Below are 55,048 nucleotides of genomic sequence, written 5' to 3' on the forward strand. Positions count from 1 at the left end.
CCACGGCGCTGTACGAGGGCGCGCGCGACAAGGTCGCCGCGTTCATCAACGCGCCCAGCCGCGACGAGGTGATCTTCACCAAGAACGCCTCGGAGTCGCTGAACCTCGTGGCGAACATGCTGGGCTGGGCCGACGAGCCCTACCGCGTGGACGCCGAGACCGAGATCGTCATCACCGAGATGGAGCACCACTCCAACATCGTGCCGTGGCAGCTGCTCGCGCAGCGCACGGGCGCGAAGCTGAAGTGGTTCGGCCTGACCGACGACGGCCGGCTCGACCTGTCCAACATCGACGAGATCATCACCGAGAAGACGAAGATCGTCTCCTTCGTGCTGGTCTCCAACATCCTGGGCACGGTCAACCCGGTCGAGACGATCATCCGGCGCGCCCAGGAGGTCGGTGCGCTCGTCTGCATCGACGCCTCCCAGGCCGCCCCGCACATGCCGATGGACGTCCAGGCCCTCCAGGCCGACTTCGTGGCCTTCACCGGCCACAAGATGTGCGGCCCGACCGGCATCGGCGTTCTGTGGGGCCGTCAGGAGCTGCTGGAGGACCTGCCTCCGTTCCTCGGCGGCGGCGAGATGATCGAGACGGTGTCGATGCACTCGTCGACGTACGCTCCCGCCCCGCACAAGTTCGAGGCGGGCACCCCGCCGATCGCGCAGGCGGTCGGTCTGGGCGCGGCGATCGACTACCTGAACTCGATCGGCATGGACAGGATCCTCGCCCACGAGCACGCGCTCACCGAGTACGCGGTGCGGCGCCTGCAGGAGGTCCCCGACCTCAGGATCATCGGCCCCACCACGGCCGAGGACCGGGGCGCTGCGATCTCCTTCACGCTCGGGGACATCCACCCGCACGACGTCGGCCAGGTACTGGACGAGCAGGGCATCGCGGTCCGGGTGGGCCACCACTGCGCCCGTCCGGTCTGCCTGCGGTACGGAATTCCTGCGACCACGCGAGCGTCGTTCTATCTGTACTCCTCGCCGGCCGAGATCGACGCTCTGGTGGACGGCCTGGAGCACGTGCGGAACTTCTTCGGCTGAGGGACGGGACGAGCGATCGCATGAAGCTGGACTCGATGTACCAGGAAGTCATCCTGGACCACTACAAGCACCCGCACGGGCGTGGTCTGAGGGATGGCGATGCCGAGGTGCACCACGTCAACCCGACGTGCGGCGACGAGATCACACTCCGCGTGAAGTACGACGGCACGACGATCAAGGACGTCTCGTACGAGGGGCAGGGCTGCTCGATCAGCCAGGCCTCGGCCTCGGTGCTGAACGACCTGCTGGTCGGCAAGGACCTCTCCGACGCGCAGAAGATCCAGGAGACCTTCCTGGAGCTGATGCAGTCCAAGGGGAAGATCGAGCCCGATGACGCGATGGAGGAGGTCCTGGAGGACGCGGTCGCGTTCGCGGGAGTCTCCAAGTACCCGGCGCGGGTCAAGTGCGCTCTCCTGAGCTGGATGGCGTGGAAGGACGCAACGGCCCAAGCCCTGGGCGGAGCCGACGCGGAAAGGAAGACGGCATGAGCGAGACCGTTGAGATGAAGCCGGCCTCGGAGGAAGAAGTCCGCGAGGCGCTGTACGACGTCGTCGACCCCGAACTGGGGATCGACGTGGTCAACCTCGGCCTGATCTACGGCATCCACATCGACGACGCGAACATCGCGACGATCGACATGACCCTGACCTCGGCGGCCTGTCCGCTGACGGATGTCATCGAGGACCAGGCCAAGTCCGCCACGGACGGCCTCGTCAACGAGCTGCGCATCAACTGGGTCTGGATGCCGCCGTGGGGCCCGGACAAGATCACGGACGACGGCCGCGAGCAGCTTCGGGCGCTCGGGTTCAACGTCTGAGATGGCAAGCGCGGAAGCGGCGATGCCCCTAGGGGGCGTCGCCGCTTCCGCGTTGTGACGGCTTGTGCGGCCTCCCTGTGTACAGGTGTACGCATGATGTGTACGCTCGTACACATGGGATACCTCACGCTCGCCGGCGCCATCGCCGCCGAGGTGGCCGCGACCACCGCCATGAAGTACAGCGCCGGTTTCAGCAAGCTCTGGCCCTCGCTGCTGACGGCGTTCGGCTACGTCGTCTCCTTCGCGCTGCTCGCCCAGACCCTGAAGACCGTGGGGATCGGCGCCGCGTACGCGATCTGGGCCGGGGTCGGCACCGCGAGCATCGCCGTCATCGGGCTCGTGGCGTTCGGGGAGGCGCTGACCGTCACCAAGGTCGCGGGGATCCTGCTGATCGTGGCGGGGGTCGTGGTGCTGAACCTGGGCGGCGCGCACTGATGGCCCGGCGCTACGACCCCGAGCGGCGGCAGCGGATCATCGACGCCGCGATCCGGGTCGTGGGCGAGAAGGGCCTCGCGGGGCTCACCCATCGCTCGGTCGCGGCGCAGGCCGATGTCCCGCTCGGCTCGACGACGTACCACTTCGCGACCCTCGACGAGCTGATGGTCGCGGCCCTGCGCCAGGCGAACGAGGGCTTCGCCAAGGTCATCGCCGCCCGCGGCGGCCTCCAGGAACCGGGCGCCGACCTCGCCCGCGAACTCGCCGGATGGATGGGCGAATGGCTGGCGGGCGACCGCACCGGTGTCGAGCTGGAGTACGAGCTGTACCTGGCGGCCCTGCGCCGCCCCGCCCTGCGTCCCGTCGCCGCCGAATGGGCGGCCGACCTAGTCGCCCGGCTCGCCCGGCACACGGACCCGGTCACGGCACGGGCCCTGGTAGCACTGATGGACGGCATCTGCCTCCAGGTCCTGCTCACCGGGACGCCGTACGACGAGGAGTACGCACGGGAGATGCTGAGGCGGGTCATCGGCCCCTGAGCCGCCCGAGGCGGGCGTGAACCCTCCACCGGCGTGCGCCCGGCACGTGAGATGGCGGGGGGATCGGTTCGCCCTGGTGGGGGCTGCCAAGTTAGGTTGCCGTCATGACCGACACGACTGCACCTCGCACCACCGGCGCCGTTGCCGCCGGGCTCGCCACGATCGCTGCCGACGGCACCGTCCTCGACACCTGGTTCCCCGCGCCCGAGCTCGCCGCCGAGCCCGGCCCGTCCGGTACGGAGCGGCTGTCCGCCGAGGCGGCCGTGGAACTGCTCGGCGAGGGCGCCGCCAAGGCGATCGGCCCGGACGCCCGCCGGGGTGTCGAGGTCGTCGCGGTCCGCACGGTCATCTCCTCGCTCGACGCGAAGCCGATCGACGCGCACGACGTGTACCTGCGGCTGCACCTGCTCTCCCACCGCCTGGTCAAGCCGCACGGCCAGAGCCTGGACGGCATGTTCGGCTTCCTCGCGAATGTCGCCTGGACCTCGCTCGGGCCGGTCGCCGTCGACGACATCGAGAAGGTCCGGCTGAACGCCCGCGCGGAGGGACTGCACCTTCAGGTGACGTCCGTGGACAAGTTCCCGCGCATGACGGACTACGTCGCGCCGAAGGGCGTGCGGATCGCCGACGCCGACCGGGTCCGCCTGGGCGCGCACCTCGCCGAGGGCACGACCGTCATGCACGAGGGCTTCGTGAACTTCAACGCGGGCACGCTCGGCACGTCGATGGTCGAGGGCCGCATCTCCGCGGGCGTCGTCGTCGGGGACGGCTCGGACATCGGCGGCGGCGCCTCCACGATGGGCACGCTGTCGGGTGGCGGCAACGTGATCATCTCCATCGGCGAGCGGTGCCTGGTCGGCGCCGAGGCGGGCGTCGGCATCGCCCTGGGCGACGAGTGCGTGGTGGAGGCGGGGCTGTACGTCACCGCCGGCACCCGCGTCACGATGCCCGACGGCCAGATCGTGAAGGCTCGCGAGCTGTCCGGGGCGTCGAACATCCTGTTCCGCCGGAACTCCGTCACGGGAACGGTCGAGGCCCGTCCGAACAACGCGGTGTGGGGCGGCCTGAACGAGATCCTGCACAGCCACAACTAGCTGGTGCCGGGGGCGTGGTGAAGCTGCGGGCCGGTGGGAGCCGGTCGCGCAGTTCCCCGCGCCCCTAGGCGGCAAGCGTGGCCGCGAATTCCTCCAGGGCCGTGAAGTCTTCCTCCCGCAGACCGATCCTCGGGTCGACGTGGTGCAGCAGTGCCGGGCCCGCGTGATGTTCCGCCACGTACCTCTCGTCCGCCCCGCTCTGTTCGTCGTCCACCCACGCGAACGGGCGGCCCGCCGCGTACTCCACGATCGCCGCCGTCTTCCAGTGCACCCCGTCCGGGCGCTCCGCGAACAGGACCTCGCCGAAGTCGACCCAGGGGAGCTCGGGGAGGCCGATCACCGGGGCGATCCAGCGGTTGGCGGCGTCCATCCAGGTCGTGGCCCAGCACAGGTCGTAGGCGAGGGTCAGCAGGGACGGGCCGTGGGAGGGGTTGAGCCAGACGCGGAGCGGGCGGCCGGGGCGGACGGTCGCACGGATCGTGGTGTAACCCTCCGGGCGGCGCTGGGGCTTGGCGGCCCAGGGGTTGAGGGGGCCGTCGACGTCCAGGAACAGCAGGGGGCGGCTCACCTCGTCACCGTACGGGAGCCGTGGCGGGGCGGCGGGAAATTTTTCTCGGGGGACCTGGCATAGCGGGGCGCCGCCGTGCGCGTCATTCCCGGTGGAGGGGCGGGCAGCGGGTCCGGCCGGGGGAGTGAAGGTGGCGATGGACGCCGAGGCGCAGGCCGGGTTCCGGGAGTTCGTGGAGAACCGTTCGTCCGCGTTGCTGAGGACCGCCGTGCTGCTCAGCGGAGGGGACCGGCACGCCGGCGAGGACCTGCTGCAGAACGCGCTGATCAGGGCGGCCGGACGCTGGCACCGGATCGAAGAACCCGAGGCGTACGTCCGGCAGATCCTGTACCGGCAGCAGATCAGCCGCTGGCGGCTGAAGTGGCGGCGGCGCGAGCTGAGTGTCGCCGAACCGCCCGACACCGGCGCCCGTCCCGACGACTCCGCCGCCGCCGACCTGCGGCTGGTGCTGCGCGGCGCGCTCGCCCGGCTCACCCCCCGGCAGCGCACCGTGCTGGTGCTGCGCTACTTCGAGGACCTGCCCGAGGCCGAGGTGGCCGCCCTCCTCGGCTGCTCCGTCGGCACCGTACGGTCCACCACCCACCGCTCCCTCGCCCGGCTGCGCACCCTCGCGCCGGAGCTGGCCGCCCTCACGGCGGCGGAACGCCTGCCCGGCCTGTCTCCCGCGGAGGTACGTCCGTGAACGTCGAGGAACTCGTCCGTGCCGCCCTGCGGGAGACCGCCGAGGAGCAGCCCCCGGCCCGCCCCGGATGGGCGGACCGCGTCCTGGCCGTACGGCGGCGCCGGCGCACCCGGAGGATCACCGCCGTCGCCGCGGCCGCCGTGACCGTCGTCGCCCTCGCGGTCGCCGTCCCGCACCTGGACTCCGGCAAGGACGACGTGCGGCCCGCGGGCCTCCTGGACGGCGGCCACGGCACCAGCGCGCACCCCGACCAGTCGCCGCCCCGCGAGCTGATCGCGGCGGGCGAGGCGGTGCTGGCCGCCTACTTCACGACGGAGCTCGAGCAGCGGACCACCGAGACCGGCATCGCCCGGCGGACCTACTGGCTGCTCGATCCCGGGACCGGCCGGTACGAGAAGGACGACCGGTGGTCGTTCGTCGCCGTCGCCCCGGGCGTGCGCACCGCCGCCGTGCTGGAGCGCACGCTGCCCGCCCGCCGGATCGGGCTGCTCGACCTCGCGACGGGGGAGGTCGAGCGGTGGATCCCGGTCCGGCGGGGCGTCGGCGGGCTCGCCTGGTCGTACGACGGGACGCAGCTCCTGGCGACGACCTACGACCGGCATCCCGATGCTCGCGAGAAGGCGTACGGCACGGAGGGCGACGTGGCCTGGCGCGAGCCCTTCGGGGAGACGCCCCGGACCGGCTTCATCGTCCTGGATCCCGCGCAGGGCACCGGCGGCCCATGGCGCCCCCTCCCCTCCGAGCGGCGGCACGTCAGCGTCCGTTCGGACCTCCAGTTCAGCCGCGACGGGCGACTGGTGCAGTCGAGGATCATCGGCAGCCGGGACGGGATGCAGAAGTTCTACGACCTCACCGGCGCCCCGGTCGCCGCTCCGGCCGCCGAGCGGCATCTGAGGTCGGACGTCGCCGCCCGGCTCTCCCCGGACGGCACCCTCGCCGCGCTCGGCCTGACCCGGGAGGTGCCGGACAAGTCGTACTCCTCGATCCGGGACCCCCGCACCGGCAAGGAGATCGCCAAGGTGCGCGGCGTCGAACTCCTCGCCTGGGCGGACGAGCGGCGGCTCATCGCCTGGGAGCGGTCCGCGGGCAAGGAGGCGTACGAGCCCCGGCTCGCGCTGGTCACCATCGGCAGTGACCGGCTGCGCTGGCTCAGCGGGCCGCGCGCCCAGGGGGACTCGCTGCAGTGGGGCTGGGAGCCGGTCTTCGCCCGGCGCTGATCAGGCGTCCACCAGGCTCCGGTAGGCCCTCAGCAGCCCGTCGGTCGCCTCGCGGCCGGCGGGACGCAAGGGGGCGCGGACCGGGCCCGCGGGCAGGCCCAGTTCGGTCAGCAGCGCCTTGGCGGTGACCGAGCCGGGCAGGCCCGCCGCCATCATCGCCTCCACCAGCGGGGTGGCCCGCTGCTGGAGCCGGGCCGCTTCCGCCGTCTCACCCGCGTCGAACGCGTCCAGCACGGCCAGGAGTCGGCCGGGCGCCGCGTTGGACACCGTACTGATGTACCCCGCGCCACCCACCGCGTACAGCGCGAGATTGTGCTCGTCGCAGCCCGCGTAGTACGCCAACTCCGTGCGGGCCATGACCTTCTGGGCGGCGAGGAAGTCGTAGGAGCAGTCCTTCACCGCGACGATCCTCGGGTGCTCGGCGAGCCGGAGCAGGGTGTCCGGCTCGACGCGGACGCCGGTGCGGCCGGGGATGTCGTAGACCACGAGCGGGAGTCCCGAGGCGTCGGCGACCTCACGGAAGTGCGCCTCCAGCGCGTCCTGCGGGGGCTTGCTGTAGTACGGCGCTACCACCAACACCCCGTCCGCGCCCGCCTTTTCGGCGGCCAGGGCCAGCTCGACGGTGTGCCGGGTGTCGAAGGTGCCGACCCCGGCCAGCACCGAGGCCCGCTCGCCCACCGCCTCCCGCACCGCGCGGACGAGCAGGGTCTTCTCCTCGTCCGTCGTGGTCGGCGACTCGCCCGTGGTGCCCGACAGCACCAGACCGTCGCAGCCCCCGGACACCAGCCGGTCGGCGAGCCGCTGCGCCCCGGCGAGATCGAGCGCACCCTCCTCGGTGAAGGGCGTGATCATGGCGCAGAGGGCGCGGCCGAAGGGGGAGTTCGTGGTCGTCATGCCTGTAGTGTCGGCAGCTCGACTGTGAAGCTCCACTTAAATTTTCTGCGAGGTATCGTTAAGCATCCCTGTCGGGTGGGGAGTCGAGGCCCTCTGTTCCGACCGGGGCGCCATGGGTCACCATGGCCGGGACGGTCAACGACCCCTGGTCCTGGAGGCGTCATGAAGCTCGGCAAGGCACTCGCCACCGGAGTCGCTGAAGAGCGGCCGCTGATCCACGACGAAGAGCCCGAACTCCCCGCCCCCACCGAGGAGATCGTGGAAGCGCGGGCCGCCGAAGAGGTACCGGCGGCCCGATGAGGCCCTGGCTTCCGGAGGAACGCCCGACGGAGCCGCCGACCGGCTACAAGATCGCCCACCCGGTGCTGTCCCACGACCGCACCCGGGCGGGCTTCACCGGCGTGTCGCTCGGCGGCGCGCTGCCCTACGGGGTCCTGGCCGACGCGTCCTGCGTCTACGGCCTCCGGCACCGGGCGCCGCACCGGCGCTGCGACTGCGGCTTCCACTGCGTGCACGACCGTACGGCCGCCGAGGCGCTGCTGTGCACGGCCGAGCACCGGGCCGCCGTGCTGCTGGAGGTCACGGTGCTGGGCCGCTACCTCCGCTTCGAGCTGGGCTTCCGCTACGCGCGGCAGCGGGTGCGCACCGCCACCGTCGGCCCCTGCCGGTGCGGCGCGGTCGCCGTCGCGCTGGCCGACGCGGGCTGGGGCCGGCCCGGCTGGCTGGGCCTGGCCCCCTCCTGCGCGGGCTGTCTGCGGGACCGTACGTCCGTCTCGCTCGCGGGGTTCGCGCGGCTGGCCGGGGAAGGGCTGCGGGTGGTGGCGGGGGAGGGCGGTGCCGTCGCCTCCGGCGAGGAGCTCGGGGTGCCCGAACTGGCCGCCGAGGCAGCCCTGTTGCAGGCGCGCCTGGACTGGTTCCAGAGTCAGCTGGCGCGGCTCGGGCAGCGCGGTCCGGGCGGCGGACGCCAAGGGTAGCGGGGACCGGTGCGGGTACCCGGAGTGTTCCGAACCGAGAGGAGGCGGACACCGTGACCGGGACCACGGCCACCGGGTCGGAGCACGACGAGCGTCGTTCGGTCGGCTCCCTCTCGCCGGAGCTGTCCGTCTGGGCGGCGGCACTGATCGTGACGGCGGTGCTGTTCGCCGTCGCGGGCGTGCCCGGCGCGACCGGTCGTGCCCAGCTGAGGCGTGCCGCGCCTGCCACACCCGAGGAAACCCCCGGCAACGTCAGGGCGGACGTCGAGGAGATCAGGGAAAGGGCGCACCGATGACGGACATGGCAGGGGACGCGGGCACAGGGGCCAAGGGCCCCGACGAACTGCGTCGGCAGATACAGCGTACGAGGAAGGAACTCGGCATCACCGTCGAGGAGTTGGCGGGCAAGGCCGATGTGAAGGGGCGGGCCAGGGCGCGCGCCGCCGACCTGAGGGACCGGGCGGGCGCGATGACCGTGCAGCTGCGCAGCAGCGCGGCCCAGGCCGGTCACCACGCGCAGGACAAAGCGACCCGGGCCCGACACCTGGTCCAGGACCGGGCCTCCCGCGCCGGTCACACGGTCCAGGGCCGGGCCTCCCGCGCCGGTCACTCCGTCCAGGGCCGGGCCGGCTGGGCCGGTCACACGGTTCAGGAGCGGGCCACCCGGGCGGGCCACGCCGTGGAGTACCACGCGCCGCGTCCCGTCCGTACCGTCGTACAGGCCGGGCTGCGGCATCCGCGACCGGTGCTGCTCGCGGGCGCGGCCGCCGTGGGCGCGATGCTCGTCGTCCAGGCGGTGCGGCGGCGCGGCGGCCGTCGCTGAGCCGGATCGAGGGCGGCGCGGAACCGGGCGACCGGACCCGCGCCGCCCTTCGTCGTGCCCCGGTCCAACAACCGTCCCGCAACCCGCACTTGACCTCAAGCAAGGTTGAGGTCGGAGGCTGGTCCCCGTACCGATCACCGACGTACCGGAGGCCCGCCATGACCCGCCGTACCGACGCCCACCCCGACCCGACCCGCCCCGAGATCGGGGCGCCCTTCTTCAGCACCTGGCGGGTGGGCACCCCCGAGCGCCAGGCGGCAACCGTCGAGGCCATCGCCCGCACCTGGGACGGCCGCCCCTGGGGCAGCGACCGGCTCCTCGGCTACCACATCTACGCGGGCCACGACGGCACCACCCTGCTGCACTACTCGCAGTGGCGCGACGAGCAGGGATACGAGGCCTACGTCAAGACCCTCCGCCAGGAACGCAACGACGAGATCGACACCGCCGTGCCCGGCATCGAGCGGGTCCGCCTGGACCGCTACCGCCTCTACCGCAGCCACGCCCGCGCCGCCGGGGACACCCGGGTGCCGGGGCTGATCGTGACGGTCCGCGTCGACTTCGAGCCGGACGCGGAAGGCAAGCGGGCCGACTGGGTGGACCTGGTCCTGTCCGCGCTCGCCGGACCGGACGCCGACCGCGGCCTGATCTCCGCGCACTTCCACCTCAGCACCGACGGCACCCATGTCCTCAACTATGCCGAGTGGGAGAGCGACGCGGCCTACGACGAGGCCATCGCCGGGCCCGGCTCGCCCCAGTGGGAGCGGGTGCGGACGTATCCGGGCATGCGGGGGTCCACCGGCAGCCGGTACCGGCACGCCCTCGGACTCGTACCCTGAGCCGCCCTCCTGCCTGGCAGGGCCGGCTGAACCAGGTGTTCAGCCGGCCCTGAGCGGGCGGGAGTTACGGCTTGAAGCGCAGGACCTGCGGGTCGTGGTCGCTGATCTGGTCGTGGAACTCCGCGTTGATGTGCACGCTGTCGTACTCGAGGTCACAGCCGCGCCGGATCGACGGGCTGACCAGGATCTGGTCCAGGACCTGGCTGTTGCCCTGGTAGACGTACGAGTAACGCTCGCTCCGCGGCAGCGACTTGACCGCCGACCACAGGGCGCCGTCGCTCTCCAGGATCTTGGTGGTCCCGGAGAACTCGAAGTCGTTGATGTCGCCGAGCGTGACGACGTCCGCGTTCTTCTGGGTGGCGAGGATGTCCTTGACGAAGGAGTTCACCAGCGTCGCCTGCTGGTGCCGCTGCGTCTCAGAGCTGCGCCGGACCGGCTGGTACTGCGAGGTCAGACCGTGGTCGCCGCCCTTGGAGTTGAAGTGGTTGGCGATCACGAAGACCGTACGGCCCCGGAAGGCGAACTCCCCGACCAGCGGCTTGCGGCTGGAGTTCCAGGCCGCGTTCGCCGGGTCGATACGGCCCGGGGAGACCGTCAGCGCGGCCTTGCCCCGCTCCTCGGTGACCCCGGCGGCCGTCGTGGCGTCGCCGCCCGCGCGGTCCGTGAACGAGACCCGCTCCGGGTTGAACAGGAACGCCTGACGGATGTTGCCGCCCGGCTCACCCCCGTCGGTGTTGTTCACCGGGTCGATGGAGCGCCAGTCGTAGCGCGGGCCGCCGGCGGCGACGATCGCGTCGATCAGCTTCTGCATCGTCTGGTCGGCGGCGACCGTACCGTCGTTCTTCGCGCCCGTGTTGTCCTGGATCTCCTCCAGGGACACGATGTCGGGCGCCTGGAGGTGGTGCACGATCGCGGAGGCGTGCTCCTCGAAGGTGGCGTCGGACGGGTCGAGGTTCTCGACGTTGTACGTCGCGACCGCCAGCTCGCCGTTCTTCTGCTTCTCGGTGGTCTCCCGCTCCAGGCCGCCGCTCTCGAGGGTGCCGAGCCGGTTCGCGATCAGCGTGTAGCCGCCGAACTGGTTGTAGTCCAGCGGGCCCGCGGTGGTGCCGGTGAGGGTGTCGCCGACGTTCGCCTTCGGGAAGTCGGCGACCGCGCCGAGCGACTGGATCTGGATGCGGCCGGTGTTCTGCGACGCGTAGGAGCCGTACACCGTGCCGCCGCGGCGGTTGCGGTTCTCCCACGGCTTCACCGTGACCCACAGCTCGGTGTACGGGTCGGTGGCGCCGACCACCCGGGTGTCGGAGACCTGGACGTTCATGCCCTCCAGCGACTCGTACAGGTCCAGGGCGTACGCGGACGGCTTCAGCGGCAGGCCGTTGACCGAGTCGCCGGCGGCGCTGTCCCCCGCCGGGACGTAGGCGCTCGGCACCGAGTCCGCGTCGATGACCGTCGCCGCCGGGACGGCGTTGCCGCTGGAGACCACGGTGGTGGTCGGGCGGGTGATCTCGGTCAGCGCCTGGTTGCCGGAGGAGGTGCCGCCGGGCACGAACTCCGTGACCGTGCCGGAGACCTTCACCAGGTCGCCGACGGCCACGCCCCTGGGCGTGGAGCCGGTGAAGACGAAGACGCCCTCACTGGTGGCCGGATCGGCGTCCGCGGCCGGGTCCTGGATCCAGAAGCCGCGGGACGAGCCGTAGGTGCGCACCCCGGTGACGATGCCGGTCACGTCCGTGACCTGCTGCCCGGCGTACGGGGATATGCGGGTGTTGCCCTGGATGTCATGGATGCGCACCGAGTCGGCGTGCGCGGGCGAGGTGAGGACGACGGTGGACGCCGCGGAACAGACAGCGGCGACGGTGAGCGCGGCGAGGCGCGCGGACGACTTGCTCGGCAACGGGATCCCTCCGGGGACGTGCGTGGGCGCCGGGACGAGGGTGGAGCGAGGATGGCGGGAGCCGCGACCGGCGAGGCCGGTGCGACGCGCGTAGAGATTCGGTGAACACGTGTCCTTTGAATGTCTACGCGCGTAATCTCCTGCCTGGTCAGGCCACTTGTCAAGGTTTCGGCCATGTACACGGGCCAACGGGCAGATGAACCGGGCGGCATGGGGCCAAATCCGTCTAGGCTGAGCGGCTGAGTAGTACGACGCGTCCTAGGAGAATCAGCCGATGTCAGACAGCTCCCCCCTGCCGCCGGTGCGGCTGCATCCCGAAACGGAGCTGGCGCGGGACGCGCTGTCCACGCCCCTGCTCTCCCGGGCCGCCCGGCTCGCCCGCTGGGCCGGCCCCGACACCCGCGTCGACGCCGGCGGCGGGCTCGCCGAGGAACAGCTCCCCGCCGCCGCCGAGGTCCTCGGCCTGACCGGGGACGACGCCGCCGCCCACGCCAGTGAGGCCTGGCGCGTCGCCGTCGACACCGGGCTCGTCGAGATCACCGACGAGCAGGAGGGCACCGTCACGGCGGGCGAGGACCTGGCGCTGCTCACCGGCGGCTCCCCGCACGATGTGCTCGCGGTGTGGCAGGCGGCGCTGGAGACGGTGCTCGCGGACGCCGGGGTGCCGGACCTCGACGACCTGGTCGACGCCATGGGCGAGGGCGGCGAGCTGGACCTCTCCCAGCTGGACTGGGACCCCGACGCCGAGGCGGAGTTCCTCGACGGGGTGCTCGGGAACCTCTACCTGCTGACGGCCAGCGAGGACGGCCCCGGCGACTCCCCGGTGCCGCTGCCGGCCCTCGCCGCGTCGATGATCGTGCCCAACGACATGGGGGAGCCGACCAACGACGTCCTGGAACAGGTCTCCGACGCGATGATGCGCCTCGACGACCAGTTCCGGCTGCTGGAGCCGGTCGGGCTCGTGGAGTACCAGCCGGTCGACGAGGCGCTGATGGCCGACGCCGACGAGGAGCCGTCCGCGCCCGTCGACGAGACGGACGTCTCGCGCTACGGCCTGGTGCGGCTGACCCCGCTCGGTCTGTACGGCCTGCGCGCCCGGCTGCTGGAGGCCGGCTTCACGGCGCCGGCCGTCGGGGACCTGGTGGACAAGGGGGCCGACGCGCTCCTCGACGGCACGGCCGACTTCCCGCCGGGTGCCGCGCAGGCGGAGACCGAGCAGTGGCTGAGCCGACGTCAGGCGCTGCCCGCCGCACGGGAGTTGCTGGCGGCGGCCCGTGGGTCGGACTCCGGGGCACCGCTGCGCCGGCTGCGGTGCCAGCAGGCGCTGTCGCTGGTGGGCGCCGAGGCGGAGCCCGCCTTGCGGGAGGTCCTGGACGACCCCGAACTGGGCGGCCTCGCCCGGGTCTGGCTGACCGAGCGGGGCGCCCCGAACGTGCCGGCGCCCTCCGAGGCGATGGTGTTCTGGCTGACCATCGACACGGTCGCCGCGCAGCTCGCGGCCGAGGGGAACTCCGAGGAGCTGCGAGCCCTGGTGTCCGGGCTCGCCGAGCAGCACAGCGGGTTCTTCACGGCGGTGTGGCGGGTGGACCATCCCGCTACCGCGGAGGTGCTGGAGGCGATGGGGCGGCTGCATCCGGACAAGCGGATCGCCAAGGAGGCGCGGAAGGCCGCGTTCAAGGCACGGTCGCAGGGCTGACGAGGGGGCGGGGTGTGGGGCGCGCCGGCGGCCGGTCGCGCCCCCCGCGGTACCGCCGCGCATCGCCACCGCCCCGCGCACCTGGGGGAGTTGGTGGGCCCGAACAGAACCTGGGGGAGTTGGTGTGCCCGAACAGTGGCGCCCCGGAAGTTTTCTCGGCGGACTGAGCGGCGCCGCCCGCCTCGCGCTCTCCGCCCGGGCGGAACCCGTCTCCTTCGGGCGCGGCGCACTCCTGATGGCCGAAGGCGAGGCCGGCTCCGATGTCTTCGTGCTGCTCTCCTCGTACGTCAAGGTCACCGCCTCCCTCGCCGGCGGGGGGTGGACCCTCGTCGCCGTGCGGATGGGAGGGGATCTGGTCGGGGAGCTCGCCGGGATGAGCGGGGCTCCGCGCAGTGCCTCGGTGAGGGCCTGCGGGAGCGAGCCCGTCACCGCGCTCCGGCTGGCGTGGGAGGAGTTCGAGCGGGTCAAGTCCGAGCACCCGGAGGTGCTGCTGCGGTTGCAGGAGTCCGTCAGCCGGAAGCTGGCGGCCGCCACCCGGCGGCGCGTCGACTTTCACCGGCGCAGCCCCACTGTCCGGCTTGCCCGTGTTCTGGTGGAGATGGCCGATGACTTCGGGCAGTCGGTGCGCGGTCGCGAGGTAATCCTTCCGATGGACCTCAAGCACATGGAGTGGGGCGAGCTGATCGGCGTCTCGGAGAGCACCGCGTACCGCGCGCTGCGGGACCTGCGTGATCTCGTGGACGCCCATCACCGGCGCCTCATCGTCACGGATCTGACAGGGCTTCAGGCGGTGGCCGAACAGGAGTGAGCGCCGGGGCGTGCGACGGGCGCCGGGACAGGTGGCGACCCTTCGTTCGGGTGTGATATTCACCTGTTGTCACCACGTCAGGGACTTCGTCCTCCTCGGGAGAGGTCGCACGCATTTGCACGGCTACGACTCCGAGTCCGCTGACGGACCGGGATCAGATCCAGTCGAGGATCTCTTCGAAGCGGTTTTTGTCCGAGCCGATCTGGGCGACTACAGCAGTTTTCTCGGCCCCGAGATGGTCGAGGCGCAGGCGGCGCTGTACGGGGCGTACCAAGAGGCGCTCGGACAGATGCCCGAGGCGTTGCGCGGGGAGTGGCGGGGCTTCCAGAAGGACGGCGACGGATTCCTTGTCCTGTGGCCCAGCAAGCGGATGAGCCTGGTCGTCGCCAGATTCGTCACGGCCTTCCAGGACACCCTCGCCAAGAAGAACATCGGCCGGGAACCCGCCAAGCTGCTGCGGGTGCGCCTCTCGGTCGTCACCGGCCTCGCCGCGGACAGCGCGCTCGGCACCGCGGGCGAGGGGGCCGTCGAGGCCAAGCGGCTGGTCGACTGCCGGCAGGCCAAGTGGCTCCAGCGGGAGTTCGCCGACCAGCAGCTCGTGGTGGTCGTCAGCCAGTACGTGTACGAGCAGACCGTGCGCGGGGGCTGGGCCGCCGGTGTCGCCCCGGAGAGCTTCCAGCCGGTCCAGGTGCTCGACAAGCACAAGAAGCGCCGCGGCGCCTATCTCAGCGCCCCCGGCCGCACCGCGGAAGAGGTGCGCAGGACGGTCCACCCCTCGGTGTTCGCCTGGCTCCGGCGCCGTTTCGGCAGCACCCTCGCACCCCGGGTCCGCCGGATCTCCCGGGCCGTCAACCGGACGCCGCGGCTGGTCCTGGTCTCCCTGGCGGCATCGGCCGTGGCCGTCCTGACGGCGGCGGCGCTCCTCGGCACCCCGCGGTTCGGCTGGCCCTCCGGCGGGGCCGGAACCGTGGACGCCTCGGTGTGGACGGCGGAGACGGCCTACCCCTGGCCGGACGAGCGACCGGGGCCCTCGACCTCGCGTTCGGAGGCCGGGCGGCCCTCCCTGTCCGTCCCCTCGGCCACCGCCGGGGACGAGCGCGGCACCGTCGGCAACGTCGGCGACGGCGGGTTCCTCGCCGCCGGCCCGGAGGGCGTCCGGGTCCTGGCCGACCCGGACGGCATCGGGCGGACCTGGCGGTGGAGTCCGGCGGGCGGCGGACGGCTGCGGCTGACGACCGGCCAGGACCGGGTACTGACCGTCGCCCCGGGCAGCGGCGAGGTCTTCCTCGCCGGCCATGCCGGCACTCCCGCCCAGGAGTGGTGGGCCGTGCCCGTGCCCGGTGGCAAGGGCTCCTTCCGGCTCCACAACGCGGCCCGCCCGGACGACTGCCTCACCGCCGGCGGCGAGGGCGGCGCGCCCTCGATGCGGACCTGCCGGCCGGGGGACCGCGGACAGGAGTGGACGGCCGGCTGACACCCGCCCCCGCACGCGCGCCCGCATGACCCCCCACGCCCCGGCGCCGCCCCGTCACCTGACGGGCGATGCCCGGCGCGGGGGCCGGTCCCGGCACCCTGGTGGGACGGGAGCCGGGGTAGGGAGCATCGATGTCGGAGTACGGGGGCGGCCGGGCGATGGAGATCGCCGTGGCCGCGGGGCTCGGGGCGCTGTCGGCCTTCCAGGGATACGTCCAGGAAGCCGACGCGAAGATCAACAGCATGCTGGTGGTGCACACCGGGGCCGTCGTCGCCGTGGTGACCATGCTCGGCAACGGCGGCCGGGAGCGGCACGGAACCGTCACCGACGTCGCCCTCACCCTGTTCGCCGTCGCCTTCCTGGTCTCCGGCTACCACCTGGCCCGGGCCATCCGGCCCCGGCTGCGGGTGCCGCTGCCGCTCAGCCCGTTCGGTTTCATGGGCCTCGACATCGCGCCGGCCGTCGAGCCGGGCGAACTGTGCGGCCAGCTGTGGGACATGGCCCGCCTGCTGGGCGTCATCGCGCACGCCAAGAACCGCCATCTGCTGCGGGCCATGCCGTGGACGGGCCTGATGCTGTGCTGCGGAGTCGCGGTGGCGGTGTCGAGCGGGTAAGTGCCGGGTCCGCGTCCATGGCCGGGCTCGGGTCCCCGGCGCCGGGCGCCCCCTTTAGCGGGGGCGCCCCGGAGTTTGTGCCTACAGTGCCTGGGCCGCGGGCTTGACCATGCCGCGGACCGTGCGGGACTTCACGAAGTCGCCCAGGGCCGTCATCTCCCACTCGCCGGAGAACTGGCGGATGAGCTTGGCCATCATCACGCCGGTCTGCGGTTCGGCGGAGGTCAGGTCGAAGCGGACGAGCTCCTCGCCGGTGGTGCCGTCGAGGAGCCGGCAGTAGGCCTTGGCGACCTCGGTGAACTTCTGGCCGGAGAAGGAGTTCACCGTGAAGACCAGACCGGTGACGTCCTGGGGGAGCCGGCCGAGGTCGACGCTGATGACCTCGTCGTCGCCCCCGCCCTCGCCGGTGAGGTTGTCGCCGGAGTGGCGGATTGCGCCGCTGACGATCTGCAGCTTGCCGAAGTAGCAGCTGTCGACGTGGTTGCGCTGCGGGCCGTAGGCGATGACCGAGGCGTCCAGGTCGATGTCCTTGCCGCGGTACGCCGGCTCCCAGCCGAGGCCCATCTTGACCTGCGAGAGCAGCGGGCGGCCGCCCTTCATCAGGGAGACGGTCTGGTTCTTCTGGAGACTGACGCGGCCCTTGTCGAGGTTGATCTTCCCGGCGCCGGGGGCCGGGGGCGCGGGCGGGGCGGGGGGTGCCGCCTGGGCCGGGGCCGGGGGCGTCGCCATCGGTGCCGCGGGCGGGGCGGCCGGGGGCTGCACGGCCGGCTGGGCCGGGGCCACGGGGGTCGGCGCCGGTGCCGGTTCCTCGACGGTGACGCCGAAGTCGGTGGCGATGCCGGCGAGGCCGTTGGAGTAGCCCTGGCCGACCGCTCGGGCCTTCCAGGCGCCGTTGCGGAGGTAGATCTCCACGATGACCAGCGCGGTCTCGTTGCCGAGCTGCGGGGGAGTGAAGGAGGCCAGGACGCTGTTGTCGTCGGCGTTGCGGATCGTCGCCGTCGGTTCGACGCCCTGGAAGGTCTGGCCGGCGGCGTCCGGGCTGGCGGTGACGACGATCTTCTCGATCCCCGGGGGGACGGCGGAGGTGTCGACCGTGATCGCGTCCGGGGCCGTGCCGCCGCCCGAGCGGTAGGTCACGCCCGGGCCGGCGGGCTGGTTGTAGAAGATGAAGTCGTCGTCGGAGCGCACCTTGCCGTCGGCGGTGAGCAGCAGGCCCGATACGTCGAGCCGCACCGGAGCGGCGACGTCCACCGTCACACGCGCGACGGGGAGTGGGATGTTCGAGCCGGGGGTCATAGCTGTCATGCCCGGTGAACGAGCGAGGTCTCTTTGCCGTTCCCTTACCGGGGGACCGTTCGGGTCACGCGCGGTTGCGGGGATGGCTACGTCCGGCCCGCCCCGGCGGCACCGGGGTTCTTCGCCCCCGCCGCGTTCCGCTAGGGGACCACCACGATCTTGCGGCCCACCCCCGCCGCGAACTGGTCCAGTGCCTGCGGGTACCGGGCCAGGGGGATGCGGTCACTGATGAAGACGTCGGGGTCCAGGACGCCGCCCGCGAAGAGTTCCGCCGCTCGTTCGAAGCTGTGCAGGACGGCCATGGAGCCGGTGATGGTGATCTCCTGGTTGTAGATGCGGTACGGGTCGATCGACACGCGCGTGCCGTAGTCCGCCACCCCGAACTGCAGGAACGTGCCGGCCTTCGCCACCCTCTCCAGGCCGTCCTGGATCGCCGCCGCGTTGCCCGTCGCGTCGACCACCAGGTCCCAGCCCTGCGGCCGGTCCAGCTCGTCCGCGCTCCCCGCCGACGCCGACACCCCCAGCCGCCGGGCCGTCTCCAGGCGCGCCGGGTTCACGTCCACCACGTCGACGCTCGCCGCCCCCGTCCGCTTCGCCAGTTCCAGCATCATCAGGCCCATGGTTCCCGAGCCGTAGATCAGGACGTGCGCCCCGAGGCGGGACTGCAGGACGTCGTAGCCGCGGACGGCGCACGACAGCGGCTCCACCAGCGCCGCGTCCTGGGTACGGACGTGGTCGGGCAGCCGTACGCAGTTCGCGACCGGGGCCAGCGCGTACTGCGCGGCGCCTCCCGGCGTCGTCACGCCGATCGCGGCCCAGCGTGCGCAGAGGTTGTTGTGGCCGGTACGGCAGTAGCGGCACTCGTGGCAGTACAGGGACGGGTCCACCGCCACCCGGTCGCCCTCCGACAGTTCGGTGACCTGGGTGCCCACGCCGACCACCGTGCCCGCGAACTCGTGCCCGGGCACGATCGGCAGTTCCGGCGCGAACTCGCCCTGGAGGATGTGCAGGTCCGTTCCGCACAGGCCGCACGCGGCGACCTCCACGACGACGTCGCGCGGGCCCGGCGTCGGATCCGGGACCTCGGCGACCACGGCCCGGCCCCTGGACTCGATGACGGCGGCCTTCATTTCACGGCTCCCAACGACAGGCCCTGGACCAGTTTGTCCTGGGCGGCGAACCCCGCGGCGAGCACCGGCAGGGAGATGACGAGCGACGCGGCGCACACCTTCGCCAGGAACAGGCCCTGGCTGGTGATGAAGCCGGTCAGGAAGACGGGGGCGGTCTCGGCCACCACGCCGGTCAGCACCCGGGCGAAGAGCAGTTCGTTCCAGCTGAAGATGAAGCAGATCAGGGCGGTGGCGGCGATGCCGGGGAGGGCGATCGGGGCGACCACGCGGGCCAGGATCGTGGGCAGCTTCGCGCCGTCCACCCGGGCCGCCTCGATGATCGCCACCGGTACCTCGGACAGGAACGACTGCATCATCCAGACCGCGATCGGCAGGTTCATCGAGGTGTAGAGGACGACCAGCAGCCAGATGTTGTCGAGCAGGCCGGTGTTCTTCGCGAACAGGTAGATGGGCAGCAGGCCCGCCACGACCGGCAGCATCTTCGTGGACAGGAAGAAGAACAGGACGTCCGTCCACTTCTTCACCGGGCGGATGGACAGGGCGTAGGCCGCCGGGAGCGCCAGCAGCAGCACCAGCAGCGTCGAACCCAGCGAGGCCACGGTCGAGTTGATCAGCGACGGCCAGGGGCTCGCCCCGCCGTCGGTGCCGAAGAACTCCCGGTAGCCGTCCAGGGTGAGCGCCGCCCCGAACGACGGCGGGTTCGTCGCCGCGTCCTCCTCCGAGTGGAAGGACGTCAGGGCCATCCAGGCGATGGGCAGGAAGAACAGGATGCCGAGGAACCAGGCCAGCAGGCCGAGGCCGTTTCTGCGTACGGCGTTCATGCGCGGGACACCTCCTCGCGGAACAGGGACGAGACGACCCGCAGCGCGAAGGTCGCGATGATGATCGAGCCGATGACGACCAGGACGCCGGCCGCCGAGGCGAGGCCGTTCTCATGGGCCTGGTAGAAGCTCTGGTAGACGGTGTAGGGGAGGTTCGCCGTGCCCAGGCCGCCCGAGGTGAGCGTGAACACCGCGTCGAAGTTCTGGACGATGTAGATCGAGCCCAGCAGGGCCCCGAGTTCGAGGTAGCGGCGCAGGTGCGGGAGCGTGAGATGGCGGAAGATCTGCCAGTCGCTCGCGCCGTCCACCCGGGCCGCCTCGATCTGCTGCTGGTCGCGGCTCTGGAGCCCCGCCAGCAGGATCAGCATCATGAACGGCGTCCACTGCCAGACCAGGGCGGCTTCCACGGCGAGCAGCGGAGTGGTGGAGATCCAGTCCGGCTGCGGGCCGCCCACGTAGTGCAACAGGCCGTTGAACAGGCCGTACTCGGGGTTGTAGAGAACGTGCTTCCACAGCAGCGCCGCTGCCACGGGGACCACCAGGAACGGGGCGATCAGCAGGGTGCGGACCACGCCCCGGCCCTTGAACCTCCGGTCCAGCAGCAGGGCGAGGGCCAGGCCCAGAACCAGGCTCGCCAGCACCACCGCCACCGTGAGCAGGATCGTCGTCCACACCGAGCGGCGCAGGTCGGCATCGGTGAGGACGTCCGCGTAGTTCGCGAGGCCGGTGAAGCTGCGGGCGTCGGGGTACAGCGAGTTCCAGTCGAAGAACGAGATCACCAGCGTGGCCACGAACGGCAGCTGGGTCACCGCGATCATGAAGATCAGGGCGGGCAGGAGCGGGGCGCGGGTCGCCCACGCGCGCAGCCGGTCCGAGGGGGGTTTCCCGGTGCGGACGGCGGGTGTCGCGGTCGGGGCTGTGGTGGTGGCGGTCATCGTCCCTCGTACTCCTCGGAGATCTTCTCGGCGAGGTCCTGTGCCTTCTTCAGGGCCGACTCGACGGACTGGCGTCCGGCGATGGCCGCGCTGATCTCCTGGGAGACCTTGGTGCCGAGGTCGGTGAACTCGGGGATGCCGACGAACTGGATGCCGGGTGCCGGGCGCGGCTGCACTCCCGGGTCGCCCGGGCGGGCGCCCTCGATGGCCTCCTTCGTCATCTCCTGGAAGGCGGCGGCCTCTTCGCGGTACGCCGGGTTCTGGTACGTGGAGGCGCGCTTGCCCGCCGGGACGCTGGACCAGCCGATCTCGTCGCCGACCAGTTGCTCGTACTCCTTGCTCGACGCCCAGGAGACGAACCGCCAGGCCTTGTCGGGGTTGCGGGAGGCATCCTGGATGCCCCAGGCCCAGGTGTAGAGCCAGCCGGAGGAGTCGGTCCGCTCGACCGGCGCGGGCGCGTAGCCGACCTTGCTCTTGACCGGGGAGCCGGCGGACTCCAGGGAACCGGCCGCGGAGGTGGCGTCGTACCACATGGCGACCTTGCCCTGGGTCATGTTGTTCAGGCACTCGGCGAAGCCGGACTGGGCCGCGCCGGACTGGCCGTGCTCCCGGACGAGGCCGACATAGAACTTCGTCGCCTCCGCCCACTCCGGGGAGTCGAGCCGGGCGTGCCAGTCCTGGTCGAACCAGGTGCCGCCGAAGGTGTTCACGACCGTGGTGAGGGGTGCCATGACCTCGCCCCAGCCGGGCAGACCGCGCAGGCAGATGCCCTTCATGCCCGGCTCGGCGCCGTCCAGCCGGGCGGCGAGGTCGGCCACCTGGCGCCAGGTGGGGCGGGCGGGCATCGTCAGGCCCTGCTCGTCGAAGACGTCCTTGCGGTACATCAGGAAGGACGACTCGCCGTAGAAGGGCTGGCCGTAGAGCTTGCCGTCGTCGCCGGTCAGGGACTGGCGCATCGGCTTGAGGATGTCCTGCTCGTCGTAGGCCGGGTCGTCGGCGACGTAGGAGTCCATCTCCTTCAGCCAGTCGTTGCGGGCGTAGATCGGTATCTCGTAGTTGGAGAGGGTGGCGACGTCGTACTGGCCGGCCTGGTTGGCGAAGTCCTGGCTGATCTTGTCGCGGACGTCGTTCTCGGGCAGCACGGTGAAGTTGACCTTGATGCCGGTCTCTTCGGTGAAGTGGGGGGCGAGTTTCTGCAGCTCCACCATCTGCGGGTTGTTGACCATGAGGACGTTGATCGAGTCGCCGCCCGATCCGGCCCCGCCCGCTCCGACCCAGCAGCCGGAGAGCAGCGGGGCGAGCAGCGTCCCTACGGCGGCCGTGGCGAGCGCGGCTCGCGGCCTCCGTCGGCTCTGGGTTCGCATGGATCGCTCCTGGACCTCGGAAAATGACATAGGGGGATATAAGGGGCGTCGATGGGGCTACGACCCCCCTGGGGACGTCAGTTTGAAAATCAGACCCTGATGACCTGCGGGCCCAGCAGTGAGTAGCGGTGCGCCTCCGCCGAGGGCAGCAGGGTGCTCGTCACGATCGCCTCCAGGGCGCCGACCTCGGCGAACCGGCAGAAGCTGACCGCGCCGAACTTGGTGTGCACACCCACGAACACGGTCCGCCGGGAGGCCCGTACGGCCTGGGCCTTGACCTCGCTGACCGCCGGGTCGGGAGTGGTCAGACCGTGCTCCCGGGAGATGCCGTTGGCGCCGATGAACGCCAGGTCGATGACGAAGCCGGCCAGCATCTTCGTCGTCCAGTGGTCCACGGTGGCCAGGGTGCCGGCCCGGACCCGGCCGCCGAGCAGCAGCACCGAGACGTTCTCGGCCTCCGCGAGCGCGCCCGCCACCGGCAGGGACGCGGTGACCACGGTCAGCGGCCGGTCCCGGGGGAGTGCCTCGGCGATGAGCTGGGGGGTGAAGCCCTCGTCGACGAAGACGGTCTCGGCGTCCCCGAGCAGGTCCGCCGCGGCGGTCGCGATCCGGCGCTTCTCGGGTACGTGGCTGGTGGCGCGGAAGGCGAGCGTCGTCTCGAAGCCGGCGCTCTCCACGGGGTAGGCGCCGCCGTGGGTGCGGCGGACCAGGCCGTGGTCCTCCAGGGCGCGGAGGTCCCGGCGTACGGTCTCCCTGGCCACGCCCAGGTCGGCGGCGAGGGCGTTGACGTCGACGGAGCCGTTCGCGCGGGCGGCGCGGATGATCTCGCGCTGGCGTTCTTCCGCGGTTCTGGTCATCTTCGTCGCCCGCCTTCTCGCATGTGCTGCCCGTTCGGGCTCATGCAGGAAGTTCTACAGCGGCGGTTCTTCGGTGACCAGGTCTGTTGCGCGCCCATTGCTGCCCGGGTGTGCCCGTTCGGTCTCGGGGCGGCCACGGACTCGGCGGGCGCTCCTGTCACTCGGCCGCGGGTTCGTCGTGGCTGGTCGCGCAGTCCCCCGCGCCCCTGAACCGGTGCTGTCCCGCCGTACGCCGGAAGGCTCGGTCCGTTGTTCTCCCGTGCCCGAATGGGTGGGCGGAGCGGTCCGTTCTGTGCCCGTCCGCCCTTGCCACGCGTCCTTTTCGGTCAGTACGGCCAGATCGGCGGGTCGTTCACGAAGTGGCCGCCCAGGCAGGCGTGGGCCTCGTTCGCGGGGTCCAGGTCGCCGTGTTCCGCGATCAGCTTCTCGGCGTAGGGCTCGGAGTCGTCCTCGGGGGTGTAGCCGAGGGAGCGGGCCGTGGTGAGGTCCCACCACAGGCGGGTGTTGGCGGAGGAGCCGTAGACGACCGTGTGGCCGACCTCCTCGGCGGTCAGGGCCGCGTGGAAGAGGCGGGCGCCGTCGGCGGGGCTCATCCAGACCGACAGCATGCGGACGCTGGTGGGCTCCGGGAAGCAGGAGCCGATGCGCACCGAGACGGTCTCCAGGCCGTACTTGTCCCAGAAGAACTGGGCGAGGTCCTCGCCGAAGGACTTGGACAGGCCGTAGAAGGTGTCCGGGCGGCGCGGGGTGTCGACCGGGATCAGCGGGTCGTCGCCCTGCGGGCGGGGGGTGAAGCCGACCGCGTGGTTGGAGGAGGCGAAGACGATGCGCCCGACGCCCTCCTCGCGCGCGGCCTCGTAGAGGTGGTAGGTGCCCTCGATGTTCGCCCGGAGGATCTTCTCGAAGGGGGCTTCCAGGGAGATGCCCGCCAGGTGGATGATCGCGTCGACGCCCCGGACGGCCTCGCGCAGCGCCTCCCGGTCGGCGAGGTCCGCCACGATGGCGTCCGGCTCGCCCTCGATCGGGCGCAGGTCGAGCAGGCGCAGCTCATAGCCGTACTCGGGCAGCAGGTCCCGCATCAGGGTGCCGAGGCCGCCGGCGGCGCCGGTGAGCAGAACGGTGCGGGGCGCTGGCATCCTCGGTCTCCTTGAGTGGGCGGCCGGAGCGGAACGGCCGTATGAGTGCACGGTATTCACATTCGTGGACAAGCTATGGATCATCACCCCGCCTCGTCAAGAGTGGCGGAGCAGGTGTTCATAAACATAAACTCCGATCAGAAACCTGCACATCGTCGTGACCGACCCGTTCTAGGGAGAGCCTGTGACGCCAGCCGACCTCGCCGCTCGACTCGGCCTCCCCAGCGGGCCGCTGTTCTTCCCCGTCACCGCCTACGGCCCCCAGGGCGCCGTCGATCCCGACGTCTACCGCGAGCATGTGCGCCGGGGAGTGGAGGCCGGGGCCGCCGCCGTCTTCGCCTGCTGCGGGACCGGGGAGTTCCACGCGCTGACGCCCGAGGAGTACCAGGAGTGCGTACGGGCGGCCGTGGAGGTGACGGCGGGGCGGGTTCCCGTCGTCGCGGGCACCGGATACGGCACCGCGCTCGCCGTGCGGTACGCGCGGCTCGCCGAGGCGGCCGGCGCCGACGGGCTGCTCGCCATGCCGCCGTATCTCGTGCTCGCCGCGCAGGAGGGGCTGCTGCGGCACTATCGGGAGGTCGCCGTGGCCACCGCGCTGCCCGTGATCGTCTACCAGCGCGACAACGCCGTGTTCACCCCGCAGACGGTCGTCGAGCTCGCCCGCACGGACGGGATCATCGGGTTCAAGGACGGACTCGGCGACCTGGACCTCATGCAGCGGACCGTCAGTGCCCTGCGCACCGACGTCCCCGGTGACTTCCTCTGCTTCAACGGACTGCCCACCGCCGAGCTGACCCAGCTCGCGTACCGCTCCCTCGGCGTCACGCTCTACTCGTCGGCCGTGTTCTGCTTCGCCCCCGAGATCGCCCTCACCTTCCATCAGGCGCTGCACCACGGCGACGAGGCCACCGCCCGCCGCCTCCTGGACGGCTTCTACCGGCCGTTCACCGAACTGCGCGCCCAGGGCCGCGGGTACGCCGTCGCGCTCGTCAAGGCGGGCGTCCGGCTGCGCGGCCTCGACGTGGGGGAGGTCCGGCCGCCGCTGCACGAGCCGGGCGAGGATCATGTCAAGCAGCTCGCGCTGCTGATCGAGCGCGGGTACGCGCTGCTCGACGACGAGGAGGACGGCAAGTGAAGGCGTCGGCGTTCGTCTACCCCTGGGACGTCAACGGAGACCCGGAGGCGGCCGGGCGGATCGCCGCCCTCGGCGTCGGACAGGTGACGCTGGCCTCCGCCTACCACTCCACCCGCGCGCTCACCCCCCGCCACCCGCGCCACCGCATCGTCACGGCCGAACACGCCGCCGTGCTCTACCCGGCGGACGCGCGCTGGGACGGCCGGGAACTGCGCCCCTACGCGGCCGGGGACTGGGCGCCCGGGGACGCCTACGGCGAGGCGGCGGCCGCGCTCGCGGAAACCGGCCTGGAGGTGCACACCTGGGTCGTGCTCGCGCACAACTCCCGCCTCGGCGCCGAGCATCCGCACACCTCGGTGGTCAACGCCTATGGTGACCGCTACCCGTGGGCCCCGTGCATCGCACAGCCCGCCACGCGCGCGTACCTGACCGACCTGGCCGCCGAGGCGGCGGTACGGCCCGGCGCGCGCGGCACCGAACTGGAGTCCCTCGGCTGGTACGGCCTCGCCCATCTGCACGCCCACGACAAGACCGGCGGCGTCGGCCTGGGGGAGGCCGGGCAGTACCTGATGTCGCTCTGCTTCTGCCCGGCCTGCCGTCAGGGCTACGGCGACCGGGGCCTGGACGCCGACGAGTTGGCGGCGGCCGTCCGGGCCGCGCTGGAGCCGCTGTGGCGGGGCGTGGCCGCCGACGAGGGGTGGGCGGGCATCGAGAAGCTGCTCGGGGAGGGCCAGGCGGCCGCCACGCGCGCGTGGCGCGACGAGACGGCCCGCACGCTCCAGGAGGCGGCCGTCGCCGCGGTCCGTGCCGCGGCGCCGGCCGGGTTCCAGGTGCTGCTGCACGCCGATCCCGTGTCCTACCACTGCGGGGCGAACGCCGGTGTGGATCCCGCGCACATCCTGTCGGTCGCCGACGGTGTGGTCGTGCCCTGTACCGGCGGCCCCGATCCGCTGACGCCGTTCGCCGAGCAGGGGCGCGGGGTGCTGGCCGCCAACTTCACCGTGGTCTCCGGGATGGGCGGCAGCCCGGGCACCCTCGCCGCGGACGCCGCACGCGCGCGTGCGCTCGGGGCGACGGAACTGCGGCTGTACCACGCGGGTCTGGCGTCCGACGGGGACCTGGAACTGGTGCGGTCGGCGCTCGCGGAGAGCTGACGGGCGTCGGGGCGGCGCTCGACGGGCGTCCGGGTGGCGCTCGCCGGGGGCTGACGGGCGTCCGGGTGGCGGTGGTTCGCGGCGGGGTGGGTGTCCGGGGGCGGTGGTCCCGGCGGGGCGGGAGGTGGTGGTCCGCGACGGGGTGGGGCGTCCGGGTGGCGGCGGTCCCGGCGGTGGTGCGTTCGGGTGGCGGTGGTCCCGGTGGGGTGGGGTGTCCGGGTGGCGGAGGTCCCGGCGGTGGTGCGTTCGGGCGGTGGCGGTCCCGGTGGGGGGAGGTGTCCGGGCGGCAGTGGTTCGCGGAGGGGTGGAGGGTTCGGGCGGAGGTGGTCCCGGCGGGTGAGGGCTCGCGGGCTCCGTCGTCGCGGGAGCTGTTTCCTCGGGTACGGGCGATGAGTTTCCGGGGTCAAGGTGGTCCACCCTTCATGACCGCCGCGCAGACCCCGAGGAGCAGCCCCATGACGGACTCGATCATCGACCTGGGACCCCAGACCCAGATCCTCGCCCGCCTCGCCGAGGGCGTGACCGACGAACAGTTGACGGACCCGACACCGTGCCCGGACCTGAGGGTCCGCAACCTGCTGGGCCATCTGCTGGGCCTGAGCATCGCCTTCCGCGACGCCGGCCGCAAGAAGCTCGGCGCCACGACCGACACCCCGCCCACCGCCTCCCTCCCCGACATCGGCCCCGGCTGGCGCGAGGAGCTCCCGAAGGTCCTGGACGAACTCGCCGGGGCCTGGCGCGACCCGGCCGCGTGGACCGGGATGACCCGGGCGGGCGGCGTCGACCTGCCCGGCGACGTCGCCGGTGCCGTGGCCATCGACGAACTGGTCGTCCACGGCTGGGACCTGGCCCGCGCCACGGGGCAGCCGTACGCCCCCGACCCGGCCGCCCTGGAGGCCGCCCACGACTTCCTCCTCGCCTCGAAGGACGACCCCGGCCGCGGCGAGATCTTCGGCCCGATCGTCTCCGTACCGCAGGACGCCCCACTGCTCGACCGGGCGATGGGCCTGAGCGGGCGGGATCCGCACTGGACGCGGCCGTAACCGAAGGCGGTGAGCGGGGCGGCGATCGAGCCGCCCCGCAGGTCCCTCACGGGTACCACGCGGTTGCAGCGGCACACGGGCCAGCTCGGGCTCCACGCCGCCCGGACAGCGCACCTGCACTCCGAATCGACCCTCCCGGTCTCGGCTTACCCCGACCGGCCCACGCCCTCCCGCCGACGCGCGCTCACGCGGCATCGACCGACATCGCGAAGGTGAACAGGTTCATGTGACTCGTGCGGCCTCGGCCTTCGTCGGCGCACCGCCACGCCAGGCCCGGAGTCACCCACTCCGTCCGAACGCAACTTCGACTTTCTTTGTCGGAAGCATTGACGAAACACAGGGGCGCTCCTACCTTCAACGCGTCGTACTTCGTACGTCATATATGAGACGCGATATGTGAGATCCGAGAGGCGCGCATGACCTCTGTGCCCACGCCGATCCCCTCCCGCACGCAGTACGTGCTGGAGGAGATCAAACGCCGTATCCTCACCGGCCAGTTGACCCCCGGCCAGGCCCTGGTGGAGACCGAGCTGGCCGCGCAGTTCGGGGTCTCCAAGACCCCGGTGCGCGAGGCGCTCAAGACGCTCGCCGGGACCGGGCTCGTCGTGATGAACCAGTACAAGGGCGTCACGGTGCGCATGGTGGACGCGGACATGGCGCGCGAGGTCTACGACGTGCGGCTGCTCCTGGAGCCCGAGGCGCTGAAGCGGGCCGTCCGCCGGGGCGCCTCCCTCGACGCCGCCCGCGACGCCCTGACCCGGGCGGACCAGGCCACCGACACCGCCGAACGCTCCCTGGCCAACCGGGAGTTCCACCGCGCCCTGTACCTGCCCTGCGGCAACCCGTTGCTCGGCCGGATGCTCGACGAGGTCCGTGACCAGGCCGCCCTCGTCTCCGCCGTCGCCTGGGCCGCGTCGCCCTCCTGGGAGCGGGAGGCCGGTGAGCACGAGGAGATCCTGCGGCTCGCCCTCGGCGGCGACGCGGACGGCGCGGCGCGCGCCCTGCACGCCCACATCGCGTCCTTCGTCGAGCGGGCGTTTCCCGGCGCCGCCAACCAGGAAGGTCAGGAATGAGCAGCGAGACGTTCGAGACCCAGCGGGCGGCCCTGGCCGACGTGGTGTCGATCCCGGTGACCCCGTTCGCCGAGGACGGCAGCATCGACCAGGACGTCCACCGGGCCCTGCTGCGTCGACTGCTCGACGGGGGGATCCGGACCCTGACCCCCAACGGCAACACCGGTGAGTTCTACGCCCTCAGCCCCCAGGAACGCCGCCTCGTCACCGAGCTCACCGTCGACGAGGCCGGCGACCGCGCCGTGATCCTCGTCGGCGTCGGCCACGACGTGCCCACCGCGATCGCCTCCGCCCGGCACGCCCGGGAACTGGGCGCCGCCATGGTGATGGTCCACCAGCCCGTCCACCCCTACGTCTCGCAGGACGGCTGGGTCGACTACCACCGGGCCATCGCCGAGGCCGTGCCCGAGCTGGGCGTGGTCCCGTACATCCGCAACGCCCAGCTCACCGGCGCCCGGCTCGCCGAACTCGCCGACTCCTGCCCGAACGTGATCGGCGTCAAGTACGCCGTCCCGGACGCCGCCAGGTTCGCGGCCTTCGCCCGGGACGCGGGGCTCGACCGGTTCGTCTGGGTCGCCGGGCTCGCCGAGCCGTACGCCCCCTCCTACTTCTCGGCGGGCGCCACCGGCTTCACCTCCGGGCTGGTGAACGTCGCCCCGGCCGTGTCGCTGAACATGATCGAGGCGCTGCGGTCCGGTGACTACCCGGCCGCGATGAAGGTCTGGGAGCAGATCCGCCGCTTCGAGGAACTGCGGGCCGCCAGTGGCTCCGCCAACAACGTCACCGTGGTGAAGGAGGCCCTCGCCTCCCTCGGCCTGTGCCGCCGGGACGTCCGCCCGCCGAGCAGGCAGCTGCCCGAGAGCGAGCGCGCCGAGGTCGCGGCCATCGCCGCCGGTTGGTCCATATGAAGGCGCCGGAGGAGCTCAGAAGCCACCAGTGGTACGGCACCGAGGGCCAGTTGCGGACCTGGTCGCACAACGCCCGGATGCGCCAGCTGGGGTACGAGGCGGAGGAGTACCGGGGCCGCCCGGTGATCGCCGTGCTCAACACCTGGTCCGACATCAACCCCTGCCACGTCCATCTGCGTGAGCGCGCCGAGGCGGTCAAGCGGGGCGTGTGGCAGGCCGGGGGCTTCCCGCTCGAGTTCCCGGTCGCCACGCTCTCGGAGACCTACCAGAAGCCCACCCCGATGCTCTACCGCAACCTCCTCGCCATGGAGACGGAGGAGCTGCTGCGGTCGTATCCGATCGACGCGGCGGTGCTGCTCGGCGGCTGCGACAAGTCGACGCCGGCGCTGCTCATGGGCGCGGCCTCGGCCGACGTCCCCGCGCTCTTCGTGCCCGCGGGGCCGATGCTGCCGGGGCACTGGCGGGGGGAGACCCTCGGCTCCGGTACCGACATGTGGAAGTACTGGGACGAGCACCGCGCCGGCAATCTGACCGACTGCGAACTGCGCGAGCTGCAGGGCGGGCTGGCCCGTTCTCCGGGTCACTGCATGACCATGGGGACGGCGTCCACGATGACCGCGGCGGCCGAAGCCCTCGGCATGACGCTGCCGGGCGCCTCCTCGATCCCGGCGGTCGACTCCGCGCACGAGCGGATGGCCGCCGCCTCCGGGCGCCGCGCCGTGCACCTCGCCTGGAGCGGGCTGCTTCCGTCGGCGATCCTGACCCGCGCGGCCTTCGAGGACGCCGTCACCACGGTGCTCGGCCTGGGCGGCTCCACCAACGCGGTCATCCATCTGATCGCGATGGCCGGCCGCTGCCAGGTCCCGCTCACCCTGGACGACTTCGACCGCATCGCGCGTACCGTGCCGGTGCTCGCCAACGTCCGTCCCGGCGGCCGGACGTACCTCATGGAGGACTTCTACTTCGCCGGGGGCCTGCCCGGGTTCCTGTCGCGGATCACCGATCTGCTGCACCTGGACCGGCCGACCGTCAACGGCACCCTCCGGGAGCAGATCGCGGGCGCCGTCGTCCACGACGACGACGTCATCCGCACCCGTGACAACCCGGTCGCGAGCGAGGGCGGGGTCGCCGTGCTGCGCGGCAACCTCTGCCCGGACGGCGCCGTCATCAAGCACATCACCGCCGAGCCGCACCTGCTCAAGCACACCGGCCCCGCCGTCGTCTTCGACGACTACCGGACCATGCAGCGGACCATCAACGACCCGTCGCTGGACATCACCGCCGACAGCGTGCTGGTGCTGCGCAACGCCGGGCCCAAGGGCGGCCCCGGCATGCCCGAGTACGGCATGCTGCCCATCCCGGAGCACCTGCTCAAGCAGGGCGTACGGGACATGGTGCGGATCTCCGACGCCCGGATGAGCGGCACCAGTTACGGCGCCTGCGTCCTGCACGTGGCGCCCGAGTCGTACGTCGGCGGCCCGCTGGCCCTGGTGCGCACCGGGGACTCCATCACCCTGGACGTCGAGGCGCGCACCCTGCAACTCCACGTGGACGACGAGGAGCTGGCCCGCCGCCGGGAGCGGTGGACGGCACCGCCCGCGCGCTACGAGCGCGGCTACGGCGCCCTCTACAACGAACAGATCACCCAGGCAGACACCGGCTGCGACTTCGAGTTCCTGGCCCGTCCGGGCACGGTGCGCGACCCCTACGCCGGCTGAACCACCCCTTCGACCACCGCCCTCTTCGGTCGAGACCCCGAACAGTGATCGGAAAGCGCTTCACCGAGAACGGAGAACAGTCATGGCCCAAGCCGCAGCCGTGGCGAAACCGCCCGCGCCACCGAGGCGGCGCCGTGCCTCCGCCACCCCGCGCAGGCTCCCCTATCTGCTGATCGCCCCGGCCGCCCTGCTCATGCTGGGCTTCATCGCCTACCCGGTGATCAGCGTCTTCTACTACAGCCTGCAGCACTACAACCCCACCAAACCGTGGCGCAACGGCTACGCGGGCTTCGACAACTTCGTCCACGCCTTCACCGAGGACCCGCTGTTCTGGGACACGCTGGTCTTCAGCGCCAAGTGGGTCTTCGTCGAGGTCGGACTCCAGCTGCTGTTCGGACTCGCGCTCGCCCTCATCGTCAACCAGACCTTCGTCGGCCGGGGACTGGGCCGCGCGATGGTCTTCTCCCCCTGGGCCGTCTCCGGAGTGCTGACCTCCGCGATCTGGGTGCTGCTCTACAACTCCCAGACCGGCATCACCCGTTACCTCGCGGACATGGGCATCGGCACCTACGGCACCAGCTGGCTGTCGGACACCTCCACCGTCTTCCCGGCGGCGATCATCGCCGACCTGTGGCGCGGTGTCCCCTTCTTCGCGATCCTCATCCTCGCCGACCTGCAGTCCGTCTCGAAGGACCTGTACGAGGCCGCCGAGGTCGACGGGGCCGGCCGGCTCAAGCAGTTCTGGCACATCACGCTGCCCCATCTGAAGGACGCCATCATCCTGTCCACGCTGCTGCGCGCGGTGTGGGAGTTCAACAACGTCGACCTGCTCTACACCCTCACCGGCGGCGGACCCGCGGGCGAGACCACGACACTCCCGCTCTACATCGCCAACACCAGCGTCGACGCCCACAACTTCGGCTACGCGTCGGCCCTGACCACGGTGGCGTTCGTGATCCTGCTCTTCTGCTCGATGGTCTATCTGCGGCTGAGCAAGTTCGGAGGCGACAGCAAGTGAGCATCAAGGAAGCCATCCCCGTCGTGCCCGCCGCCCGCCGGACCCCGCCGCCGCCCCGCTCCACCAGCAAGCACCGCGCCTGGGACGAGGCCCCGCGCTGGCAGATCTATCTCCCGCTCGGCATCTATCTGCTCTTCACCCTGATCCCCTTCTACTGGATCCTGCTCTTCGCGCTCCGCCCGGCCGGATCCACCTCGCTCGTGCCCTGGCCGGTCACCTTCGACCACTTCGAGAAGGTCTGGAACGAGCGGAGCTTCGGCACCTACTTCCAGAACAGCGTCCTGGTCGGCGTCGCCACCCTGGTGATGACGACCGTCGTCGCCCTGGCCGGCGGTTACGCCCTCGCCCGGTTCGACTTCAAGATCAAGCGGGCGTTCATGCTCGCCCTGCTCTGCTCGCAGTTCGTGCCGGGCGCGCTGCTGCTGGTGCCGCTGTTCGAGATCTTCGCCGAACTCCAGATGATCAACTCGCTGATCAGCGTCATCCTCGCGGAGACCGTCTTCCAGCTGCCGCTGTCGATGATCCTGATCAGCAACTTCATCAAGAACGTGCCGTACTCCCTGGAGGAGGCCGCCTGGGTGGACGGCTGCGGACGGATGCGGGCCTTCCGGGTCGTCGTGCTGCCGCTGCTGCGGCCCGGCCTGATCGCCGTCGGCTCCTTCGCCTTCGTGCACTCCTGGAACCACTTCCTGTTCGCCCTGATGTTCCTCAACAACCAGGACAAGCAGACCATCCCGGTCGGCCTCAACACCCTGATGAGCGCCGACAGCGTCGACCTCGGCGCGCTCGCGGCGGGCGGCATCATCGCGGCCGTACCCGTGGTGCTGGTGTTCGCCTTCATCCAGAAGTGGCTGATCACCGGCTTCAGCGCGGGGGCGGTGAAGGGATGAGACGGCACCGGTTCATCGTCCCGCTCGCCCTGCTGGGCCTGCTGGGCTTCCCCGCGCACGCCGAGGGCCGCGACCTCGGCCGCGACACCCTGCCCGCCGGTGACGGCTGGGCGTCCCACGGCACCGGCACCACCGGAGGCGCCGCCGCCGACGACGCCCAGGTGTTCACGGTGACCGACCGCGCCGGACTCGTCCGTGCCCTCGACGGCGGCAGCGACACCCCGAAGATCATCAAAATCGCGGGGACGATCGACGCCAACACCGACGACGACGGCGAGCACCTGGACTGCGCCGACTACGCCACCGACGGCTACGACCTGAAGCGGTACCTCGCCGCCTACGACCCCCGCACCTGGGGCTCCGCCAAGCCCAGCGGCCCTCAGGAGCAGGCCCGCCAGGCCTCCGCCGCCCGGCAGGCCGAGCGCGTCGAACTGGCCGTCGGCTCCCACACCACGATCGTCGGCCTCGGCGAGAAGGCGGTCCTGAAGGGCGCCAGTCTCCAGATCAAGGACGCCACCAATGTCATCGTCCGCAACCTCGAACTGCGCGACGCCTACGACTGCTTCCCCGTCTGGCAGCCCAACTCCGGCGGCCTCGGCGACTGGAAGGCGGCCTACGACAACCTCTGGCTGCGCGGCGCCACGCACGTCTGGGTCGACCATGTGACGTTCACCGACAAGGGCCGGCCCGACTCCGCCGAGCCCACCCACTTCGGCCGCACCTACCTGCGCCACGACGGCCTGCTCGACATCACAGGCGGCTCCGACCTGGTCACCGTCTCCTGGAGCCGGTTCGCCGGCCACGACAAGGCGATGCTCATCGGCAACGGCGACACCGCCACCGGCGACCGGGGCAAGCTCCGGGTCACCCTGCACCACAACGCGTTCGAGTCCGTCGTCCAGCGGGCACCGCGCGTCCGCTTCGGGCAGGTGCACGTCTACAACAACCGGTACGTCGTCGAGGACGGCCACCGGTACGCGATCGGCGTCGGCACCGAGTCCGCCCTGTACGTCCAGAACAACGCCTTCACCACCCCGGGCCATGTCGAGGTCGCCGACCTGGTCAAGAGCTGGAACGGCAGCGCCCTGCACGACGAGGGCACCCTCTTCAACGGCTTCCCCGTCGACCTGCGCACGACCTACAACGCCTACAACTCCGGCAGCGAGCGCGACCTCACGGCCGACGTCGGCTGGACACCTGCCCTGCACACAAAGATCGACAGCGCCGCGGCGGCCGACCGAGCGGTGGCACGCGGCGCGGGCGCGGGGAGGATCCCATGAGCACCGTGGACATCGTCCTGGCGGGCGCGCGCGGCCACGGCCGCTGGCATCTGGAGAACATCCGCCGGCTCCAGGACAAGGGCGTCGTCCGGCTGGCCGGCATCTGCGAGCTGATCCCGCTGACCGCCCAGGAACTCCCCGAGGGACTCGGCACGCCCGAGCAGTCCGCCGACTTCGGTGCTCTCCTGGACTCCACCGGCGCCCGCGTCGCGGTGATCTGCACCCCGATCCCGACCCACACGGACCTCGCCCTGGAAGCCGCCCGGCGCGGCGTGCACCTCCTGCTGGAGAAGCCGCCCGCTCCGTCCTTCGCCGAGTTCCGGCGCATGGCCGAGGGGGTCGCCGAGGCCGGGGTCGCCTGCCAGATCGGGTTCCAGTCGCTCGGTTCGCAGGCGGTGCCCGCGATCCGGCGGATGATCGCCGAGGGCGCCATCGGCGAGCCGGCCGGCATCGGCGGAGCCGGCGCCTGGGCTCGCGCCGAGTCCTACTTCCGGCGCGCGCCCTGGGCCGGCCAGCGCCGCCTGAACGGCGTCGAGGTGATCGACGGCGTGCTGACCAACCCGCTCGCGCACGCCGTCGCCACCGCCCTGGCGCTCGGCGGCACGACCCGCGCCGAGCACGTCACCGACGTCGAGACCGAACTGCTGCGCGCCAACGACATCGAGGCCGACGACACCTCCTGCGTCCGCGTCGCCACCGCCCAGGGTCACTCGGTCACCGTCGCCGCCACCCTGTGCGCCGAGCACCCCGCCGAGCCGTATGTCGTGGTGCACGGCAGCAGCGGCCGGATCACCTTCTGGTACAAGCAGGACCGGGTGCTGCTCCAGCGCGCGGGCCACGGCCCCGAGGAGTCCGAGTACGGCCGCACCGACCTGCTGGAGAACCTGGTCCGGCATCTCACCGACGGCGAGGACCTGCTGGTCACCCCGGAGGAGACCGGCGCCTTCATGAAGGTCGTCGAGGCGGTCCGGCGGGCCCCCGACCCCGCTCCGCTGCCCGCCGGGTCCTGGCACCTGCTGCCCGACGAACAGCGCCGGGTGGTCCCCGGCATCGACGGCCTGGTCACGGCCGCCGCCGACACCCTCGCCCTCTACTCCGAGCTGGGCGCCCCCTGGGCGCTGCCGCACGGACTCCGCACAGAGGTGAGCACATGATGACGACCCACGACACCCCCGTCCTGCGGGTCGCGGGCCGCCCGGTCGGCCGGTACGTCACCCGGCCCGAACTGCCGGAACGGCTCTCCCCACGCCCGTATCTGCACCCGGTCACCACCCTGGCCGGCACGGCGGTCACCGAGCTGGGCCCCGCCGACCACACCCACCACCTCGGCGTCGGTGTCGCCGTTCCCGACGTCGAGGGGCACAACTTCTGGGGCGGGCGCACCTTCGTCCGCGACCAGGGGCCGACCGAGCTGGACAACCACGGCGCCCAGCGCCACGTGGGCTTCCCGCTGCGCGACCCCGACGGCTTCGTCGAGGAGCTGCGCTGGATGGCCGCCGGCACCGAACTGCTGCGCGAGCGCCGTACCGTCGCGGCCACCGGACTCACCGACTCCGCCTGGGCGCTGGACTTCACCTTCTCCCTCACCAACGCCACCCCGGCCACCCTGACCATCGGCAGCCCGGCCACCAACGGACGCCCCGGCGCGGCCTACGGCGGCTTCTTCTGGCGGGCCCGCAAGGAGGCCTCCGCCCCCGACGTCCTCACCCCCGACGCCGAGGGCGAGGAGCGGGCGCACGGCAGCCGCGCCGACTGGGTCGCCCTCGTCGGCTCCTGCTGGACGCTGGTGTTCGCGGGCGCCACCGAACGGACCCGCCAGGACCCGTGGTTCGTACGGACCGCCGAGTACCCGGGGGTCGGTTCCTCGCTCGCCCACCGGGACCGGCTGCCGGTCACCCCCGGCGACACCGTCGTGCGCCGGATCGTCACCGTGGTCGCCGACGGCCGCCTGGACCGGGAAGCGGCGGCGGCCCTCGTCAAGAAGGCGGTGAGCCAGTGACGACGTACACGAACCCGATCCTCGACGCGGACTGGTCCGACCCGGACGTGCTGCGTGTCGGCGACGACTTCTACCTGACCGCCTCCAGCTTCGGCCGCGTCCCCGGACTGCCGCTGCTGCACTCCCGCGACCTGGTCAACTGGACCCTGGTCGGGCACGCCCTGGACCGCCTGGAACCGGCGGCCGAGTTCCGCACCCCACGGCACGACTGCGGGGTCTGGGCACCCTCCCTGCGCCATCACGCCGACCGCTTCTGGATCTTCTGGGGCGACCCCGACCAGGGCATCTACCAGGTCAACGCCCCCGCGATCCGCGGCCCGTGGAGCCGCCCGCACCTGCTCAAGGCGGGCAAGGGCCTGATCGACCCCTGTCCGCTGTGGGAAGAGGAGACCGGCGAGGCCTATCTGGTGCACGCCTGGGCCAAGTCCCGCTCCGGCGTCAAGAACCGGCTCACCGGCCACCGGATGCACCCCGACGGCACCGAACTCCTCGACGAGGGCAAGGTCATCGTCGACGGCGACCGCATCCCCGGCTGGTTCACCCTGGAGGGCCCCAAGCTCTACCGGCACGACGGCTGGTTCTGGATCCTCGCCCCCGCCGGGGGAGTGGAGACCGGCTGGCAGGGCGCCTTCCGCTCCCGCGGCTTCTTCGGCCCGTACGAGGAGAAGATCGTCCTCGAACAGAAGGACACCGACGTCAACGGCCCCCACCAGGGCGGCTGGGTGCGCACCCGGTCCGGCGAGGACTGGTTCGTCCACTTCCAGCAGCGCGGCGCCTACGGCCGGGTCGTGCACCTCCAGCCGATGCGCTGGGGCCCCGACGGCTGGCCGGTGCTCGGCGCCGACGGCGCCCCCGTCGCCGTGCACCGCAGGCCCGACCTGCCGCCGCAGCCGCCCGCCGCGCCCGCCACCGACGACGACTTCCCCGGCGGCCGGCACGGCCGGCAGTGGCAGTGGACGGCCAATCCCCGCGAGGGCTGGTCCACCCAGCACTCCGCGGACGGGCTCCGGCTCACCTGCGTCCGCTCGGCCGACGCGCACGACCTGCGCAAACTGCCGAACGTCCTCACCCAGCGGCTGCCCGGCAGGCCGGCCACCGTCGAGGTCGGCCTGCGCCTGGACAGCGAGGAGCCGGGGGCGCGGGCCGGGCTCGCGGTCCTCGGGGACGCGTTCGGCTGGATCGGCCTGCAGCGCGGCACCGACGGCAGCGTCCACCTCGTCCACCGCTTCGCCGAGGCCGTCGCCGAACGCGAACGCGACGCGGGCCACCCCCGCCCGGCCCCCGAGGGCCGCGCCCGGCTGCGGATCGAGATCACCTCCGGCGCCCGCTGCCGCTTCCTGTACGACGTCGGGGACGGCTGGACGCCGTCCGGTCCCGTCTTCGCCGCCACGCCCTGGCGCTGGGTCGGCGCCCTGCTCGGCCTGTTCGCCCTCGCGCCCACCGGCCAGGGGCACGCCGGGGCGGCGACCTTCACGCACTTCACGGTCACCGCCTCGTAACCCACCTCCTCCGTACGCCTGTTGGGAGCCGCAATGACGCACCTCCGTGGCAAGCGCTTGCCCGGGGCGGGCAGCACCCTGGCCGCCGTCCTGGGACTGGTCGCCGCCCTCGGGCTGGGGGCGGTCGGCGAGGCGGACGCCGGGTCCGCCCCCGGCGCGGCGGCCGACCGCTTCGCCGACCGCCCGCACGGGTTCGCCTCCCTGGCGGGGGGCACCTCCGGCGGGTCCGGCGGCAAGGTCGTCACGGTCACCGACCAGGCGTCGCTGGCCAGGTACGCGGCGGCGGCCGAGCCGTACGTCATCCGCGTCCGGGGCAAGATCACCGCCGAGCCGTTCGGGGCGGTCATCGAGGTCGCTTCCGACAAGACCATCGTCGGGGCCGGCCGCAGCGGCGAGCTGGTCCAGGGCGAGCTGCACCTCGCTCCCGGCACCCACAACGTGATCATCCGCAATCTGACGATCCGTGACTCGGCGGTCGAGGGCGACTGGGACTGCAAGAACACCGACTTCGACGGCATCCAGATGGACACCGTCCACCACGTCTGGGTCGACCACAACCGCTTCTCGAACATCTGCGACGGACAGCTCGACATCCGCAAGGACAGCGAGTACGTGACCGTCTCCTACAACCGGTTCGAGAACAACAACAAGACCCTCGGCCTCGGTTGGACCACCAACCTCAGGACCCAGATCACCATCGACCACAACTGGTTCGCCCACACCAAGCAGCGCAACCCGTCCGTGGACAATGCCGCCTACGCGCATCTGTACAACAACTACCTGACCGCGCAGGCGGATCCGGGCGACCCGGTGTGGACCTACGGCAACTGGTCCCGCGGCCGGACCCGGATGGTCATCGAGAACAGCTACTACCAGGACGTCCAGCACCCCTACCAGGCCGACGCCACGGCCGAGCTGGTGCAGCGCGGATCGATCCTGAGGAACACCACCGGACGCCATGACACCTGGGGCGCCGCCTTCGAGCCGCGGGAGTTCTACGACTACCGGCTCGACCCGGCCGCCGCCGTGCCCGCGCTGGTGCAGCGCTTCTCGGGGCCGCAGGAGCACATCGGCCGGGCCCGCCCCGCCCACTGACCCCACTCATCGCCCCCACTGACCCCCACCACCGCATGTCCCGCAGGATCCAGAAGAAGAGAGCCGACCAATGAAGATCAGCATCCGTAGAAGCAGGCGCGCCGCCATAGCCGTCGCCCTGGGCTCCGTGCTCGCCCTGACCGCCACCGCCTGCGGCGACGACGGCAGTGGCAGCGGCGGGGACAAGGGTTCCGAGGGCTCCGGCAAGGGCGAGATCGTCTTCTGGGACAACAACGGCGGTGTGCGCACCGACATCTGGAAGGAGATCATCGCCGACTTCGAGAAGGCGAACCCCGACATCGACGTCGAGTACGTCCCGATCGCCGCCACCGAGGTGCAGTCCAAGTACGACACCGCCATCCAGGGCGGCGGACTGCCCGACGTCGGCGGTGTCGGCGCGGCGATGCTCGCCGGGATCGCCGCGCAGGACGCGCTGGAGCCCGTGGAGACCCGGCTCGCCGAGTCCGCCCTGAACGGCAAGCTCAACGAGGACATGGTCGAGTCGGTGAAGGTGGCCGGCGGCTCCGAGGAGCACATGTACTCCATCCCCACCTCCGCCAACAACGGCGTTCTGTACTACCGGACCGACCTGTTCAAGAAGGCCGGCCTGGAGGAGCCGACGAGCTGGGACGCCTTCTACGAGGCCGCCGAGAAGCTCACGGACTCGGGCAAGAACGAGTTCGGGTACACCATCCGCGGTGGCGCGGGGTCGATCGCGCAGGCGCTGGACGTGATGTACGGACAGAGCGGGATCACCTCGTTCTGGGAGGGCGACAAGACCACCGTCAACGACCCGAAGAACGTGGAGGCGCTGGAGAAGTACGCGGGCCTCTACAAGAAGGTCACTCCGGCCGCCGACCTCAACAACGACTTCACCAAGATGGTCGCCCAGTGGGACTCCGGCACCATCGGCATGCTCCACCACAACCTGGGCTCCTACCAGGACCATGTGAAGGCGCTCGGGGTCGACAAGTTCCGCGGCATCCCGCAGCCGGTCGGCTCCACCGGCAAGCGGGTCCAGGTGTCCAACCCGGTGGACGGGCTGGGCCTGTTCAAGAGCTCCAAGAACAAGGACGCGGCCTGGAAGTTCATCGAGTTCGCGGCGTCGCACGAGGCGAACTCGAAGTGGAACGAGTCGGCGGGTGCGATTCCGTCGAACACGGAGGCGGCGAAGGACGCGTGGATCAGTGAGGCGGAGCCCACGAAGCTGGCCGCCGCCTCGTTGAACGACGGGTCCACGACCATCGTTCAGCTTCCCTACTACCTGCCGGACTGGAACACCATTTCCAAGGCCGACAACGAGCCGAACTTCCAGAAGGTGCTGCTCGGGAAGATGAGCGCGAAGGACTTCCTGGACACGATCGCCGAGCAGCTCAATGCGGCTCAGGCCGAGTGGAACGAGCAGAAGTCCTGACAACCCGGGGGTCGTTGAGCGTGGGGGGCTGCCGGTCGGTTGTGGCCGGTCGCGCAGTTCCCCGCGCCCCTGAGGAGTCCCCCTTCCGTTGCCTGTAAGGAGATGGTGTGTCACTTTCCCGTAGGCAGGTCGCCGGTGCTGTCGTCGCCGCCGTGCCTCTCGGCTTCGGTACGGCTCACGCCGGTGAGCGGCGCGGGCGTACCGTCTTCATCGCCGGGGATTCCACCGCCGCCCAGAAATACGCGGACGCCGCGCCCGAGACCGGGTGGGGAATGGCTCTTCCCTTCTTTCTCCACAAAGGGCTCGCTGTCGCCAATCACGCGGTGAACGGGCGCAGTTCGAAGAGTTTCGTCGACGAGGGCCGGCTCGATGTCGTTCTCGGGGCCATCCGGCCCGGGGACCTGCTGGTGATCCAGTTCGCGCACAACGACGAGAAGGCCACGGACCCGGCGCGCTACACCGAGCCCTGGACGACGTACCAGGACTATCTGCGGCTGTACATCGAGGGTGCCCGTTCCCGGGGTGCCCGGCCCGTGCTCGCCACCGCGGTGGAGCGGCGGCGGTTCGACGCTCAGGGCAACGCCCGGCCCAGCCACGGCGACTACCCGGCCGCCATGCGCTCGCTCGCCGAGGAGGAGCGGGTCCCCCTGCTCGACATCCAGGCGCGGTCGCTGGAGTTGTGGCAGTCGCTGGGGGCCGAGGAGACCAAGAAGTACTTCAACTGGACCGCCACCGAGCAGGACAACACCCACTTCAACCCGCCCGGGGCCATCGAGGTGGCGCGGCTCGTGGCGCGGGAGTCGCTGCGGACGCGGGTGTTGCGTCCGCAGGATCTGCGGCGGCTGGACGAGGTGATCCCGCAGTCCTGGATCACCTGGCCGGACGCCGCTGCCTGACCGTACCTCCACGCTCAGAGAAGAGAGCCGCATCATGAACACATACAAGTGGCATGGGCATGCCATGAAGAGGGCCGCCGTGCTGGCCGGCTGTGTCTCGCTCGTCCTCGGGGTCACCGGTGCCGGGACCGCTCAGGCGGGGCCGGCCCGTGACCTCGCGCGGGAGGTGCTCCCCGCCGGGGACGGCTGGGCGTCCGAGGGCGCGGGGACCACCGGCGGGTCGGCCGCCGACGCCGCGCACGTCTACACCGTGACCACCTGGGCGGAGTTCAGGGCCGCCCTCGCGGACGGCGGCACCGCGCCCCGGATCATCAAGGTCAAGGGCATGCTCGACGCCGTCTCCGAGGGCTGCGACGCCCTCGCCGCCGAGGGGTACGACTTTGAGGAGTACCTCGCCGACTACGACCCCGCGGTGTGGGGCAACGACACCCCGGTCAGCGGCGAGCAGGAGGACCTGCGGGCCGCCTCCGCCGCCAACCAGGACAGGATGATCAAGGCGAGCGTGCCGTCCGACACCACCATCGTGGGCGTCGGCCGGAACTCCGGGATCCGGGGCGGCAGCCTGCAGATCCGGGGCGTCGACAATGTGATCGTCCGGAACCTCACCATCGAGGCCCCGCTCGACTGCTTCCCGCAGTGGGACCCGACGGACGACAACAGGACCGGCGCCTGGAACTCCGAGTACGACGGTGTCGTCGTCTACGGCTCCACCCATGTGTGGATCGACCACAACACGCTCACCGACGGGCGCTATCCCGACAGCTCCCTGCCGGAGTACTTCGGCAAGGTCTACCAGCAGCACGACGGCCTGGTGGACGTGGTGCGCGGCGCCAACCACGTGACGGTGTCCTGGAACTCGTTCGAGGACCACGACAAGACCATGCTGATCGGCAACAGTGACGGCGCGGGCTCCACCGACTCCGGCAAGCTCAAGGTCACCCTCCACCACAACCGCTTCGAGGGCATCGTGGAGCGGGCGCCGCGCGTCCGGTTCGGGCAGGTCGACTCGTACAACAACCACTTCGTGGTGACCGCCGGCCAGAAGTTCGGCTATGTCTTCGGCATCGGCGCCTCCTCCCAGCTGTACGCCACCCACAACGCCTTCTCGCTGGCGCCCGGGGTGAGCACCGGCAAGGTGCTGAAGAAGTGGAGCGAGGCCCCTCTCACCGCCGCGCACAACTACGTCAACGGCAAGCTCACCGACCTGATCGCCGTCCACAACGCGGAGATCCCCGGCGAGATCCTCCAGTCCGGGGCGGGATGGACGCCCACGCTGCGCACCAGGGTCGACCACCCCCGGGCGGTCCCGGGCATCGTCGACCACCGCGCGGGTGCCGGCCGCATCTGCTGACCTGCCGCGGGGGCCGGAGCCTGACCCGGCCCCCGTCCGCCTGTGAAGGAGCACCCGCATGCCCTCGCCCCACCTCCGACCGCCCTTCTCCCGCAGGGGTTTCCTCCTGGCGAGCGCCGGAGCGAGCGCCGCCCTCGGGCTCGCCGCGGCCCCCGCGCGGGCCACCGCCCCGGGCCGCCCGTTCGGCCGGTACGGCTCACCGGCCGCCCGCCTCACCCCGAGCACGCTCTACGTCGACCCGCGCGGCCGCGGTGACTTCACCACCGTCCAGGCCGCCGTGCACGCCACCACCGGCAGCGGCTGGATCCTCGTCCTCGCACCCGGCACCTACCGGGAGACCGTGAGCGTCGACCCCACCCGCACCGAGATGACCTGGCTCGGCGCCGGTGACGACCCCCGGGACGTCGTCATCGTCTACGACAACGCCGCCGGCACCCCGAGGCCCGACGGCTCCGGCACCTACGGCACCACGGGATCGGCCACCACCACCGTGCGCGCCGACGGATTCACCGCCCGCCGCATCACCTTCGCCAACGACTGGCTGCGCGCCGACCACCCCGGGATGAGCGGCACCCAGGCCGTCGCCATCAAGGTGACCGGCGACCGCTCCGCCTTCCACCACTGCCGTTTCCTCGGCCACCAGGACACCCTGTACGCCGACACCAACGCGCTGACCGTCTTCGCCCGGCAGTACTTCGCGCACTGCTACGCCGAGGGCGACGTCGACTTCGTCTTCGGCCGGGCGACGGCCGTCTTCGAGCACTGCCACTTCCGCACGCTGACCCGCACCGACCTGGCCTCCGCACCGTACGGCTTCGTCTTCGCGCCCTCCACGGCGGGCGCCAACCCGCGCGGCTACCTGGTCACCCGGGGCCGGATCACCAGCGAGGCCCCGGACGCCTACTACAAGCTGGCCCGCCCCTGGGTGCCCAGCTCCGACCGCACCGCCCGTCCCATGCTGACCGTCCGGGAGACCTGGCTCGGCCCCGGCATCGACGCGGCGGCGCCCTACGCGAACATGTCGGACGCCTACCCGTGGCAAAACCAGCGGTTCGCCGAGTACCGCAACACCGGCCCCGGGTCGGAGATCACCGTGCCCGCCGACCGCCCCCAGCTCTCCGCCGAACAGGCCGCTTCGGCGACCCGGGCGGCCTACCTCGGGGACTGGCGGCCGTGGCGCACGGACTGACCCAACGGCACAAGGAACGCCCCCGCCGGTCGTCACCGGCGGGGGCGTTCCGCTGCTGACCGAGGGGGGCTCAGGTCAGCAGGTCCATGGGGTTACTGGTACGTGATGTCAGACGCCGTGAAGCGGCACGACGTTGCGTCCGGGCCCACACCGAGCTGGGTCGGCTCGGCACCGGTGTTGTTGCCCTTGAAGCGGACACACGTCTTGATCTTCTTGGAACTGTCGCCGTGGATGCGGACCTTGCGCAGCGCCGCCGTGTCCCCGTAGTTGGTGTTGATGCCCACGATGGAGTTCATCGGCGCGGTGACATCCACGTCGTTGATGATGACCGTGCGCTTGTACTGCGTGGAGCAGTTGCCGCAACTGCGCACCAGCTTGCCGGAGTTCGCCACCTGGAACTTGCTCACGACCAGCTTGCCGGCGCCGTTGAACTGGAGAACCTTGTCCGAGGCGTTCCTCGCGCCGCCGCCGTACACCGTGTACACGGCGGAGGCGGACTTGCCCTTGAAGGTGGCCGCGTCCTCGCCGACGTCCAGCCACCACACGTTCTGCAGCGTGCAGGAGCCCAGGCAGTGCACGCCGTCCGCGGCCGGGGTCCCGATGATCACGTTCTTCAGGACCGCGCCGTCGGCGAGCTGGAACACCGGGTCCTGGCCCTCGTCCTGGCTGTCGCCGCCGAGCGCGCCGCTGCCGTAGAACTTCTTGTAGCCGCCGTCGTAGGTGCCCGAGACCTTGATGGTGCCGGTCACGGCCTGGCTGCCCTTGGCCGTCGGCCAAGGGGACGCGGCGCCCGCGGTGGACAGCATCGTCGTGGTGACGATCGCCGCGCCGGTGATGCCGAGGGCGGAGGCTCCGGCGATCACCGCCCGCCGCTTGGTGACCTTGCGGCGGTGGCGGACGCGCTGTTCAGCTGGTGCAGTCATGCTCGTTCCTTGCGTGGGGAGAGGTGTCTTGCGCTACCTGGTCGCCACCGGCCGGGAAAGGGTTGCCACGCTTCCGGAAATTTCTTATGAGCGCGGCGCGAAGTCGCCCGCCACGGTGAACTCCTGGTCTCCCGCGCGGGCCGTCGCCGCGTAGCCGTCGTCCTTCGCGTCCCGTCCGCCGCGTTCATGGTCGTACTGCCCCGCGAACACCCACTCGCCCGGCGGGACGGTACGGCCGTCCTTGAGCCGCCAGGTGTAGACGAGGAAGCCGTCCCGCTCGGCGACCGTCAGCGCGAAGTCGTCCTCGGGCAGTGACCGCCAGGCGCCGGTGGAGGTGACCCCGCCGGTCTGCGCGACCGTCAACTCGACAGTCAGCGCGGTAAGTTGGCGGCCGGTCTTCAGGGTCACATTGCTCTGGGCCCAGAACTCGTTGCTGTGCGGGTCGACCGAGCCGTCCGACCAGAGCGGCCCGTCCTCCTCCGTCGGATCCGCGGGCGGAGCCGGGGGGAGGGGGGCGCGGCTCGTCGCGTCCGGTGACGGCGTGGGCGTGGGCGAAGTGGCCACCGTCTGCTGCGCGGTGTCCTCCTTGACGGCCGACGCCACCGCGTAGCCGCCGACGGCCAGCACACCCGCGACCGCGGCCGTGGCACCGGCCACCCGCATCCAGCCGAACACCGGCGGACGGGTCGCCCGGTGTTCGGGACGGGCCTCTTCGGCCATGCCGCGTTCGATCCGGGCGAGGATGCGCTCGCGGTCCGGCTCGTGCGCCCCGGCCGCCTCGAGCAGCCGGGCGCGCAGCTCGTCGTGCACGTCCCGCCGCATCGTCATCGGTCCCTTCCCGCGGCGTCACCGGTCCGCGCCATCGCCGCGTGCATCCTGAGCGGTGCCGCCTGGGGGCCCAGCAGCCGCTGGAGTTCCGCCATGCCCTTCGAGGTCTGGCTCTTCACCGTACCCACCGAGACACCGAGGGCCAGGGCGGTGTCCTTCTCCGAGAGGTCGAAGGCGTGCCGCAGCACCACACAGGCGCGTTTGCGGAACGGCAGTCTACGCAGCGCCTCCTGCACATCGACCACGCCGGCCACGTCGGGGTTCTCGGCCCGCTCCTCGCGCTGCGACCAGAACAGGGCGACCCGGCGCCGCTCGCGCACCGCGCCGCGGATCCGGGTCCGGGCCAGGTTGGCGACCACGCCCCGGGCGTAGGCGACGGGGTGGTCGGCGGCGCGGACCCGGTCCCAGCGGTGCCACAGCGCCAGCAGGGCGTCCGCCGCGAGATCGTCGGCGGCGTCCGCCTCACCCGTCAGCAGATGGGCCAGGCGGGACAGTTCGGCGTAGTGGCGTTCGAAGAAGGCATGGAACTCCACGGAGGCGGCGTCGTCGACGACTGTGCCCACGACCTCTCCTGACGGTGTCTCTGTATTCGTACGGAACTTCGAACACTGTATGGCATGCCGCACATGAGCAGGCCGATTCCGTAACACGGGGAAAACCTGCACCGGGTTCAACACGGGAACAATCCAGCCAGCATCCGCACACCGATCATTCAGGCACCGAGGAGCCGCAGTCATGTCCGAGACCCAGCAGGCCGTCGACCGGCCGGAGGGCACGCCTCCCCCCGTGAGCAGCGTCGACCGCTTCTTCAAGATCTCCGAACGAGGGTCCACGCTCGGCCGGGAGATACGCGGCGGATTCGCCACGTTCTTCACGATGGCCTACATCCTTGTCCTGAATCCGATCATCCTCGGCAGCGCGAAGGACAAGTTCGGCGAGACCCTCGACCCGGTCCAGCTCACCACCGCGACCGCTCTGGTGGCCGCCGTCATGACGATCATCATGGGCGTCGGCGGCAATCTCCCCCTCGCGCTCGCCGCGGGCCTCGGCCTGAACGCCGTCGTCGCCTTCCAGATCGCCCCGTTGATGAGCTGGGACGACGCGATGGGCCTAGTCGTCCTCGAGGGCCTGCTGATCTGCGTCCTGGTGGTCACCGGGTTGCGCGAGGCGGTCATGCACGCCATCCCGCAACCGCTCAAGCAGGCGATCAGCGTCGGCATCGGCCTGTTCATCGCCTTCATCGGCTTCGTCGACGCCGGGTTCGTCAGCCGGGTCCCGGACGCGGCGAACACCACGGTTCCGGTGCAGCTCGGGGGCACCGGCAGCCTCACCGGCTGGCCGATCCTGGTCTTCTGCCTCGGCGTGCTGCTGACGATCGGCCTGCTCGCCCGCAAGGTCAAGGGCGCGATCCTGATCAGCATCGTGGTCATGACGCTGGTCGCGCTCGTCATCAACTCCCTGGCCGACGTCAAGAGCTGGGGCCTGACCACGCCCGAGTGGCCCGAGAAGCTGGTCGACACCCCCGACTTCGGGCTGCTCGGCCAGTTCAGCCTGTTCGGCGCGTTCAGTGAGACCACCGTCATCACCGTCGTGCTGCTCGTCTTCACGCTGGTGCTGTCCGACTTCTTCGACACCATGGGCACGGTCGTCGGCATCAGCGCCGAGGCGAACCTGCTGGACGAGGAGGGCAAGGTCCCCGGCCTCGGCCGGGTCCTGCTCATCGACGGCGCGGCGGCGGTCGCGGGCGGCGCGGCGTCCGCGTCCTCCGCGACCTCCTACATCGAGTCGGCGGCCGGCGTCGGCGAGGGCTCGCGAACGGGCTTCTCGAACCTGGTCACCGGCGGCCTGTTCACCCTCGCCCTCTTCCTGACCCCGCTGCTCACCATCGTCCCGCTCCAGGCCGCGGCACCCGCCCTGGTCGCGGTCGGGTTCCTGATGATGACGCAGGTCAAGCACATCGACTGGGACAGGTACGAGATCGCGATCCCGGCCTTCCTGACCATCGCCGTGATGCCGTTCACCTACTCCATCACCAACGGCATCGGGGCCGGCTTCGTCGCCTACGTCGTCATCAAGGCGGTGCTGGGCCGGGCGAAGGAGGTGCACTGGCTGCTGTGGGGCACCTCGGCGCTGTTCCTCGTCTACTTCGCCATCGACCCCATCGAGCAGATCCTCGGCGTCAAGTAGCGCGTCCCGCCTCAGTTCTCGAGCGCGGCCTGCATCATCGCCTTCGCCACCGGCGCCGCCAGCCCGTTGCCACTGACCTCGGAGCGGGCGGCGTCGGACTGCTCCACCAGCACCGCCACCGCGACCTGCTGGTCACCGGCGGTCGCGTAGGAGGTGAACCAGGCGTACGGCGTCTCGCTGTTGTTCTCGCCGCGCTGGGCCGTACCCGTCTTGCCGCCCACCGTCGCGCCGGAGATCCGCGCGTTGGTGCCCGTGCCCTCGGAGACCACCGTCTCCATCGCCGACCGCAGCTGCTCGGCCGTCGAGGCGCTCACGATCCGCTCGGTGTCCGCGTCGGAGTCGTAGTCCCGCAGGACGTCCCCGCCGCCGTCGGTCACCTGCGCCACCATGTGCGGCGAGACCAGCTTGCCGCCGTTGGCGAGGGCCGCCGACACCATGGCCATCTGCAGCGGGGTGGCCGTGACGTCGAACTGGCCGATGCCCGTCAGCGCGGTCTGCGCCTCGTCCATGCCGGAGGGGTACACGCTGGCGTACGCCCGCACCGGCACGTCCTGCGCGTCGTCGTTGAAGCCGAACTTCTCGGCCGTCGCCCGCACCTTGTCCTGGCCCAGGTCGTAGGCCATCTTCGCGAAGACGTTGTTGCACGAGTACTGGAGCGCCACCCGGATCGAGGCGTTCTCGCAGGGCGCCGACTTGTTCTCGTTCTCCAGCACGGTGACCGTGCCCGGCAGCGTGTACGGGTCCGGGCTGTCCGTCTCCTCGTCGACCGAGGAATACAGCCCGTCCTCCAGCGCGGCCGCCGCCACGACCAGCTTGAACGTCGAACCCGGCGCCACCGGCTGCCGCAGCGCGCGGTTGGTCAGCGGCTTGTCGGCGTCCTTGGTGAGCTGCTTCCAGGCCGCCCCGGCGGTGTTGGCGTCCGTCAGCGACGAGGGGTCGTACGACGGGGTCGACGCGACCGCCAGGATCCTGCCGGTGGCCGGGTCGATCGCGACCGCGGCCCCCTTCTTGTCGCCGAGCGCGTCGTAGGCCGCCCGCTGCACCTCGGGGTCGATCGTGGTGACGACGTTGCCCGGCTCGGCCCGCTGGTCGGTGACGGTGTCCAGCACGGTCCGCAGCCGGCTGTCGGTGCCGTTGAGGACGTCCTGGTAGATGCCCTCCAGCTGGGTCGGCGCATACGCCTGCGAGGCATAGCCCGTCACCGCGGCGTACAGCTCGCCGTCGGTGTACGTGCGCTTGTACGCGAGGTCGCTGCCCTTCGTCCGCGCCGAGCCGGTGATCGCCTCCCCGGCCACGATGATGTTCCCGAGCGGTGCCGCGTACGTCTCGATCGCGTTCCGCCGGTTGTCCGTGTCGTCCGCGAGTGCCCGGCCCTCGTAGAACTGCACCCAGGTGGCCCTGACCAGCAGGGCCAGCACCATGAGCAGGGTGAAGACCGATGCGCGCCTGATCGTCTTGTTCATTGCACCCGTCAGGACGAGCGAAAGGGGGCACATCGTTCCCCGGTGGCATTTTTCTCATCGGGCGTTCATGAAAACCGGGCGTTCATGAGAACCGGGAGTTCATGAGACCGGCCTCGTACGCCGCGATCACCGCCTGGGTGCGGTCCCGGGTGCCGGTCTTCGCCAGGACGGCCGCCACATGCGACTTCACGGTGGCCGGACCGACCGCCATGCGCTCGGCGATCTCCGCGTTGGTCAGCCCGCCCGCCATCAGCCGCAGCACCTCGCTCTCCCGGCCGGTGAGCCGCGCCACCCAGGGCGGCGGCGCCGGGTACGCGCGCGCGTGCTCGGCCGCGAGGGTGCGTACGGCCGCCGGGAACAGCAGGGTGTCGCTGCGCGCGACCAGCCGTACCGTCTGCGCCAGCGTGTCGGCGTCGGACCGCTTGAGCAGGAACCCGGCGGCTCCGGCGCGCAGGGCGTCGTAGACGTAGGAGTCGTTCTCGAAGGTGGTGACCACGACGATCCTCGGCGGCTCGGCGAGGGTGGCGAGGATCTGCTCGGTGGCGCGGATGCCGTCGGTCTCCGGCATCCGGACGTCCATCAGGACGACGTCCGGGGTCAGCTCCCGGACGACGGACACCGCCTCGGCGCCGGTCGCCGCCTCGCCGACGACCTCCAGGTCCGGCTCGGCGGAGAGGATGGCGCGCAGGGCGGTGCGGACCATGAACTCGTCGTCGGCGACGACGATACGGATCGTCATGCGGGTCCCTTCAGGGGCAGTCCTACGTGCAGTCGCCACACCCCGTGCGCGGCGCCCGCCTCCACCGTCCCGCCGAGCAGCCGGGCACGGTCGGCGATGCCGCGCAGGCCGTGCCCGCCGCCGGGACGGCAGGCGGAGGTGGAGGTGGAGGTGGCTGAGACGGGATTCTCCAAGGTGATCTCCAGGTGTCCGCAGGTCACCGCGATCCGCAGCAGCACGGGCCTGCCCGCGTGCTTGAGGGCGTTGCTCAGGCCCTCCTGCACGATGCGGTAGGCCTCGCGGGACAGGACGGGCGGCAGGCTCTCCGGGTCGGCGTCGATCGTCGCGGTCACCCGCAGCCCGGACGCCCTCGTGCGGTGCAGCAGTCCGTCCAGATCGGCGGCGAGGGTGGGCGCGGGTGCCGTGCCGGGCGCGTCGCCCTCCCGCAACACCCCCAGGAAGGCGTCGAGTTCACCGACCGTGCGCCGGGTGGTCTCCTCGATCGCGGTGAGCGCCGCACGGACGAACTCCGGGTCGCGGTCGAGCAGTCGGCGGGCCGCGCTCGCCTGGAGCGTGACCGCGCTCAGCGCGTGACCCACGGAATCGTGCAGCTCGCGCGCGAGCCGGTTGCGTACGGCGAGATCGGCGGCGCGCGCCTCAGCCGCCGCGAGCCGGTCCTCGGGGGTGGGCCCGAGCAGCGCCGGGGCCCACCGGGCGAGCAGACCGCCCGCGACGGCCGCGCACGCCGCGAGCGCCACCAGGCAGGCCACCCCCGCGACCGGCATGAGCGCCAGCACCCAGCCCCGGTCCAGGGCCTCGGGCAGGCCGAGCAGGTCGTCGCGGACCACGGCGACGACCGGCAGGGCGATCAGCGTGGCGGCGAACGGCGGCAGCGCCAGCGACATCCCCGAGACGATCCCGCCGAGGCCCAGATGCAGCGTGAACCAGGCCGCCGCGCGCCCCCTGGCGGCCCGGCCCCGGGCGGGGGAGGAGGAGAGCCGCTCCGCGCCGACCCCGCACAGCGAGCGCACCGCCCCCGCCTCCAGCGGACGGGTGAGCGGGAACAGCGCCGCGGTGAGCGCGGCCAGCGGCAGCGCGACGGCGAACGACAGCAGCTGCGCGAGGAGATCGGCGAACACATAGCGGGCGCGCACGGCCGGGCCGACGACGATCTGGCCGACGAAGACGTACGGCATGGCGAGCGCGCCGCCGAGGATCAGATGGATCCACCGCCGGCGCGTCCGCCGCCCGAGCAGGAACCGGGCGAACTCCCTCACGTGCGGCGCCGGGGGAGGACGGCGGCCCGCCGCGCGAGGAAGTGGGCCCCTACGACCGCCACCAGGACGCCGGTGAGCATCCGGCCGGCGTAGGCGAGGTGCATCGGCCCGGTCACGGACCCGGGGTCGATCAGGGAGGCCAGGGTGAGCCACGCTCCCCAGCAGGCCGCGGCGGCGGAACCGACCCAGGCCAGGGCGAGCGGGACACGGACGGGCAGCACCGGGACGCGCCGGAAGGCGAGCAGCAGGGCGCCGCCCACGGCCGCGAGGAGGAAGAGGGCGTCCAGCGCCTGGAGGACGTGGAAGTCGGCGGTGCGGGCCTTGTCCGGTCCGGCGCCGACCCCGCAGGCCCACAGCAGGTGCAGGGTGAGCGGGACCAGGGCGACCGCGGCGGCCGCCACCGCGCCGACCCGCTGGACGGTGCCGACACGGGCGCGGGGCAGCTCCCACACCCGGCCCCGCCACAGGTGGCCCCAGCGGTCGCGGGCGTACAGCGCGAACAGGGTCCCGAGCGCCAGCCCCTGCACGATGAATCCGCCGTACACCACCGCGAACACCCAGTCGTGGAGGAAGGGTTCGCCTCCGGTGTCCCCCGCGGAGTTCACAGTGCCGCCGCCCAGCTTCACCAGGAGCTGGAGCGGGAACCCGGTCATGATCGGCGCGAGCAGCCCGGTGGCGACCCACACGGGCACCACCAGCAGCCAGGCCGGTACCCGCAGCCCCCAGGGCCGGGTCAGCACCAGCGCGAGCACGATGACACAGGCGTCCATCAGCAGCGTGACGCCGTTGGCGACGGCCACCGCGGCCCGGTGCTCCAGCAGGGAGCTGCCCTCGGGGATCCCGGCCTCGCTGCCCGCGAGCCACGCGGCCTTCAGCCCGAGGTACGGCAGACAGGACACGATCGCGACGGCGCGCAGCAGCACACGCCGCCCGGAGGGATCGAGGGCGCCGGCGGGCCGGGCGAGGAGCGACTGCGTCATGCGTACACGCTCTCGCGGAACCCGCCGCCGGCACGTCCTGCCCAGCGACGATCCCACTCCGCCTGACGGGGGAGAAGGGGCTCGGCCTAGAGCCGGCGCGTGGCCAGGGTCAGCCGGTCGCGGGCGTCGAACAGGGCGTCCTTGACCAGCTGTTCGTGGGCCGGGGTCAGCCGGGCCACCGGGACCGAGCAGCTGATCGCGTCGCGGGCCGGGGTGCGGTAGGGGATCGCCACGCCGAAGCAGCGCAGGCCCAGGGTGTTCTCCTCGCGGTCCACGGCGAAGCCCTGCTCGCGGACCTGGCGGAGCTCCTCGATGAGCCGCTCGCGGTCCGTGATCGTGTTCTCGGTCAGCGCCGGAAGGGTCTCGGGGAGCATCTTGCGGACCTGCTCGTCGGTGAAGGTGCTGAGCAGCGCCTTGCCGAGGGAGGTCGAGTGGGCGGGCAGCCGGCGGCCCACGCGGGTGAAGGGGCGCAGGTAGTGCTGGGACTGGCGGGTGGCCAGGTAGACCACGTTCGTGCCGTCCAGGCGCGCCAGGTGGATGGTCTCAGTGGTGTCGTCCGACAGCCGGTCCAGCGTCGGCCGCGCCGCCGCCACCACCTCGTCGCCGTCGATGTACGAGGTGCCGACCAGCAGCGCCCGCACCCCGATGCCGTACCGCGTGCCCGTCGCGTCGGTCTCCACCCAGCCCAGCTCCACCAGGGTCCGCAGCAGCATGTACAGGCTGGACTTGGGGTAGCCGACGGCCTCCTGGACCGCGGCGAGGGAGTGCATGCCGGGGCGTCCGGCGAAGTACTCGAGCAGTTCAACCGTCCGCACGGCGGACTTGACCTGCGCCCCGCCCCCCGTCTCGCCTGCCGACATCGTGCTTGACCCCTTCGTTCGGCGGGAAATAGTCTCGCAAGCATATTCACCATGCGGGACAGCGTTCAGTATATCGAACAACCCTGGTGAATGACCCCCGTACTGCGGCAATACATGTGGAGGGACCCGCGGTGGCAGCAGCACCAGTCTGGAGTGTCGACCCCCGAACCGGGAAGCAGCGCGAGCAGGTTGCGGTGGAGGCCACAGCCCAGGAGGTGGACGCCGCCGTCCGCGCCGCGCAGGAGGCGCGCGGCGCCCTCGCCGACCGGACGGTCCGCGCGGCCTTCCTGCGCACCGCCGCGGACCGGCTCCAGGACGCCAAGGACCGGCTCGTCGAGGCCGCCGACGCCGAGACCGCGCTCGGCCCGGTCCGGCTGACCGGCGAACTCGCCCGCACCTGCTACCAGCTGCGCGCCTTCGCGGACATCGTGGACGAGGGCGCCTTCCTGGACATCGTCATCAACCACCCCGACGACACCGCGACCCCGCCCGTCCCGGACCTGCGCCGCTACAAGGTGCCGCTCGGCGTCGTCGCCGTCTACTCCGCCTCCAACTTCCCCTTCGCCTTCTCGGTCGCGGGCGGCGACACGGCGAGCGCCCTCGCCGCCGGCTGCCCGGTGGTCGTCAAGGCCCACCCCGACCACCCGGCCCTGTCCGAGCTGGTCGCCCAGGTCCTGCGGGACGCCGCCGCCGAGCACGGCATCCCCGAGGGAGTCCTCGGCCTGGTCCACGGCTTCGAGGCGGGCGTCGAGCTGATCAAGCACCCGCTGGTCTCCGCGGCCGGTTTCACCGGTTCGGTACGCGGCGGGCGGGCCCTCTTCGACGCGGCGGCGGCCCGGCCGGTGCCGATCCCGTTCCACGGCGAGCTGGGCTCGCTGAACCCCGTGCTCATCACGGAGGCCGCCGCGGCCGAGCGGCCCGACGCCATCGGTACCGGGCTCGCGGGCTCGATGACCATGGGCGTGGGCCAGTTCTGCGTGAAGCCGGGGCTGGTGCTCGCGCCGGCCGGTGACGCCGGGGACCAGCTGGTCAAATCCCTCACGGACGCCGTGAGCGGCGTCGACGCCGGGGTCCTGCTCGACCACCGGATGCGGGACAACTTCGTCGCCGGGGTCGCCGAGCGCGCCGAACTGCCCGAGGTGACCTCCCCGGTGGCCCCGGGGGCGGGCGGCGAGCACACGGTGAGCCCGGGCTTCCTGACCGTCCCGGCGGCCCGGCTGGCCCAGGAAGGGGCGCACGACCTGCTGCTGGAGGAGTGCTTCGGGCCCGTCACCGTCGTCGTGCGCTACACGGACGAGTCCGAGGCCAAGGCGGTGCTGTCGCGGCTGCCCGGCAACCTGACGGCGACCGTCCATCTGTCCTCGGAGGAGGCCGCCGGTCAGGGCCGCGGCCCCGAACTGCTCGCGGAACTCACGCCGTTGGCGGGGCGCGTGCTGGTGAACGGCTGGCCGACGGGCGTCGCCGTGGCCCCCGCCCAGCATCACGGCGGCCCCTACCCGGCCACGACCTCCACGTCGACCTCGGTGGGCGGTACGGCCATCGAGCGGTGGCTGCGCCCGGTCGCCTACCAGGGCGCGCCCGAGGCACTGCTGCCGCCGGAACTGAGGGACGGCAATCCGCTGGGACTGCCGCGCAGGTTCAACGGCCGTCTGGAACGCTAGGACGATGGAACTGAAACTCCCCGAACTGCCCTTCCCGCTGCGCACCTACGGCCCCGACGGCCACTGGTCCTACGAGGACGGGGTCCTCACCGGATGGGCCGGCGCCGGGCAGGACCGGTTCGTGCCGCCCACCGGTGACGCACTGGACCCGGCCACCGACGCGCCCCGCCTGCTCGGGGCGCCCGAGGGGGAGTTCCAGCTCATCGCCCGGGTGACCGTCGGGTTCGCCGGTGCCTTCGACGCCGGGGTGCTGTACGTCCACGTCGGCGAGCGGGCCTGGGCGAAGCTCTGCCTGGAGAACTCCCCGGACGTGCCCACCGTCTGCACGGTGGTCACCCGGGGACACTCCGACGACGCCAACTCCTTCACCGTGGAGGGGAGTTCGGTGTGGCTCCGGGTCAGCCGCACCGGACGTGCCTTCGCCTTCCACGCCTCCCGCGACGGCGAACGGTGGACCTTCGTCCGGCTGTTCACGCTCGCCGACGAGCAGGAGACCGGCGCGGCCCTCGTCGGCTTCATGACCCAGTCGCCGCTCG

The 55,048-nt window shown here is 71.7% G+C and carries 54 protein-coding genes and 1 pseudogene (2 of these 55 running past the window's edge); 37 read left to right on the forward strand and 18 right to left on the reverse strand.

The genetic code is table 11. The annotated features are described in order from the left end of the window. The 6 genes from ACFYW5_RS21985 to dapD form a co-directional block, all read left to right on the forward strand. Nucleotides 1-1,046: the 3' portion of a cysteine desulfurase gene (locus tag ACFYW5_RS21985; RefSeq protein WP_389418728.1), read on the forward strand. It extends 211 nt beyond the left edge of the window; only the last 1,046 of its 1,257 coding nucleotides appear in the window; the start codon falls outside the window, past its left edge; it ends in the stop codon at nt 1,044-1,046. A gap of 20 nt (nt 1,047-1,066) precedes the next feature. Further along, nucleotides 1,067-1,534, forward strand: a complete 468-nt coding sequence (gene sufU, locus ACFYW5_RS21990; RefSeq protein ID WP_067016112.1) for a Fe-S cluster assembly sulfur transfer protein SufU — start codon at nt 1,067-1,069, stop codon at nt 1,532-1,534. Continuing rightward, entirely contained in the window at nt 1,531-1,863 is a 333-nt protein-coding gene (locus ACFYW5_RS21995; protein ID WP_073494514.1) for a metal-sulfur cluster assembly factor, read from the forward strand. Before sufU ends, ACFYW5_RS21995 begins: the two co-directional genes overlap by 4 nt. Before the next feature lie 114 nt (nt 1,864-1,977). Further along, nucleotides 1,978-2,298 (forward strand): DMT family transporter, encoded by a 321-nt coding sequence (locus ACFYW5_RS22000; RefSeq protein ID WP_389418729.1) that lies wholly within the window; start codon nt 1,978-1,980, stop codon nt 2,296-2,298. Continuing rightward, nucleotides 2,298-2,837 carry a TetR/AcrR family transcriptional regulator gene (locus ACFYW5_RS22005; protein ID WP_389418730.1) on the forward strand — a complete coding sequence of 180 codons (540 nt, stop codon included), beginning with the start codon at nt 2,298-2,300 and terminating at the stop codon, nt 2,835-2,837. Before ACFYW5_RS22000 ends, ACFYW5_RS22005 begins: the two co-directional genes overlap by 1 nt. 104 nt (nt 2,838-2,941) lie before the next feature. Further along, nucleotides 2,942-3,931 (forward strand): 2,3,4,5-tetrahydropyridine-2,6-dicarboxylate N-succinyltransferase, encoded by a 990-nt coding sequence (gene dapD, locus ACFYW5_RS22010; RefSeq protein ID WP_389418731.1) that lies wholly within the window; start codon nt 2,942-2,944, stop codon nt 3,929-3,931. 64 nt (nt 3,932-3,995) lie between these two features. Here the strand turns inward: dapD and ACFYW5_RS22015 are convergent, their stop codons facing one another. Next, on the reverse strand, nt 3,996-4,499 hold the full coding sequence (locus ACFYW5_RS22015) for a hypothetical protein (RefSeq protein ID WP_389418732.1): 504 nt from the start codon (nt 4,497-4,499) through the stop codon (nt 3,996-3,998). A gap of 136 nt (nt 4,500-4,635) precedes the next feature. Here ACFYW5_RS22015 and ACFYW5_RS22020 point away from each other — a divergent pair, with 136 nt between their 5' ends. Both ACFYW5_RS22020 and ACFYW5_RS22025 read left to right on the forward strand, forming a co-directional pair. Beyond that, a complete protein-coding gene (locus tag ACFYW5_RS22020) occupies nt 4,636-5,181 on the forward strand; it encodes a SigE family RNA polymerase sigma factor (protein WP_389418872.1) in 546 nt (181 codons plus the stop codon). Then, nucleotides 5,178-6,398 carry a WD40 repeat domain-containing protein gene (locus tag ACFYW5_RS22025; RefSeq protein WP_389418733.1) on the forward strand — a complete coding sequence of 407 codons (1,221 nt, stop codon included), beginning with the start codon at nt 5,178-5,180 and terminating at the stop codon, nt 6,396-6,398. Before ACFYW5_RS22020 ends, ACFYW5_RS22025 begins: the two co-directional genes overlap by 4 nt. On the opposite strand, the gene dapA is transcribed toward ACFYW5_RS22025, so the two are convergent. Continuing rightward, nucleotides 6,399-7,292, reverse strand: a complete 894-nt coding sequence (gene dapA / locus ACFYW5_RS22030) for a 4-hydroxy-tetrahydrodipicolinate synthase (RefSeq protein ID WP_389418734.1) — start codon at nt 7,290-7,292, stop codon at nt 6,399-6,401. A gap of 162 nt (nt 7,293-7,454) precedes the next feature. On the opposite strand from dapA, the gene ACFYW5_RS22035 reads away from it, so the two are divergent. The 5 genes and pseudogenes from ACFYW5_RS22035 to ACFYW5_RS22055 all read left to right on the forward strand — a co-directional run bounded on the left by ACFYW5_RS22035 (nt 7,455) and on the right by ACFYW5_RS22055 (nt 9,928). Beyond that, on the forward strand, nt 7,455-7,592 hold the full coding sequence (locus tag ACFYW5_RS22035; protein ID WP_389418735.1) for a hypothetical protein: 138 nt from the start codon (nt 7,455-7,457) through the stop codon (nt 7,590-7,592). Beyond that, on the forward strand, nt 7,589-8,266 hold the full coding sequence (locus tag ACFYW5_RS22040; protein WP_389418736.1) for a hypothetical protein: 678 nt from the start codon (nt 7,589-7,591) through the stop codon (nt 8,264-8,266). Before ACFYW5_RS22035 ends, ACFYW5_RS22040 begins: the two co-directional genes overlap by 4 nt. A gap of 101 nt (nt 8,267-8,367) precedes the next feature. Continuing rightward, a pseudogene (locus ACFYW5_RS22045) lies at nt 8,368-8,562 on the forward strand (phage holin family protein); the annotation flags it as partial. Then, complete coding sequence (locus ACFYW5_RS22050; protein ID WP_389418737.1) at nt 8,559-9,089, forward strand: DUF3618 domain-containing protein; 531 nt, start codon at nt 8,559-8,561, stop codon at nt 9,087-9,089. The pseudogene ACFYW5_RS22045 and the gene ACFYW5_RS22050, both read left to right, overlap by 4 nt. Before the next feature lie 158 nt (nt 9,090-9,247). Next, the gene (locus tag ACFYW5_RS22055) at nt 9,248-9,928 is read left to right on the forward strand and encodes an antibiotic biosynthesis monooxygenase (protein ID WP_389418738.1); all 681 of its coding nucleotides are present in this window, start codon (nt 9,248-9,250) and stop codon (nt 9,926-9,928) included. A gap of 64 nt (nt 9,929-9,992) precedes the next feature. Here ACFYW5_RS22055 and ACFYW5_RS22060 read toward each other — a convergent pair whose 3' ends face one another. Further along, the gene (locus ACFYW5_RS22060; protein WP_389418739.1) at nt 9,993-11,822 is read right to left on the reverse strand and encodes an endonuclease/exonuclease/phosphatase family protein; all 1,830 of its coding nucleotides are present in this window, start codon (nt 11,820-11,822) and stop codon (nt 9,993-9,995) included. Between the two features lie 274 nt (nt 11,823-12,096). Here ACFYW5_RS22060 and ACFYW5_RS22065 point away from each other — a divergent pair, with 274 nt between their 5' ends. The 4 genes from ACFYW5_RS22065 to ACFYW5_RS22080 all read left to right on the forward strand — a co-directional run bounded on the left by ACFYW5_RS22065 (nt 12,097) and on the right by ACFYW5_RS22080 (nt 16,414). Further along, nucleotides 12,097-13,518, forward strand: coding sequence for a hypothetical protein (locus ACFYW5_RS22065; protein WP_389418740.1), 1,422 nt, complete (start codon nt 12,097-12,099; stop codon nt 13,516-13,518). Nucleotides 13,519-13,642: 124 nt separating this feature from the next. Next, nucleotides 13,643-14,326, forward strand: coding sequence for a Crp/Fnr family transcriptional regulator (locus tag ACFYW5_RS22070; RefSeq protein WP_389418741.1), 684 nt, complete (start codon nt 13,643-13,645; stop codon nt 14,324-14,326). A gap of 235 nt (nt 14,327-14,561) precedes the next feature. Beyond that, nucleotides 14,562-15,800, forward strand: a complete 1,239-nt coding sequence (locus ACFYW5_RS22075; protein WP_389418742.1) for a hypothetical protein — start codon at nt 14,562-14,564, stop codon at nt 15,798-15,800. A gap of 131 nt (nt 15,801-15,931) precedes the next feature. Next, on the forward strand, nt 15,932-16,414 hold the full coding sequence (locus ACFYW5_RS22080; protein WP_389418743.1) for a hypothetical protein: 483 nt from the start codon (nt 15,932-15,934) through the stop codon (nt 16,412-16,414). An 81-nt stretch (nt 16,415-16,495) separates the two neighbouring features. On the opposite strand, the gene ACFYW5_RS22085 is transcribed toward ACFYW5_RS22080, so the two are convergent. From ACFYW5_RS22085 to ACFYW5_RS22115, 7 genes are all read right to left on the reverse strand, one after another. Then, on the reverse strand, nt 16,496-17,710 hold the full coding sequence (locus ACFYW5_RS22085; RefSeq protein WP_389418873.1) for a TerD family protein: 1,215 nt from the start codon (nt 17,708-17,710) through the stop codon (nt 16,496-16,498). 140 nt (nt 17,711-17,850) lie between these two features. Continuing rightward, complete coding sequence (locus ACFYW5_RS22090) at nt 17,851-18,840, reverse strand: zinc-dependent alcohol dehydrogenase family protein (RefSeq protein WP_389418744.1); 990 nt, start codon at nt 18,838-18,840, stop codon at nt 17,851-17,853. After that, nucleotides 18,837-19,661 carry a carbohydrate ABC transporter permease gene (locus tag ACFYW5_RS22095; protein WP_389418745.1) on the reverse strand — a complete coding sequence of 275 codons (825 nt, stop codon included), beginning with the start codon at nt 19,659-19,661 and terminating at the stop codon, nt 18,837-18,839. The genes ACFYW5_RS22090 and ACFYW5_RS22095 overlap by 4 nt, the downstream gene beginning before the upstream one ends. Continuing rightward, nucleotides 19,658-20,596, reverse strand: coding sequence for a carbohydrate ABC transporter permease (locus ACFYW5_RS22100; RefSeq protein WP_389418746.1), 939 nt, complete (start codon nt 20,594-20,596; stop codon nt 19,658-19,660). The genes ACFYW5_RS22095 and ACFYW5_RS22100 overlap by 4 nt, the downstream gene beginning before the upstream one ends. Then, the gene (locus ACFYW5_RS22105) at nt 20,593-21,960 is read right to left on the reverse strand and encodes an ABC transporter substrate-binding protein (RefSeq protein ID WP_389418747.1); all 1,368 of its coding nucleotides are present in this window, start codon (nt 21,958-21,960) and stop codon (nt 20,593-20,595) included. Before ACFYW5_RS22105 ends, ACFYW5_RS22100 begins: the two co-directional genes overlap by 4 nt. Nucleotides 21,961-22,049: 89 nt before the next feature. Beyond that, nucleotides 22,050-22,817, reverse strand: a complete 768-nt coding sequence (locus ACFYW5_RS22110) for a DeoR/GlpR family DNA-binding transcription regulator (RefSeq protein ID WP_389418748.1) — start codon at nt 22,815-22,817, stop codon at nt 22,050-22,052. A 326-nt stretch (nt 22,818-23,143) separates the two neighbouring features. After that, entirely contained in the window at nt 23,144-23,953 is an 810-nt protein-coding gene (locus tag ACFYW5_RS22115; protein ID WP_389418749.1) for an NAD-dependent epimerase/dehydratase family protein, read from the reverse strand. Nucleotides 23,954-24,137: 184 nt separating this feature from the next. Here ACFYW5_RS22115 and ACFYW5_RS22120 point away from each other — a divergent pair, with 184 nt between their 5' ends. The 17 genes from ACFYW5_RS22120 (at nt 24,138) to ACFYW5_RS22200 (ending at nt 43,615) form a co-directional block, all read left to right on the forward strand. Further along, entirely contained in the window at nt 24,138-25,088 is a 951-nt protein-coding gene (locus ACFYW5_RS22120) for a 5-dehydro-4-deoxyglucarate dehydratase (RefSeq protein WP_389418750.1), read from the forward strand. Continuing rightward, nucleotides 25,085-26,242, forward strand: a complete 1,158-nt coding sequence (locus ACFYW5_RS22125; RefSeq protein WP_389418751.1) for a hypothetical protein — start codon at nt 25,085-25,087, stop codon at nt 26,240-26,242. The genes ACFYW5_RS22120 and ACFYW5_RS22125 overlap by 4 nt, the downstream gene beginning before the upstream one ends. Nucleotides 26,243-26,697: 455 nt before the next feature. Further along, nucleotides 26,698-27,285, forward strand: coding sequence for a TIGR03086 family metal-binding protein (locus ACFYW5_RS22130; protein ID WP_389418752.1), 588 nt, complete (start codon nt 26,698-26,700; stop codon nt 27,283-27,285). 416 nt (nt 27,286-27,701) lie between these two features. Next, nucleotides 27,702-28,358, forward strand: a complete 657-nt coding sequence (locus ACFYW5_RS22135) for a GntR family transcriptional regulator (protein ID WP_389418753.1) — start codon at nt 27,702-27,704, stop codon at nt 28,356-28,358. Next, nucleotides 28,355-29,266 (forward strand): dihydrodipicolinate synthase family protein, encoded by a 912-nt coding sequence (locus ACFYW5_RS22140; RefSeq protein WP_389418754.1) that lies wholly within the window; start codon nt 28,355-28,357, stop codon nt 29,264-29,266. The genes ACFYW5_RS22135 and ACFYW5_RS22140 overlap by 4 nt, the downstream gene beginning before the upstream one ends. Then, on the forward strand, nt 29,263-30,984 hold the full coding sequence (gene araD / locus ACFYW5_RS22145; RefSeq protein ID WP_389418755.1) for an L-arabinonate dehydratase: 1,722 nt from the start codon (nt 29,263-29,265) through the stop codon (nt 30,982-30,984). The genes ACFYW5_RS22140 and araD overlap by 4 nt, the downstream gene beginning before the upstream one ends. Before the next feature lie 82 nt (nt 30,985-31,066). Continuing rightward, complete coding sequence (locus ACFYW5_RS22150) at nt 31,067-32,002, forward strand: carbohydrate ABC transporter permease (RefSeq protein WP_389418756.1); 936 nt, start codon at nt 31,067-31,069, stop codon at nt 32,000-32,002. Then, a complete protein-coding gene (locus ACFYW5_RS22155; RefSeq protein WP_389418757.1) occupies nt 31,999-32,892 on the forward strand; it encodes a carbohydrate ABC transporter permease in 894 nt (297 codons plus the stop codon). The genes ACFYW5_RS22150 and ACFYW5_RS22155 overlap by 4 nt, the downstream gene beginning before the upstream one ends. Beyond that, a complete protein-coding gene (locus ACFYW5_RS22160) occupies nt 32,889-34,172 on the forward strand; it encodes a polysaccharide lyase family 1 protein (protein WP_389418758.1) in 1,284 nt (427 codons plus the stop codon). Before ACFYW5_RS22155 ends, ACFYW5_RS22160 begins: the two co-directional genes overlap by 4 nt. Beyond that, nucleotides 34,169-35,326, forward strand: a complete 1,158-nt coding sequence (locus ACFYW5_RS22165; protein WP_389418759.1) for a Gfo/Idh/MocA family protein — start codon at nt 34,169-34,171, stop codon at nt 35,324-35,326. The genes ACFYW5_RS22160 and ACFYW5_RS22165 overlap by 4 nt, the downstream gene beginning before the upstream one ends. Further along, entirely contained in the window at nt 35,326-36,171 is an 846-nt protein-coding gene (locus tag ACFYW5_RS22170) for a PmoA family protein (protein ID WP_389418874.1), read from the forward strand. The genes ACFYW5_RS22165 and ACFYW5_RS22170 overlap by 1 nt, the downstream gene beginning before the upstream one ends. After that, nucleotides 36,168-37,670 carry a family 43 glycosylhydrolase gene (locus ACFYW5_RS22175; RefSeq protein ID WP_389418760.1) on the forward strand — a complete coding sequence of 501 codons (1,503 nt, stop codon included), beginning with the start codon at nt 36,168-36,170 and terminating at the stop codon, nt 37,668-37,670. The genes ACFYW5_RS22170 and ACFYW5_RS22175 overlap by 4 nt, the downstream gene beginning before the upstream one ends. Before the next feature lie 33 nt (nt 37,671-37,703). Continuing rightward, on the forward strand, nt 37,704-38,765 hold the full coding sequence (locus tag ACFYW5_RS22180) for a polysaccharide lyase family 1 protein (RefSeq protein ID WP_389418761.1): 1,062 nt from the start codon (nt 37,704-37,706) through the stop codon (nt 38,763-38,765). 70 nt (nt 38,766-38,835) lie between these two features. Further along, nucleotides 38,836-40,179, forward strand: coding sequence for an ABC transporter substrate-binding protein (locus ACFYW5_RS22185; RefSeq protein ID WP_389418762.1), 1,344 nt, complete (start codon nt 38,836-38,838; stop codon nt 40,177-40,179). Nucleotides 40,180-40,286: 107 nt separating this feature from the next. After that, nucleotides 40,287-41,075 carry a rhamnogalacturonan acetylesterase gene (locus ACFYW5_RS22190; protein WP_389418763.1) on the forward strand — a complete coding sequence of 263 codons (789 nt, stop codon included), beginning with the start codon at nt 40,287-40,289 and terminating at the stop codon, nt 41,073-41,075. Between the two features lie 34 nt (nt 41,076-41,109). Further along, nucleotides 41,110-42,426 carry a polysaccharide lyase family 1 protein gene (locus ACFYW5_RS22195; RefSeq protein ID WP_389418764.1) on the forward strand — a complete coding sequence of 439 codons (1,317 nt, stop codon included), beginning with the start codon at nt 41,110-41,112 and terminating at the stop codon, nt 42,424-42,426. A 58-nt stretch (nt 42,427-42,484) separates the two neighbouring features. Further along, the gene (locus ACFYW5_RS22200) at nt 42,485-43,615 is read left to right on the forward strand and encodes a pectinesterase family protein (RefSeq protein ID WP_389418765.1); all 1,131 of its coding nucleotides are present in this window, start codon (nt 42,485-42,487) and stop codon (nt 43,613-43,615) included. Between the two features lie 92 nt (nt 43,616-43,707). Here ACFYW5_RS22200 and ACFYW5_RS22205 read toward each other — a convergent pair whose 3' ends face one another. From ACFYW5_RS22205 to ACFYW5_RS22215, 3 genes are all read right to left on the reverse strand, one after another. Next, nucleotides 43,708-44,538, reverse strand: a complete 831-nt coding sequence (locus tag ACFYW5_RS22205; protein ID WP_389418766.1) for a pectate lyase — start codon at nt 44,536-44,538, stop codon at nt 43,708-43,710. A gap of 84 nt (nt 44,539-44,622) precedes the next feature. Continuing rightward, entirely contained in the window at nt 44,623-45,366 is a 744-nt protein-coding gene (locus ACFYW5_RS22210; RefSeq protein WP_389418767.1) for a hypothetical protein, read from the reverse strand. Beyond that, entirely contained in the window at nt 45,363-45,929 is a 567-nt protein-coding gene (locus ACFYW5_RS22215; RefSeq protein WP_389418768.1) for a SigE family RNA polymerase sigma factor, read from the reverse strand. Before ACFYW5_RS22215 ends, ACFYW5_RS22210 begins: the two co-directional genes overlap by 4 nt. A gap of 172 nt (nt 45,930-46,101) precedes the next feature. On the opposite strand from ACFYW5_RS22215, the gene ACFYW5_RS22220 reads away from it, so the two are divergent. Next, complete coding sequence (locus ACFYW5_RS22220) at nt 46,102-47,553, forward strand: NCS2 family permease (protein WP_389418769.1); 1,452 nt, start codon at nt 46,102-46,104, stop codon at nt 47,551-47,553. Between the two features lie 11 nt (nt 47,554-47,564). On the opposite strand, the gene ACFYW5_RS22225 is transcribed toward ACFYW5_RS22220, so the two are convergent. From ACFYW5_RS22225 to ACFYW5_RS22245, 5 genes are all read right to left on the reverse strand, one after another. Beyond that, nucleotides 47,565-49,016, reverse strand: a complete 1,452-nt coding sequence (locus tag ACFYW5_RS22225) for a peptidoglycan D,D-transpeptidase FtsI family protein (RefSeq protein ID WP_389418770.1) — start codon at nt 49,014-49,016, stop codon at nt 47,565-47,567. 82 nt (nt 49,017-49,098) lie between these two features. Further along, nucleotides 49,099-49,755 carry a response regulator gene (locus ACFYW5_RS22230; protein WP_389418771.1) on the reverse strand — a complete coding sequence of 219 codons (657 nt, stop codon included), beginning with the start codon at nt 49,753-49,755 and terminating at the stop codon, nt 49,099-49,101. Beyond that, nucleotides 49,752-51,011 (reverse strand): sensor histidine kinase, encoded by a 1,260-nt coding sequence (locus ACFYW5_RS22235; RefSeq protein WP_389418772.1) that lies wholly within the window; start codon nt 51,009-51,011, stop codon nt 49,752-49,754. The genes ACFYW5_RS22230 and ACFYW5_RS22235 overlap by 4 nt, the downstream gene beginning before the upstream one ends. Further along, nucleotides 51,008-51,991, reverse strand: a complete 984-nt coding sequence (locus ACFYW5_RS22240; RefSeq protein WP_389418773.1) for a hypothetical protein — start codon at nt 51,989-51,991, stop codon at nt 51,008-51,010. Before ACFYW5_RS22240 ends, ACFYW5_RS22235 begins: the two co-directional genes overlap by 4 nt. An 86-nt stretch (nt 51,992-52,077) precedes the next feature. Continuing rightward, nucleotides 52,078-52,851: an IclR family transcriptional regulator gene (locus ACFYW5_RS22245; RefSeq protein WP_389418774.1), complete on the reverse strand. Its 774-nt coding sequence runs from the start codon at nt 52,849-52,851 to the stop codon at nt 52,078-52,080. A gap of 131 nt (nt 52,852-52,982) precedes the next feature. On the opposite strand from ACFYW5_RS22245, the gene ACFYW5_RS22250 reads away from it, so the two are divergent. Both ACFYW5_RS22250 and ACFYW5_RS22255 read left to right on the forward strand, forming a co-directional pair. Then, nucleotides 52,983-54,512 carry an aldehyde dehydrogenase (NADP(+)) gene (locus tag ACFYW5_RS22250; protein WP_389418775.1) on the forward strand — a complete coding sequence of 510 codons (1,530 nt, stop codon included), beginning with the start codon at nt 52,983-52,985 and terminating at the stop codon, nt 54,510-54,512. A 4-nt stretch (nt 54,513-54,516) separates the two neighbouring features. Continuing rightward, on the forward strand, nt 54,517-55,048 hold the 5' portion of the coding sequence (locus tag ACFYW5_RS22255) for a DUF1349 domain-containing protein (protein ID WP_389418776.1). 77 nt of this gene lie beyond the right edge of the window; the window shows 532 of its 609 coding nt (coding positions 1-532); the start codon lies at nt 54,517-54,519; its stop codon lies off the right edge, out of view.

It is taken from the genome of Streptomyces sp. NPDC002779 (genome assembly GCF_042888685.1).
In the GTDB taxonomy this organism is placed as follows: Bacteria; Actinomycetota; Actinomycetes; order Streptomycetales; family Streptomycetaceae; genus Streptomyces.

Bases quoted from the DNA above. Each gene is read 5' to 3' on its own strand.
- sufU (WP_067016112.1), top strand. From the start codon at position 1,067: ATGAAGCTGGACTCGATGTACCAGGAAGTCATCCTGGACCACTACAAG.
- ACFYW5_RS22225 (WP_389418770.1), bottom strand. From the start codon at position 49,016: ATGAACAAGACGATCAGGCGCGCATCGGTCTTCACCCTGCTCATGGTG.
- ACFYW5_RS22185 (WP_389418762.1), top strand. From the start codon at position 38,836: ATGAAGATCAGCATCCGTAGAAGCAGGCGCGCCGCCATAGCCGTCGCC.
- ACFYW5_RS22180 (WP_389418761.1), top strand. From the start codon at position 37,704: ATGACGCACCTCCGTGGCAAGCGCTTGCCCGGGGCGGGCAGCACCCTG.
- dapA (WP_389418734.1), bottom strand. From the start codon at position 7,292: ATGACGACCACGAACTCCCCCTTCGGCCGCGCCCTCTGCGCCATGATC.
- ACFYW5_RS22065 (WP_389418740.1), top strand. From the start codon at position 12,097: ATGTCAGACAGCTCCCCCCTGCCGCCGGTGCGGCTGCATCCCGAAACG.
- ACFYW5_RS22105 (WP_389418747.1), bottom strand. From the start codon at position 21,960: ATGCGAACCCAGAGCCGACGGAGGCCGCGAGCCGCGCTCGCCACGGCC.
- ACFYW5_RS22100 (WP_389418746.1), bottom strand. From the start codon at position 20,596: ATGACCGCCACCACCACAGCCCCGACCGCGACACCCGCCGTCCGCACC.
- ACFYW5_RS22075 (WP_389418742.1), top strand. From the start codon at position 14,562: ATGGTCGAGGCGCAGGCGGCGCTGTACGGGGCGTACCAAGAGGCGCTC.
- ACFYW5_RS22140 (WP_389418754.1), top strand. From the start codon at position 28,355: ATGAGCAGCGAGACGTTCGAGACCCAGCGGGCGGCCCTGGCCGACGTG.
- ACFYW5_RS22150 (WP_389418756.1), top strand. From the start codon at position 31,067: ATGGCCCAAGCCGCAGCCGTGGCGAAACCGCCCGCGCCACCGAGGCGG.
- ACFYW5_RS22135 (WP_389418753.1), top strand. From the start codon at position 27,702: ATGACCTCTGTGCCCACGCCGATCCCCTCCCGCACGCAGTACGTGCTG.
- ACFYW5_RS22220 (WP_389418769.1), top strand. From the start codon at position 46,102: ATGTCCGAGACCCAGCAGGCCGTCGACCGGCCGGAGGGCACGCCTCCC.
- ACFYW5_RS22165 (WP_389418759.1), top strand. From the start codon at position 34,169: ATGAGCACCGTGGACATCGTCCTGGCGGGCGCGCGCGGCCACGGCCGC.
- ACFYW5_RS22095 (WP_389418745.1), bottom strand. From the start codon at position 19,661: ATGAACGCCGTACGCAGAAACGGCCTCGGCCTGCTGGCCTGGTTCCTC.
- ACFYW5_RS22195 (WP_389418764.1), top strand. From the start codon at position 41,110: ATGAACACATACAAGTGGCATGGGCATGCCATGAAGAGGGCCGCCGTG.
- ACFYW5_RS22040 (WP_389418736.1), top strand. From the start codon at position 7,589: ATGAGGCCCTGGCTTCCGGAGGAACGCCCGACGGAGCCGCCGACCGGC.
- ACFYW5_RS22210 (WP_389418767.1), bottom strand. From the start codon at position 45,366: ATGACGATGCGGCGGGACGTGCACGACGAGCTGCGCGCCCGGCTGCTC.
- ACFYW5_RS22240 (WP_389418773.1), bottom strand. From the start codon at position 51,991: ATGACGCAGTCGCTCCTCGCCCGGCCCGCCGGCGCCCTCGATCCCTCC.
- araD (WP_389418755.1), top strand. From the start codon at position 29,263: ATGAAGGCGCCGGAGGAGCTCAGAAGCCACCAGTGGTACGGCACCGAG.
- ACFYW5_RS22160 (WP_389418758.1), top strand. From the start codon at position 32,889: ATGAGACGGCACCGGTTCATCGTCCCGCTCGCCCTGCTGGGCCTGCTG.
- ACFYW5_RS22080 (WP_389418743.1), top strand. From the start codon at position 15,932: ATGTCGGAGTACGGGGGCGGCCGGGCGATGGAGATCGCCGTGGCCGCG.
- ACFYW5_RS22245 (WP_389418774.1), bottom strand. From the start codon at position 52,851: ATGTCGGCAGGCGAGACGGGGGGCGGGGCGCAGGTCAAGTCCGCCGTG.
- ACFYW5_RS22050 (WP_389418737.1), top strand. From the start codon at position 8,559: ATGACGGACATGGCAGGGGACGCGGGCACAGGGGCCAAGGGCCCCGAC.
- ACFYW5_RS22200 (WP_389418765.1), top strand. From the start codon at position 42,485: ATGCCCTCGCCCCACCTCCGACCGCCCTTCTCCCGCAGGGGTTTCCTC.
- ACFYW5_RS22055 (WP_389418738.1), top strand. From the start codon at position 9,248: ATGACCCGCCGTACCGACGCCCACCCCGACCCGACCCGCCCCGAGATC.
- ACFYW5_RS22005 (WP_389418730.1), top strand. From the start codon at position 2,298: ATGGCCCGGCGCTACGACCCCGAGCGGCGGCAGCGGATCATCGACGCC.
- ACFYW5_RS22090 (WP_389418744.1), bottom strand. From the start codon at position 18,840: ATGAAGGCCGCCGTCATCGAGTCCAGGGGCCGGGCCGTGGTCGCCGAG.
- ACFYW5_RS22020 (WP_389418872.1), top strand. From the start codon at position 4,636: ATGGACGCCGAGGCGCAGGCCGGGTTCCGGGAGTTCGTGGAGAACCGT.
- ACFYW5_RS22130 (WP_389418752.1), top strand. From the start codon at position 26,698: ATGACGGACTCGATCATCGACCTGGGACCCCAGACCCAGATCCTCGCC.
- ACFYW5_RS22115 (WP_389418749.1), bottom strand. From the start codon at position 23,953: ATGCCAGCGCCCCGCACCGTTCTGCTCACCGGCGCCGCCGGCGGCCTC.
- ACFYW5_RS22110 (WP_389418748.1), bottom strand. From the start codon at position 22,817: ATGACCAGAACCGCGGAAGAACGCCAGCGCGAGATCATCCGCGCCGCC.
- ACFYW5_RS22205 (WP_389418766.1), bottom strand. From the start codon at position 44,538: ATGACTGCACCAGCTGAACAGCGCGTCCGCCACCGCCGCAAGGTCACC.
- ACFYW5_RS22230 (WP_389418771.1), bottom strand. From the start codon at position 49,755: ATGACGATCCGTATCGTCGTCGCCGACGACGAGTTCATGGTCCGCACC.
- ACFYW5_RS22035 (WP_389418735.1), top strand. From the start codon at position 7,455: ATGAAGCTCGGCAAGGCACTCGCCACCGGAGTCGCTGAAGAGCGGCCG.
- ACFYW5_RS22085 (WP_389418873.1), bottom strand. From the start codon at position 17,710: ATGACCCCCGGCTCGAACATCCCACTCCCCGTCGCGCGTGTGACGGTG.
- ACFYW5_RS22170 (WP_389418874.1), top strand. From the start codon at position 35,326: ATGACGACCCACGACACCCCCGTCCTGCGGGTCGCGGGCCGCCCGGTC.
- ACFYW5_RS22000 (WP_389418729.1), top strand. From the start codon at position 1,978: ATGGGATACCTCACGCTCGCCGGCGCCATCGCCGCCGAGGTGGCCGCG.
- ACFYW5_RS21995 (WP_073494514.1), top strand. From the start codon at position 1,531: ATGAGCGAGACCGTTGAGATGAAGCCGGCCTCGGAGGAAGAAGTCCGC.
- dapD (WP_389418731.1), top strand. From the start codon at position 2,942: ATGACCGACACGACTGCACCTCGCACCACCGGCGCCGTTGCCGCCGGG.